The sequence below is a fragment of the Streptomyces sp. NPDC005811 genome (assembly GCF_040630405.1).
Classification (GTDB): Bacteria; Actinomycetota; Actinomycetes; order Streptomycetales; family Streptomycetaceae; genus Streptomyces.
In genome coordinates this window covers 1-57,671 of the sequence record NZ_JBEXXK010000066.1, presented here as the reverse complement: position 1 = coordinate 57,671, position 57,671 = coordinate 1, and the positions used below count along the sequence as shown (strand labels likewise).

44 protein-coding genes, 1 pseudogene and 2 CRISPR repeat arrays (1 of these 47 running past the window's edge) are annotated in these 57,671 nt (G+C 70.4%); of the genes and pseudogenes, 18 read left to right on the top strand and 27 right to left on the bottom strand.

Annotation, left to right across the window (positions count from 1 at the left end; genetic code table 11):
• From ABZ490_RS44620 to ABZ490_RS44610, 3 genes are all read left to right on the top strand, one after another.
• On the top strand, positions 1–440 hold the 3' portion of the coding sequence (locus ABZ490_RS44620; protein WP_359004045.1) for a hypothetical protein. Its footprint begins 307 nt before the window's first position; 440 of the gene's 747 nt are visible here — the last part of the coding sequence; the start codon falls outside the window, past its left edge; the stop codon is at positions 438–440.
• Complete coding sequence (locus ABZ490_RS44615; RefSeq protein WP_359004042.1) at positions 440–1,120, top strand: hypothetical protein; 681 nt, start codon at positions 440–442, stop codon at positions 1,118–1,120. The genes ABZ490_RS44620 and ABZ490_RS44615 overlap by 1 nt, the downstream gene beginning before the upstream one ends.
• Before the next feature lie 108 nt (positions 1,121–1,228).
• Positions 1,229–1,633 carry a hypothetical protein gene (locus ABZ490_RS44610; protein WP_359004039.1) on the top strand — a complete coding sequence of 135 codons (405 nt, stop codon included), beginning with the start codon at positions 1,229–1,231 and terminating at the stop codon, positions 1,631–1,633.
• A gap of 245 nt (positions 1,634–1,878) precedes the next feature.
• Here the strand turns inward: ABZ490_RS44610 and ABZ490_RS44605 are convergent, their stop codons facing one another.
• From ABZ490_RS44605 to ABZ490_RS44595, 3 genes are all read right to left on the bottom strand, one after another.
• Positions 1,879–3,423, bottom strand: coding sequence for a hypothetical protein (locus ABZ490_RS44605; protein WP_359004036.1), 1,545 nt, complete (start codon positions 3,421–3,423; stop codon positions 1,879–1,881).
• A gap of 194 nt (positions 3,424–3,617) precedes the next feature.
• Positions 3,618–3,947, bottom strand: coding sequence for a helix-turn-helix transcriptional regulator (locus ABZ490_RS44600; protein WP_359004071.1), 330 nt, complete (start codon positions 3,945–3,947; stop codon positions 3,618–3,620).
• Positions 3,947–4,942 (bottom strand): tyrosine-type recombinase/integrase, encoded by a 996-nt coding sequence (locus ABZ490_RS44595; RefSeq protein WP_359004033.1) that lies wholly within the window; start codon positions 4,940–4,942, stop codon positions 3,947–3,949. Before ABZ490_RS44595 ends, ABZ490_RS44600 begins: the two co-directional genes overlap by 1 nt.
• A gap of 269 nt (positions 4,943–5,211) precedes the next feature.
• On the opposite strand from ABZ490_RS44595, the gene ABZ490_RS44590 reads away from it, so the two are divergent.
• From ABZ490_RS44590 to ABZ490_RS44575, 4 genes are all read left to right on the top strand, one after another.
• The gene (locus tag ABZ490_RS44590; protein ID WP_359004030.1) at positions 5,212–5,667 is read left to right on the top strand and encodes a pilus assembly protein TadG-related protein; all 456 of its coding nucleotides are present in this window, start codon (positions 5,212–5,214) and stop codon (positions 5,665–5,667) included.
• Positions 5,667–9,131 carry a hypothetical protein gene (locus ABZ490_RS44585; protein ID WP_359004027.1) on the top strand — a complete coding sequence of 1,155 codons (3,465 nt, stop codon included), beginning with the start codon at positions 5,667–5,669 and terminating at the stop codon, positions 9,129–9,131. The genes ABZ490_RS44590 and ABZ490_RS44585 overlap by 1 nt, the downstream gene beginning before the upstream one ends.
• Complete coding sequence (locus ABZ490_RS44580; protein WP_359004024.1) at positions 9,128–10,981, top strand: DUF2637 domain-containing protein; 1,854 nt, start codon at positions 9,128–9,130, stop codon at positions 10,979–10,981. The genes ABZ490_RS44585 and ABZ490_RS44580 overlap by 4 nt, the downstream gene beginning before the upstream one ends.
• A 443-nt stretch (positions 10,982–11,424) precedes the next feature.
• Complete coding sequence (locus ABZ490_RS44575; RefSeq protein WP_359004021.1) at positions 11,425–11,712, top strand: hypothetical protein; 288 nt, start codon at positions 11,425–11,427, stop codon at positions 11,710–11,712.
• Positions 11,713–11,805: 93 nt separating this feature from the next.
• Here the strand turns inward: ABZ490_RS44575 and ABZ490_RS44570 are convergent, their stop codons facing one another.
• The gene (locus ABZ490_RS44570) at positions 11,806–12,192 is read right to left on the bottom strand and encodes a hypothetical protein (RefSeq protein ID WP_359004018.1); all 387 of its coding nucleotides are present in this window, start codon (positions 12,190–12,192) and stop codon (positions 11,806–11,808) included.
• On the opposite strand from ABZ490_RS44570, the gene ABZ490_RS44565 reads away from it, so the two are divergent.
• Genes ABZ490_RS44565 through ABZ490_RS44550 form a run of 4 tightly spaced genes read left to right on the top strand, consistent with a single transcriptional unit; the run spans position 12,191 to position 14,260 of the window.
• Positions 12,191–12,607, top strand: coding sequence for a hypothetical protein (locus ABZ490_RS44565; protein WP_359004015.1), 417 nt, complete (start codon positions 12,191–12,193; stop codon positions 12,605–12,607). The genes ABZ490_RS44570 and ABZ490_RS44565 overlap by 2 nt on opposite strands.
• Positions 12,604–13,212 carry a 3'-5' exonuclease gene (locus ABZ490_RS44560; protein ID WP_359004012.1) on the top strand — a complete coding sequence of 203 codons (609 nt, stop codon included), beginning with the start codon at positions 12,604–12,606 and terminating at the stop codon, positions 13,210–13,212. Before ABZ490_RS44565 ends, ABZ490_RS44560 begins: the two co-directional genes overlap by 4 nt.
• Positions 13,209–13,805, top strand: coding sequence for an AAA family ATPase (locus ABZ490_RS44555; RefSeq protein WP_359004009.1), 597 nt, complete (start codon positions 13,209–13,211; stop codon positions 13,803–13,805). Before ABZ490_RS44560 ends, ABZ490_RS44555 begins: the two co-directional genes overlap by 4 nt.
• Positions 13,802–14,260 (top strand): aldo/keto reductase, encoded by a 459-nt coding sequence (locus ABZ490_RS44550; RefSeq protein WP_359004006.1) that lies wholly within the window; start codon positions 13,802–13,804, stop codon positions 14,258–14,260. Before ABZ490_RS44555 ends, ABZ490_RS44550 begins: the two co-directional genes overlap by 4 nt.
• On the opposite strand, the gene ABZ490_RS44545 is transcribed toward ABZ490_RS44550, so the two are convergent.
• The 3 genes from ABZ490_RS44545 to ABZ490_RS44535 all read right to left on the bottom strand — a co-directional run bounded on the left by ABZ490_RS44545 (position 14,253) and on the right by ABZ490_RS44535 (position 18,427).
• Positions 14,253–14,825, bottom strand: a complete 573-nt coding sequence (locus ABZ490_RS44545) for a hypothetical protein (RefSeq protein ID WP_359004003.1) — start codon at positions 14,823–14,825, stop codon at positions 14,253–14,255. The two genes, ABZ490_RS44550 and ABZ490_RS44545, sit on opposite strands and share 8 nt — an antisense overlap.
• A complete protein-coding gene (locus tag ABZ490_RS44540; protein WP_359004000.1) occupies positions 14,825–17,392 on the bottom strand; it encodes a DnaB-like helicase C-terminal domain-containing protein in 2,568 nt (855 codons plus the stop codon). The genes ABZ490_RS44545 and ABZ490_RS44540 overlap by 1 nt, the downstream gene beginning before the upstream one ends.
• 315 nt (positions 17,393–17,707) lie before the next feature.
• A complete protein-coding gene (locus ABZ490_RS44535; protein WP_359004068.1) occupies positions 17,708–18,427 on the bottom strand; it encodes an A24 family peptidase in 720 nt (239 codons plus the stop codon).
• A gap of 458 nt (positions 18,428–18,885) precedes the next feature.
• Here ABZ490_RS44535 and ABZ490_RS44530 point away from each other — a divergent pair, with 458 nt between their 5' ends.
• The gene (locus tag ABZ490_RS44530; protein ID WP_359003997.1) at positions 18,886–19,509 is read left to right on the top strand and encodes a hypothetical protein; all 624 of its coding nucleotides are present in this window, start codon (positions 18,886–18,888) and stop codon (positions 19,507–19,509) included.
• Positions 19,510–20,330: 821 nt separating this feature from the next.
• A CRISPR array of direct repeats spans positions 20,331–25,565; the repeat unit is 29 nt; unit sequence GGGAACATCCCCGCGGGCGCGGGGAGCAG.
• 1,881 nt (positions 25,566–27,446) lie between these two features.
• Here the strand turns inward: ABZ490_RS44530 and ABZ490_RS44525 are convergent.
• From ABZ490_RS44525 to ABZ490_RS44505, 5 genes are all read right to left on the bottom strand, one after another.
• Positions 27,447–27,761 carry a hypothetical protein gene (locus ABZ490_RS44525; RefSeq protein ID WP_359003994.1) on the bottom strand — a complete coding sequence of 105 codons (315 nt, stop codon included), beginning with the start codon at positions 27,759–27,761 and terminating at the stop codon, positions 27,447–27,449.
• Positions 27,762–28,238: 477 nt separating this feature from the next.
• Positions 28,239–28,571 carry a hypothetical protein gene (locus ABZ490_RS44520; RefSeq protein WP_359003991.1) on the bottom strand — a complete coding sequence of 111 codons (333 nt, stop codon included), beginning with the start codon at positions 28,569–28,571 and terminating at the stop codon, positions 28,239–28,241.
• 563 nt (positions 28,572–29,134) lie between these two features.
• Positions 29,135–29,530: a hypothetical protein gene (locus ABZ490_RS44515; protein ID WP_359003988.1), complete on the bottom strand. Its 396-nt coding sequence runs from the start codon at positions 29,528–29,530 to the stop codon at positions 29,135–29,137.
• A 277-nt stretch (positions 29,531–29,807) separates the two neighbouring features.
• Positions 29,808–30,542 (bottom strand): GNAT family N-acetyltransferase, encoded by a 735-nt coding sequence (locus ABZ490_RS44510; RefSeq protein WP_359003985.1) that lies wholly within the window; start codon positions 30,540–30,542, stop codon positions 29,808–29,810.
• A gap of 544 nt (positions 30,543–31,086) precedes the next feature.
• A complete protein-coding gene (locus tag ABZ490_RS44505; protein WP_359003982.1) occupies positions 31,087–31,263 on the bottom strand; it encodes a hypothetical protein in 177 nt (58 codons plus the stop codon).
• Between the two features lie 1,033 nt (positions 31,264–32,296).
• On the opposite strand from ABZ490_RS44505, the gene ABZ490_RS44500 reads away from it, so the two are divergent.
• A complete protein-coding gene (locus ABZ490_RS44500) occupies positions 32,297–32,842 on the top strand; it encodes a hypothetical protein (RefSeq protein WP_359003979.1) in 546 nt (181 codons plus the stop codon).
• 62 nt (positions 32,843–32,904) lie between these two features.
• Here the strand turns inward: ABZ490_RS44500 and ABZ490_RS44495 are convergent, their stop codons facing one another.
• Positions 32,905–33,462, bottom strand: coding sequence for a transposase (locus tag ABZ490_RS44495; RefSeq protein WP_359004065.1), 558 nt, complete (start codon positions 33,460–33,462; stop codon positions 32,905–32,907).
• The gene (locus ABZ490_RS44490) at positions 33,462–34,001 is read right to left on the bottom strand and encodes a winged helix-turn-helix domain-containing protein (protein ID WP_359003976.1); all 540 of its coding nucleotides are present in this window, start codon (positions 33,999–34,001) and stop codon (positions 33,462–33,464) included. Before ABZ490_RS44490 ends, ABZ490_RS44495 begins: the two co-directional genes overlap by 1 nt.
• Before the next feature lie 1,616 nt (positions 34,002–35,617).
• Here ABZ490_RS44490 and ABZ490_RS44485 point away from each other — a divergent pair.
• Positions 35,618–35,974 carry a hypothetical protein gene (locus tag ABZ490_RS44485; protein ID WP_359003973.1) on the top strand — a complete coding sequence of 119 codons (357 nt, stop codon included), beginning with the start codon at positions 35,618–35,620 and terminating at the stop codon, positions 35,972–35,974.
• 16 nt (positions 35,975–35,990) lie between these two features.
• Here ABZ490_RS44485 and ABZ490_RS44480 read toward each other — a convergent pair.
• From ABZ490_RS44480 to ABZ490_RS44445, 8 genes and pseudogenes are all read right to left on the bottom strand, one after another.
• A pseudogene (locus ABZ490_RS44480) lies at positions 35,991–36,149 on the bottom strand (transposase); the annotation flags it as partial.
• A gap of 474 nt (positions 36,150–36,623) precedes the next feature.
• Complete coding sequence (locus ABZ490_RS44475) at positions 36,624–37,406, bottom strand: hypothetical protein (protein WP_359003970.1); 783 nt, start codon at positions 37,404–37,406, stop codon at positions 36,624–36,626.
• Positions 37,403–37,846, bottom strand: a complete 444-nt coding sequence (locus ABZ490_RS44470; protein WP_359003967.1) for a hypothetical protein — start codon at positions 37,844–37,846, stop codon at positions 37,403–37,405. Before ABZ490_RS44470 ends, ABZ490_RS44475 begins: the two co-directional genes overlap by 4 nt.
• A 2,054-nt stretch (positions 37,847–39,900) precedes the next feature.
• A complete protein-coding gene (locus ABZ490_RS44465) occupies positions 39,901–40,566 on the bottom strand; it encodes a type I-E CRISPR-associated protein Cas6/Cse3/CasE (protein ID WP_359003963.1) in 666 nt (221 codons plus the stop codon).
• A gap of 50 nt (positions 40,567–40,616) precedes the next feature.
• Complete coding sequence (gene cas5e / locus ABZ490_RS44460; RefSeq protein WP_359003960.1) at positions 40,617–41,468, bottom strand: type I-E CRISPR-associated protein Cas5/CasD; 852 nt, start codon at positions 41,466–41,468, stop codon at positions 40,617–40,619.
• Positions 41,465–42,805, bottom strand: coding sequence for a type I-E CRISPR-associated protein Cas7/Cse4/CasC (locus ABZ490_RS44455; RefSeq protein WP_359003957.1), 1,341 nt, complete (start codon positions 42,803–42,805; stop codon positions 41,465–41,467). The genes cas5e and ABZ490_RS44455 overlap by 4 nt, the downstream gene beginning before the upstream one ends.
• Positions 42,802–43,407: a type I-E CRISPR-associated protein Cse2/CasB gene (gene casB / locus ABZ490_RS44450; protein WP_359003954.1), complete on the bottom strand. Its 606-nt coding sequence runs from the start codon at positions 43,405–43,407 to the stop codon at positions 42,802–42,804. The genes ABZ490_RS44455 and casB overlap by 4 nt, the downstream gene beginning before the upstream one ends.
• Positions 43,404–44,975: a type I-E CRISPR-associated protein Cse1/CasA gene (locus ABZ490_RS44445; RefSeq protein WP_359004062.1), complete on the bottom strand. Its 1,572-nt coding sequence runs from the start codon at positions 44,973–44,975 to the stop codon at positions 43,404–43,406. Before ABZ490_RS44445 ends, casB begins: the two co-directional genes overlap by 4 nt.
• An 87-nt stretch (positions 44,976–45,062) precedes the next feature.
• Here ABZ490_RS44445 and ABZ490_RS44440 point away from each other — a divergent pair, with 87 nt between their 5' ends.
• A complete protein-coding gene (locus ABZ490_RS44440) occupies positions 45,063–45,914 on the top strand; it encodes an HD domain-containing protein (RefSeq protein WP_359003950.1) in 852 nt (283 codons plus the stop codon).
• 154 nt (positions 45,915–46,068) lie between these two features.
• Here ABZ490_RS44440 and ABZ490_RS44435 read toward each other — a convergent pair whose 3' ends face one another.
• Both ABZ490_RS44435 and ABZ490_RS44430 read right to left on the bottom strand, forming a co-directional pair.
• Positions 46,069–50,457, bottom strand: a complete 4,389-nt coding sequence (locus ABZ490_RS44435) for an AAA family ATPase (RefSeq protein WP_359003947.1) — start codon at positions 50,455–50,457, stop codon at positions 46,069–46,071.
• Between the two features lie 8 nt (positions 50,458–50,465).
• Positions 50,466–51,293 (bottom strand): hypothetical protein, encoded by an 828-nt coding sequence (locus tag ABZ490_RS44430; RefSeq protein ID WP_359003944.1) that lies wholly within the window; start codon positions 51,291–51,293, stop codon positions 50,466–50,468.
• A gap of 234 nt (positions 51,294–51,527) precedes the next feature.
• Positions 51,528–52,655: a CRISPR direct-repeat array (repeat unit 29 nt; unit sequence CTGCTCCCCGCACCCGCGGGGATGGTCCC).
• A 66-nt stretch (positions 52,656–52,721) separates the two neighbouring features.
• Between ABZ490_RS44430 and ABZ490_RS44425 the strand changes: the two genes are divergently transcribed.
• Positions 52,722–53,210 (top strand): GNAT family N-acetyltransferase, encoded by a 489-nt coding sequence (locus ABZ490_RS44425; RefSeq protein ID WP_359003941.1) that lies wholly within the window; start codon positions 52,722–52,724, stop codon positions 53,208–53,210.
• A gap of 129 nt (positions 53,211–53,339) precedes the next feature.
• Here the strand turns inward: ABZ490_RS44425 and ABZ490_RS44420 are convergent, their stop codons facing one another.
• The gene (locus ABZ490_RS44420; protein WP_359003938.1) at positions 53,340–54,191 is read right to left on the bottom strand and encodes a hypothetical protein; all 852 of its coding nucleotides are present in this window, start codon (positions 54,189–54,191) and stop codon (positions 53,340–53,342) included.
• A 265-nt stretch (positions 54,192–54,456) separates the two neighbouring features.
• Between ABZ490_RS44420 and ABZ490_RS44415 the strand changes: the two genes are divergently transcribed.
• Positions 54,457–55,179, top strand: a complete 723-nt coding sequence (locus ABZ490_RS44415; protein ID WP_359004059.1) for an HNH endonuclease family protein — start codon at positions 54,457–54,459, stop codon at positions 55,177–55,179.
• A gap of 123 nt (positions 55,180–55,302) precedes the next feature.
• On the opposite strand, the gene ABZ490_RS44410 is transcribed toward ABZ490_RS44415, so the two are convergent.
• Positions 55,303–55,782 carry a lamin tail domain-containing protein gene (locus tag ABZ490_RS44410; protein ID WP_359003935.1) on the bottom strand — a complete coding sequence of 160 codons (480 nt, stop codon included), beginning with the start codon at positions 55,780–55,782 and terminating at the stop codon, positions 55,303–55,305.
• A 436-nt stretch (positions 55,783–56,218) separates the two neighbouring features.
• Between ABZ490_RS44410 and ABZ490_RS44405 the strand changes: the two genes are divergently transcribed.
• The gene (locus ABZ490_RS44405; protein WP_359003932.1) at positions 56,219–56,842 is read left to right on the top strand and encodes a DUF6417 family protein; all 624 of its coding nucleotides are present in this window, start codon (positions 56,219–56,221) and stop codon (positions 56,840–56,842) included.
• 93 nt (positions 56,843–56,935) lie between these two features.
• Here ABZ490_RS44405 and ABZ490_RS44400 read toward each other — a convergent pair whose 3' ends face one another.
• Positions 56,936–57,430 carry a hypothetical protein gene (locus tag ABZ490_RS44400; protein ID WP_359003929.1) on the bottom strand — a complete coding sequence of 165 codons (495 nt, stop codon included), beginning with the start codon at positions 57,428–57,430 and terminating at the stop codon, positions 56,936–56,938.
• Positions 57,431–57,671: the final 241 nt, after the last annotated feature.

The following is a 57,671-nucleotide window of genomic DNA, read 5'->3' as shown; positions in this document are numbered from 1 at the left end:
AGAAGCGAGAGACCCGTCTGCAGGATGCCGTGGACGACGTCGATACCCCGGTCGCCGTCGAGTTGTTGGCCGCGATCGCCACGCACACGTCACCGGAGGCCGTTGTCGTGGCTCTCGAAGACCACGCGGACCTGGTGCGCGTGTTGGCCACCCTCTCCGAGAACGACCGCACGAGCCTGTACCTGGAGTCGCAGGGATACAGCGCCGAGGAACGCGCTGAGCACAAGGACATCCCGGTGAGCACCGAGCGCACACAGGCCGCGCGGGCTCGCCAGCGGTGTATGGCGCTGCTGGCCGCGATCAAGTCCGAGAACAAGTCCGACGCGGTCACGGCCGCCGAGAACCGGAAACGCAGGCGCGACCAGGACCGCGCACTCAGGCGCGAACGCGACGACCAGCTCGAGGGACGACTCATCAAGAAGGAGGGAGAGGAAGCGTGATGTCGAACAACGAGGTTCCCCAGCAGGGCGGCCCGGTCAACGACTTCGACGAGCTCGAGATGCCGCCCGTCCCCGCCCGGTGGGACGACCCGCCCTCCATGCTGAGCGAGGACGACCTCACCCGCATGGCGCTCGGCCGTAACGACGACGACCCGCTGCTCGCCGCCGTCTCCGACGACCTGTGGGCGCCGGTCGAGCTGAACGAGACGCCCGAGGCCAACGCCGAACGCCTCGCCTCGATCATCGAGGGCGGCGCCCAGCTGCGTGAACGCTGGGCCGAGACCGCCGCGTTGGAGGAGGCCTACACCGCGCCCACCGCCGACGCCGTGCCCACGCAGGTTCGCATGCGCAAGGCCCGGATCGAGAAGAGCCGTCAGCGCCAGGAACAGACTAAGGAACGCCGCATCCGCGAGATCCGCAGCACCCGCCGCGCCTTGCTCATCAGCGGCGTGGCGGCCACTGCCCTCGTCGCCACCGGGGTGTTCGCCTTGATCCACGGCAGTGGCTTCACGGCCAGCATCATGACCAACATCGTGATCGTCGCCGCCTACTGCGCGCAGAGTCTCGGGGCTATGAGGGCCCGGAGTCTCGCGAACACGGGGGCCCGGCAGAAGACCTGGGTGCGGAACTACCGGAGGGAGCGTAAGGGGAATGGGGCGGTGATGAAGAAGCCGGAGTGAAGGGGTGGGGCCATCCGCGTGTTCCTAGGCACGCAGCGCCCCCACCCCTTTCAGCACCCCAGTCCCACCAGCACAGACTCAACCTGAATCCAGCAGACGGAGCGCTCAATGCCTTCCCAGCGTCGCACGAAAAAGAGCAAGACTGCAGGCCGAAAGCAGGACGACTTCCGCGAGCAGCACGAGCGAGTCGACCGCAAGCACGACCGGGCTGACGGTGAGCAGCAGGTCGACGAGCACGCGCACGACGGCACTGTTCGTGAACAGCAGCTCGCCGAACACGGCCGCGGAGACGTCGACGGACAGCCGCAGCCCTGGCGCCGCATCGGCGTCCCGGTCCCGCCGGCCTCCGTGGTCTCGACCGTGAGCGCCGTGAGCGGCGGGTCCGGGCTGACCGCCGCGATCATCACCGGCCACGTGCAGCCCGGCGTCGTCTGGCCCGCCGTCACCCTCGTGATCGCAGGCATGGCCTACGACGTCGCCCGCCAGGCCCTGCACCGAGGCCGCCGCGCCTGACCCGCGCAGCACAGAGGCCTTGACCGCCGGCACCACGCTGGCGATCAAGGCCTCTCGTGCGATGGGCATGGCCGCCTCGTCGGCGGATCGTCGAACAGGACGCACATTCCCGTGCGAAGAGAGGCCCCGGACCGCATTGTCCGGGGCCTCGTGCTGTTCGGTAAAGCCCAAGTGGGATGGGCCATCTCCCTGCCGTGCCCGAAGTTCCCTACCGCCGGCGGCGTGATCAGGAGATCGCAGGCGATTCACCGACTGTGGCCGATGGGGCCGGGTGGCCGGTCGCGGAGGTCTGGGTGTTCCACAGTGGTGGTGAACCGCTGGGCGGTGCGCGTGCTGATGCCGAACAGGTCGGTCAGCCGCTTGGCGTCGCCGTTGGTGGCGAGGGCTTCGTCGAGCAGGCGGTCGTTGCGCAGGGCGCGGCAGGTCAGGTGCGGTCCGAGGCGGAGGTTGATCCAGCGGTGGCCGACGTGCGCGTGGGTGGTGGCGCTGCGGAAGTGGAGGAACAGGTGGGGGTTGGCGGTGGTGGGCCAGTGGCGGCGGCGGTGGTCGAGGTAGGCGGCCAGGCGCCGGCGCACGGGGGCGGCGAGTGGAATCCTGCGGCTGTCGATCTCGAGGTGGTCGTCGCGGATGTTGGTGAGCTGCAAGCGCTGGATCTGGTGCGGGGTCAGACCGTGGTAGGCGATCAGCGCGCACAGTAGTGCTTGGGCGGGGTCGGCGGAGTCGAGGGCGGCGCGGATGTGCTCGACCGGGAGTGGCATCGGGATGGTGGGGGCGGGGAAGCCGGTCCTGACCTGGCGGGCCGGGTCGGTGAACACCAGGCGCTGGGCTTTGAGGAGGCGGAAGATCGAGCGCAGTCCCTGACCCGTCTGGGTCCGGGCGGCTCCGGTCGGCGGAAGTACGGTGCGGATGTCGCGGGGGGTGATCTCGCGCAGGGAAGTCTTGCCGGTGGCAGCCCATCGGGTGAGGGCGGGCATGGCCCAGCGCAGATGCAGACGGATGGTGGTCTCGGAGCGGGGATGGCGCCGCGGCGGGCTGGTGCTGCCCTCGTACATCATGGCCAGCCAGGCGCGGACCTCGCCGGCCATGGAGGGCGGCAGCGCGGTGATCTGCCGCTCGGCCCAGGCGATCACCGCGGGGACGCGGTCGCAGGTGAGCAGGCCGGCCCGCTCGAGGATGGCGGTGACGTGGCCGTGGGGGAGGTTGACCTCCGTCAGCACGGCGACGTCGTCGACGGTGAGCGCGGCGCCCGGGGTCTGGAGAAAGCCGAGGACGATATTGACGCCTGTGCGGACCCGCCAGGTCGTGTCACGGCTCCAGCCGTAGCGGATCGCCTCCTCACGCGTGAACTGCTCCGCCCACGCCGCGAGATGGGGATCCGCGCGCCGGGCCAGCCCTTCGATGCCGCGTCGGCGCAGCGTGCGGGCCGCGTCGCACAGGACCGGTTGCCGGTGCACGGGCGGCGGCGCCGGCTCAGGGCGCAGCGGTGCGGGCGCGACGATCGCGGCGCCGCGGTGCCGGCTGGAGAACAGATCGGCGAAGAACAGTTGCTGGCCGGTGCGGCAGGCCTGCTGCCAGTGGGCGGTGGGGGCGCGGTGACGGGCGTTGCGGGTCAGCAGAGTCTGTTTGCGGCACAGCCGGCAGATCCCGCCCGTGTCCAGGACCGCCTCATGCCCGCACACGGTGCACGCGGCGGTCCGGGTGTATGTGCGGCACCAGGTCGCGCAGCCCTTGCACATCCAGCCCAGGTGCCGTGTGGCGCCCCACGCCAGGCAGTTGGTGCACGAATCCACAGGGGGGACCGCGCCCGGGTGGCAGCGCTCGCACAGCCCTCCCGCGTAGTACAGGCGGCCAGAGCCGCAGCGCAGACACGGCGGCGGGATGACCGGGCCGCCCGGCCAGCAGGAGAAGCAGAACTCCACCCGCGGCATCGCCGGCGGCCGCCGCCCGCACCCCGTGCACATGACCCTGCTGCGGGCCGGGCCGCTCACAGCGGCGGCGCCAGCCGGCGAAGCGGCCCGGGCTCCCGCACCGCCGCTCCCGGGACCGGCCCAGCTGGCTGCATCCCGGGCCGGGCGACGGCGGCGCCGGCCACGTGCGGGGCCGTATCGCGGACGAGGAGATCGGACGGCTCGCAGCCCAGCACCGCGCACATCACCTCAAGGTCGTCCAGCCGGATGCTCACCGGCGTGGCCGACCACAGCGCCGACATCTTCCCCACGCTGACGCGCAGCCCCGCCGCCGCCAGCCGGCGCCGCACCTCGGCCGACGTCGCCAACCCGCGCTCAACCGCCCGCCGGCGCAGCTCCCACCGCATCAGCACCCCCGCCCCTCCCCCACACCCAGGCGGCCGGCCACCCGCGCACTGGCCGCCACCCACGCCTGCTCGATGTGCTCGGAGCGCACATGGATGTAGCGGGTCGTCGTCGCCAGCCACTCATGCCCCAGCAGCTCCTGGATCGCCTTCAGATCCACCCCCCGCCCATACAGCGACGAGGCACAGAAATGCCGCAGCCCATGCGGAGACAGCCGCCCCGACCAGACCGGCAGGAACCGCTCCACCGCGCCAGCCAGCCCGTTCCGCAGACCCTGCGCACCGACACGGCCGGCCGTACTGCGGCGCTCGCCGGGGAACATCGGCGCCCGTGGATCGGTGTGGTCACCGGGAAAGTGCGGGCGGATCTCCTCGAGCCACCACCTCAGCAGCACGTCCACCCCGTCGATCCCCGGCACCAGCCGCGCCCGCGGCCCGCGTCCCTGGCTCCCCTTGCCGTAGCGGACATGCAGCTTCCCGAAAGCGCCCAGGTCCGGGCGCCAGTCACCGACATCGAGCATCACCGACTCGTTCAACCGCAAACCCACCCGCCGCCACAACGACGCCGCCACATAATTCCGCACCGCCGGCAGATACTTCCGCGCCCCCGGCAGCGCCTGCCGCCACCCCTCGAACAACGCCGCCACCTCCCCCGCACCCGGAGGAACACGCACCAGCCCATAACCGGCGTGCCTGGGCCGGTTGAACTCATCGACCGGCTGCACCACCACCCACCCCGTCCGCGCATGCACCTCGCCCTGATACCGCGAGATCACAAAGTCGTAGAACCGGGCCACCGTGTTCGCCCGGTCATACACCGTCGACCGCGCCCGACCCCGCTCCCGCAACCACGCCAGCCACCCATCCACATCCTGCGCCCGCACCTCCCACACCCGCCGCCCCGTGAACCGCAACACCTCACACAACACCGACCGGTCATCCGCCAACGACCCATCCGAAATCCCCGCCCCCAACCCCGCCAGCAAAAACCGGTCCACCAACCCCTGCTCAAACCCAGCCAACCCCTCCCCCACACCACCGTCCCCACCACCAGCCGACCGGACCACCCTCAACCCGCCCACCAACCCACCCCCACACAGAAACCGGCCCGTACACCCCACCTGAATACAGGCCACACCCTCAGCAATCCCGAAACTGACCTGCCAAACCCACCCAACGAACGAACCCCAAAACCCCAGCCCACAACCCCGACCAGCCCCCACCACCCACCCCACCAACCCAACACCTTTCGCACACGAGGCAACTGATGACCGGCCAAGAGACGCTCCCCGGCCAGGCACAACGGTGGGACGGTGACCGGGGTGGCATCACCGTGTTCGTCGCCGTGTGCGTGATCGCGCTGATCGGCATCATCGGCATCGCCGTGGACGGCGGCGGCAAGATGCGCGCCACCGAACGCGCCGACTACCTCGCCGGAGAGGCCGCCCGCGCGGGCGGGCAGGCCATCGACCCCGCGCAGGCCATCAACGGGACCGCGATCGTCGTGAACCCTCAGGACGCGGCAGCCGCCGCCCAGGCCTACCTGCAGGCAGCCGCCGCCACCGGCACCGTCGGCGTCTCCAGCGACAGAGCGACCCTCACCGTCACCGTCACCGGCTCGTACGCCACGAGGTTTTTGTCGGTGGCCGGGGTCGGCTCCCTGCCGGTGACCGGCCACGGCACCGCCACGCTCCTGCACGGCGTCACCGCTGAAGGAAACTGATGCCCAGCCGCCCGATTCCCGCCGCGCCGCCCGGCCGCACCCCGGCCCGTGTACTCGGGGCGATGCTGAGCCTGATCGTCCTGACCGTCGCAGTCGCCGGACTCCCCATGCTGCTGGCCCAGGTCACCCCTCTCGTGTGGGCCGCCGCCCACGACGACCTGGTGCACCTGCTGGACCGTCAAGACACCGGAGCGGCCTTCCTGCTGCTGCTCGTGGCGGTGGGCTGGATCGGATGGGCACAATTCGGCTTCTGCGCAGCATGCGAACTGATCGCGCAATTGCGGGGCCGGACCTGGCGTGCCCCGCGTGGGATGGGTGCCTCGCAGCGCGCCGCGGCCGTGCTGATCGGCAGCATCCTGGTCCTGCTGCCCACGGGGTCCGCCCTGGCCTTCGACGCCCACGCGGCCGCGCCAACAAGGGCGGCCGCCGCAGCCGACCAGGCCGCACAGACCCAGGCTGCCGCGATCGGGCAGGCCTCCCCCGCATCCGTCCCGGCGACGGCAGACGCGGCGCGCACGTACACGGTGCGCGAGAGGCGGCCAGCGGAAAGTCTGTGGGCCATCGCCGAAGCGGAGTTGGGGGACGGCGCGCGGTGGCGGGAGATCGCCGCGCTCAACGAGGGCCGCACCATGGCCGACGGCCTCGTCTTCAGCGCCAGCAGCTTCCTGCAACCCGGCTGGCAGCTGCGGATGCCCGCCACAGCCCCCACTGCCGAGGGCCTGCGGACCCAGCTGGACGACGAGCCCGAGGCCGCCCCCGAGGCAGGTGGACGCATCGTCACCGTCCGCCCCGGTGACTACCTGTCGAAAATCGCGAAGAAGGAGCTGGGCGACGGCGACAAGTGGCCTACCCTGTTCACGGCCAGCGCCGGCAGGCCGCAGCCGAACGGCCTGCCCGAGATCACCGACCCTGACGTCATCTACGCCGGGCAGCAGGTGACCGTGCCGGAATCCCGGTCCGCACCATCCAGCACCCACCCAAACAATGCGGGCAGCCGCGACACCACGCCCGCGCCGGACCAGGCGCCCGGCACCGGCGAGAGTCCGGGCGACGGCACCGCGGGGGCTCCCGCGCCACACTCTCCGGCGACCGCCACCCCGGGCGACTCCGGCACCGAACAACCGCAGGCCACACCTGACGCAACGCCCCGAAGCCCCACCAGCAGCGCAACGGCCCCGGCCTCGGGTGGGCCGTCGCATCCAGCCGCAGCCTCCTCCCCCGCCGCCACGGCCGCCGAGACCCCCTCGCCGGCCCCCTCCGCCGGCCCGCTGACCCTGCACACCGTCCTGGGCGCCGGTGCTCTGCTGGCCGCCGCCGTCACCGGCGCGCTCTCCCTGCGCAGGGCCCTTCAGCGCCGGCGGCGCAAGCCCGGCGAGAAGATCGCCATCGCGGCCCATCCGTCACCGGCCGAGGCCCAGCTGGCGGCAGCGGCCGAACCGGAGGGCGCGGCTCGCCTGGACGTAGCGCTGCGGACCCTGGCCCACCAGGCGGCCCAGCACGACCAGGCTGCCCTCCCGCCACCGCTGCGGGCGGCCCGCATCGGTGCCCGCACGGTCGACGTGCTGCCCGAGGAACTCGCCCAGGAACCGCTCGCACCCTTCAACTCCGGACAGGACGGCTGGTGGACCCTGCCCGCCGACGCCGAACTCCTGAACGAGGACGACGCCCGCGCGGTACCGGCACCGTATCCGGGGCTGGTCACGATCGGCAGCACGCCGGCCGGCGACCTGCTGCTGCTCAACCTCGCGCAGCTGCCCGCGCTGCTGCTGGACGGCAACCCCCTCCACATCACCGAAGTGTGCACCTCACTCGCCCTCGAACTCGGCATGAGCCCATGGGCAGGCGACGTCGAGGTCGTCACCGTCGGGTTCGGCGAAGACCTGCCGCAGCTGCTGCCCACCGCACGGATCTCCCACCTGCGCCACGCTGCGCACGCCCTGCGCGATCTGGGCGAACACCTCCTGGAAGCACACCAGATACCCGAGAGCAGGCACCAGCCCTATCTGCTGCTGTGCGCTTCCGCCCTCGACGCCGACACCGCCTGGCAGTTCGCCGACCTCATCGACAAGGCAGACACCGTCCCCGTCACCCTCATCGCCCCCGCGAACACCACGGCCGCACACTTTCCCGAGGCGGAAATCCTCAACGCCTCCCTCAGCGAGCCGCAAGCCCTCGCCCACACCGGCACCCACATCACGGTGCAGCGCCTGGAGCACACCGCCTACCAGCAGATCACCACCGCACTCAAAGTGTCCGGCCAGCCCGCCCATCCAGCCGAGGAACCCTGGCAGAACATCCCGGACGAGCCCGACCACATGCAGCAGCCGGAGCAGACCACGGCGACGGAACCCAGCGCACCCGCGGCCGCCGCCCCGGACGTCTCGCCCACGGATCCGCCGGATGCCGCCACGGTGCCCATCGCGCCCACGAACGCCGCCGCCCGGACTGTTGCGCCGACAGCTCCGACGGATGCCGGCGGCGGGGTGTTCCCGGCCCTGCTCGCCGCCACCACCGGCCCCTCCGCCATACGCCCTCTTCCCCTTACCCTGACGACGGTGCAGGTACGGGACCGGCAGCATCCGGCCTCCGCGCCGGACACGGCCCCGTCCGCCGAGCGTGCGGATACCGCCAGCGTGCCCGCCACCGCACATCACGCCGGACAGGAACCCGACGCACACCAGGCAGACGACCCCATCGCCCCGGAGATCCGCGTGCTGGGACCGGTCGAGGTGACCGGCGTGGACCACACCGGCCACGGCCCGAAGATGGCGCAGCTCGCCGCCCTGCTCTACTTCCGGCCCGGCAGAACCGCGGACACCCTGTGCTTGGACATGGACCCCCTCAGTCCCTGGGCGCCGAGCACCCTCAACGCCCGGCTCCAGGGCCTGCGCCGCTGCCTCGGCAGCGACCTTGCCGGCCACCCCTACGTCCCCCGCCGCACCTCCGGCGAGGACCCCTACCGGCTCTCCGCCGACGTGCGCTGCGACTGGACCCGCTTCCTCCAGCTCGCCGAACCCGCCCTGCCTCAGGGACCGGCCGGCCTGGCAGATCTCGAGGAGGCACTCGCCCTGGTCCGCGGCCGGCCGTTCGGCACACGGCCCCTGCCCTGGGCCCAGCCCCTCCAGCAGGAGATGACCACGAGGATCATCGACGTCGCGCACACCGTGGCCGCCCACCGCACCCCCGCAGGCCCCCACCACGACCTCCACGCCGCCCGCCGGGCCGTCGCCTGCGGCCTCGACGCCGACGACAGCGCCGAGGTGCTCTACCGGGACTGGCTCCGCATCGAACACACAGCCGGCAACCGGCACGGCCTGCACACCGCCATCACCCGCATCCAGCACATCAACCAGATGCTCGACTGCTCCCTCGAACCCGAAACCGAACACCTCATCAACCACCTCCTCAACACCCCGGCCCCACCACCCCACACCCGCCAGACCCGACGGACACCCCGCCCATGACCCGCCCACCCGCACCACCGCACACCCCCGACACCGCAGCGCCGCACACCACCGGGGCCGGCGCCGCAGACCGACCCGCCAACAGGCCCGGCCCCACCCCCGGCCGGCCCGGACCAGCCCTCACCACAGGACACCGCGTTCTCGTCGCCGTCGTCGCCACCGGCACCACGGCCATAGCCGGCATCGGCTTCGCCGGCTCCTACACGGCCGTACGCGAACTGGCCGCGCGGAAGGGATTCGGGACCTTCTCCTCCCTGTTCCCGATCGGCATCGACGCGGGCATCTGCGTCCTGCTCGCCCTGGACCTACTGCTGACCTGGATCCGGATCCCCTTCCCCCTGCTGCGGCAGACGGCATGGCTGCTGACCGCGGCCACAATCGCCTTCAACGCCGCCACCGCCTGGCCCGACCCGCTGGGCACCGCCATGCACGCGGTGACCCCGATCCTGTTCGTGGTCGCGGTCGAGGCCGCCCGGCACGCGATCGGCCGGATCGCGGACATCACCGCGGACACCCACATGGAGGGCGTCCGCATCACCCGCTGGTTCCTCTCCCCCGCCCCGACGTTCCTGCTGTGGCGCCGGATGAAGCTCTGGGAACTCCGCTCCTACGACCAGGTGATCAAGCTGGAGCAGGAACGCCTCGTCTACCAGGCCCGCCTGCGCACCCGCTTCGGCCGCGCCTGGCGCCGCAAGGCCCCGGTGGAGTCCCTGATACCCCTGCGCCTGGCCCGCTACGGCATCCCCCTCACCGAAACCGCCCCCGCCGCACTCGCCGCGATGGGCACCGACGCACCGGTACTGGTCCGCCTCGAACAGGTCACCACGCCGGACAGGGCAGAAGATCACGCTCCCGGCGCGGGCCCCGACCGTCCACTTGCCATCCCGCCAGAAGGCGAGGAATCAGCACCGCAACCGGCAGAACCACCCTGCTCACAGGACAGGGACAAAGTGCCCGAGCGGCCGCCCGATACACGTCAGGTCCGCCAGCACGCAGCCGAGAGCGTCACGCAGGCGTACCAGGAGTTCCTCGCGCAGCCCCAAGCCGAACCGGCTGCCACCGGGAAGTCACTCCGGCCCGGTGACCCGTCCCGGATCCCGGACAACGCCGACACACACGACGCGCCAGACCCGTTCTGGGACGCCCTTGTCCACAGCGCCTGGGTCGGCCACGACCAGGACCGAGGCGCCCACCCTGACGCAGCCGCGCCATCGGCCCATACGCAGAAACCCGAAGCCTGGGGTGCCGACGGCGGGATCCTCACCGACGGAGATCAGGCGGGCTTCATCGCCTCCTTCCATCAGCAGGAGCCGAGCACAGGTGAACTCCGCCTCCTGGCCGCCGAGGGTGCCAGCACACAGGAGAACCGCAAGCCCCTGACCCGGGCTGAGCCCGAGACGGCTACCGCGCGAGCAGCGTCAGCCCCGCAAGGTCTCCGCCCGGATGCTCTCGTCGGCGAACTCCCGCCTGCCCCTGGCGGCCTGAGCGTTCCCGATCGGTACTACCTGGCATGGATGGAGTACCAGGACCAGAAAGGGAGAGAACCCAGCGACGAGGAACTGTCCGCCTACTGCGCCAGGAAAGGACTCCTCGGCCGCGGCGGCAACCCCGTCAGCCCAGCCAACCTACGCCGCCACTTCGTGCGCTGGCGCGTCTACAACGTCTGGGCCCAGCAACGCCACCACACCACAACGCCTGCCCCGACCGACATCGCACAAGCCTGCACCCACCTGGGCATCACCGCCCAGTACAACAAGCCCATCACACCCGCATACGTCATCGAAGCAACCCACGGCTTCGAACACCGCTGGCACACGCTCACCCGCCACCACACCGGCAGGCAAGCCTGAACGGCACCTGCCCAGGATGCCTCATGACAGCCTCGACATGCAGCGCCCCGTCGCAGACGAGGACGCCGATTCCGGTGATCTTCAGCCGAACCTCTCCCGCTCAGAGCACACAGGGGCCCTGGCAGCATGCCGATGTCCTCCCAGATGGTCGGCTGAGGGACGGGCGCGTGCGGTCGGCGAGCCGACCGTGATCCGGCGCGAGGACTCATCGAGGATGACGCGCTCGTCGCTCCCGCCCTCGGTTCCCGGCGAGGCCGCGGTCCAGCCGAGGGATGCGCGGCCGCCGACGAGGCGGCGCTGCGGGTTCAGGGCCTTGGTAATTGCATTCTCCGGTTCCGGCTGCGGCCCCATAGTGAGGTCCTGCTCCTCTTTGTTCCTTCGGCGCTCACGCGCCAGCGGGCGAGTCGAGTTGGTGAAGGTGGTCGACGGGACGTTCGGCCGGGGTGTGGGCGCTCACGCAACTGATCTGGTCCCATGCCGAGTTGACTGTCAAGGTCACCTCGCTGGAAGGGCCGGCTGAGAGCATCGGCGCAGGTGCCCTCCCGAGCACTCCGACCCAGACCCTCGACACGACGCAAAGGGCGATCGCCGATCGGATCCGCCGCCTGGAGCACTACGTTCAGAGCCAGCACGCGGCGGAGCGGGCCGAGCAGGCCGCGGTCGAGCAGGAGGAACGGCGCGCCTCCCTGGGGCGCCCTTGCTTCGTGATCAGGCTCCCAGTTCGACGGTGAGGCTCTCGACCTGCTGGCCCGGGCACGTGAGGGCACCGTCGTCAAGGACGCTGCTGGTCAGGCGAGTTGGTGTCCTGCGCGGGCGTGGGCTCGTCACTCGGCTGCCCCGATGAAGGCCATCTTCGGCATCGACCAGTAGGCGAAGGATGTCACTACGCCAGCGAGGCGCTTGTTCAGGAACGTCACGGTGTTGGCGGCGACCAGCGGGATATTGAGGTTCTCCGCTTCCCACCTACGCTGCGCCTCGATGACGATCTTCGCACGCTCGGTGCCATCGAAGGTCCGGGTGGCCCTTTCCAACAGCTTCGCCGTCTCCGTGTCGTCGTAGTCGGTGTAGTTGTAGGGCTGTCCCTTGAGGTAACTGAAGAGTGCGGGTTCGAGCGGGTCGCTGACGGAGTTGAAGCTGGAGGTGAACAGCAGGTCGATGCCTTTGCGCTTGCTCGCGTCATAGCTGGCCTGCTGAAAGGCCAGTGCCCCCATGATCCTCGACGCCTTCCGCGACCCCGACAATGCCGAAGCGCCGTACGGGCACCTGTTCCGGAAGACCAGCTGCGGCGTGACCTTCGCCCACGGGGAAGCCGACTACAACGGCCACTACGGCATCCGCGAAGTGTGCAGTATCTGCCCCCCGGCGCAGATCACGCGGTGCAAGCAGGCGTGGACCAAGCCCGACCTGACCGAGGTCACCCGCGAGGCGCGCGGACTCGGCGCGACAGGCCCCATCGAGATCGACGAACGCGCCATCATCGTCGAAGGCCTGGACGGACCGACACGCAACTACCTCCAGCAGTTGTTCGGCTACCAGTGCCACGACCGCCGCACCCCGCACCTCTACCGCCAGCACGGCCGGGCCCCCATCGGCTGGGAGGCGGAGAACGGAACACCGACACGATGAACTTCCAGACCTGGCCGCACCGTGTGCTCGTCGTCGACGTCGAAGGCAACGGCACTAACCCGCCCGACCTCGTCGAGATTGCCGCGCTGCCCGTGCGCGGCGGCCAGCCGGACACCAGCACCGCCGGGGCCTGGCTGGTCCGCCCGGAACGGCCAGTCACAGGGCGCGCCGCGAGCATCCACGGCCTGACCAACGAGTTCCTCGCGGACAGGCCGGCGTGGGCAGAACTCGCCGGTCAAGTCCGCGACTTCCTCGGCCAGGACTGGATCTGCGCGCACTACGCGCATGTCGACTACCGGGAGCTGCGCCGGCACCTCCCGACGTGGGAACCGGCCGGGGTCATCGACACCGTGCGCCTCGCCAAGGCCACATACAAGGGCCTGCCCTCATACACCCTCGACGCGCTGATCAAGCACGTCGGGCCAGACCTGACACAAGCCCCGCGCGCGGGCCGACACCGTGCGACGTACGACGCATATGCCACGGCGCAGCTCCTGCTCGCCATGGCCGCTGAATACGACATCTGGGACCAGTTCATCGCCGCCGCGGTGCCGCCCGGCCTGCCCGGCGCCCCCGCACCAGACAAGGACCCCACCCTGTGGTGACTCCCGTTCAGACGATCCGTATTGGGGTGCTCGGCACCCACTCCACCGGCAAGACGACGCTCCTCAAGCGCATAGAGATGGAGCTGCGCGCCGAGGGCGTCACCGTGGCGCGCACTGGCCGACTCGCCAAGCGCGCCGCAGCGGCGGGCCTGCCGAAGATGCAGCACCACACCGCGCAGTCCACCGAGTGGATCATCACGCAGGGCATTGCGGACGAGATCGGCGCGGTCGCCCAGGGCGCCGAGGTCGTCCTCGTTGACCGGGCCGCTCACGACGCCGTCGCCTACTTCCACGCCGCGCTGGAGTACCGCGGTGAAGTCCCGCCGCGGCTGGAGCGCGAACGCCTCCTCACACTGGCCTCCACGCAACTGCCGAAGTACAACCTGCTGTTCGCGACGGTGCTCGACGAGAGCGTGCCCGTCGACACCGGCCACGACTACGACGCCCGCTATCGACGGCTCGTCGACCAGCACGTGCACCGCCTCCTGGCCAACGACGACATCCCCCACCAGCGGGTCACCAGCGATTCCGACAGCCAGACACACGCGATCGAGCAGACCCTGCGGCTCTGCCTGAAGGAGGCCGCCGTATGAATCACGTTCTGCCCGCCGGCACCATCACGATCGCCGGGAAAGAAGTCTCTCGGCTGGGATTGGGCACCATGCGCCTGACCGGGCCCGGCACGTGGAGGCACCCCCTCGACCGCGACACCGCGCTCAGTGTGCTCAGGCAGGCGGTGCACACGCACGGCATCACCCATAGCGACACCGCGGACGCCTATGGTCCTCACACCGTCGAGCACATGATGCACGAAGCGCTCTACCCGTACCCGGAGCACGTGCTGATCGCCACGAAGGTCGGCCTGCTCCGCCCCGCCCCGGGCCAGTGGGTACCGCACGGCAACCCCCGGAGCCGAGCCCAAGGGGTTCGGTGGCGGTGTCCCCTCCCCCGGCCTCGGCCGGGGAGCCCCCGCCCGCGGGAGGCTCCCGGGGAGGGGCGTCAGCGGCGGGAGCGGAGCCGTCCTCGACCGCTTCGTGCTGTTACCTGACTTCGACGGAGTACGAGGTGCCGGGGAACTCCCATCCGTCGGTGCCTTCGCCGATGTCCTGCACGATGACGTCGTCGATGAAGTGGTCCTCGAACGCGTCGTCGGTGAGCCGGCCGGCGAGCCAGAGTTCCTCGATCTCGTCCCAGTGGCCCCGGCTGCCGTCGATGCGGAGGGGGGCGGCCCGCCGGTTCCCGCGTTCGCGTTCGTCGTCGCCGGTCTTGACGATGCCGCTGATCTCGTACTGGCCCTGCTTGATGTGGTCGGGGATCGGTTCGGCGGGGACGATGGCCGTGTTCTCGTACGCGGTGTGGATGAGGTCGCGGTAGCCGCGGCGGATGTTGTACTCGGTGTCGGACAGCCAGTTGATCAGGGTCTTGGTCGTCACGTGGAGACCGGCGTCCGCCAGTGCCTGCTGCCCCCGGTGGGTTGAGGTGAGCTGGCTGAGCTGGGCGTGCCAGTGTTTGGCGGTGTAGGAGGACAGCCGGTGGCGTGGGGTGACCTGGGAGCGCAGGAGGTCGCCCAGGGCGGCGCCGAGGGAGTTGCCGCGGCCTGTGGGGCCGGCCATCAGTCGTCACCTTCGGGGACGGTCTCGCCGGCCTGGACGAACTTGCGCTTCACTTCGCCGAAGCCGGTGCCGATCCGGTACGTGGAGGGCGGTGTGCCGGGTGGAGTCCAGAAGATGGCCTGGTCGACGTTGCGCAGCGCGACGAGCGTGTGCCCTTCCTGGACGGCCTTGAACGCGACGGTCCAGTGGCGGACGGATGCCTCGGCGACCATGCTCATGCGCCAGTCCGGCCGCCAGAACGGGGAGCGCTGCTCCTGCCGCTTGGGCCACAGCAGGCGCAGCGCGATGGACAGCCGGGTCTTGTAGGCCTTGTAGGGGTCGCCGCCGGCCTGGAGGAGCTCGGTGCGCGCCGTGCGGGACGCTTCGTAGAACGGCTTGAAGAGGCTCTCGTTGGCCTTCCCGGTCCAGGAGTCGTGGATGGCCGGCGCGGCTGCGAGGTGGCCTTCGCGGACGAGTTTTTCCAGCTGCTTGATGTGGGGGGTGGTGACCCACACGCGGCCCTCCTCGTCGGGACGCTCGATGATCCGGCCCAGCGGGTGCGGCATGTCGGTGCGCGTCCAGACGGGGATGTCGATGAGATAGATGCCGGCCTGGGTCTTGTCGAACGCTTCGAGTGGGCCGGTGTGCAGGAGCTTGTTCGGTGCGAGGGGAACGGCCGAACAGGCGGAGGGAAAGCTGCCGTTGCGGTCGATCAGGCACAGCACGCCTTCGCTGAAGGCGTCGGGCACGTCTAGCTTGTCGCGCCGGACGCGCTTTCCGTTCGTGTTGATGTGGGGAACACGGGTGAGGGTGACGTCGGGGCGGACCCAGCGGGGTTCGCCGTCCATGTGCTCGCTGATCAGCGGCCATGGGCCGCTGTCGCGCTCCGCGGTGCGGATGACCTTGATCGGGTGCATCTTCGAGCGGTCGACCGCGTCCTTGAGGATCTTCAGGGCGGGGAAGATGTGGCCCTCGGGCTCGTCCTCCTCATCCCCCGGCGCCAGACCGTCCTGGCCGTCCTGCTCGTCCTGCTCGTCCTGCGCCGCATCGTCCTGGGGCGGCCCGCTGTCCGCCAGGGGGTGGACAGCGGCATCAGCAGCAGCCTGAGTGATGCCTGCGGCGGGGGCAGCGGACGCGAGCGGGCTGAAGGTCCGCAGCGCGCAGGCGAGACGGTGCCCTTCGTGTGTGTCCGGCATCCGCGCGGCCGCCGCGCCGGCCTGGAGCAGTGACGGCAGGATCTCCTGCAGGGCTTCCTGGTCGCCGCTGGCGAGCGCGGTCCGCCATGCCGCGAGTTCGCGGGTGAGGGCGGCGGGAATCCCCCGGTGTCCGCCGGAGGTGTAGGGAAGGGCGGCCTCGGCCAGTTCCAGCGCCGCTGTTCCGCCGGCGGCCGGTGAGAGACCCGGGCTGGCCGGGGTGTGGTCGCGGTCGAGGGGGGCGGTCTGGGCGTCGAGGAAGCGGGCGTGGAGCAGGTCGGGCTGCAGGTGTGCCGAGCCGATGATGCCGAAGTCGCGTTCGGTGACCGTCACCTGGACCTTGGCCGGGTCCGGGGTCGCGGTGAGTGTCACCACGACGTCGGCGTCCAGGAGGCCCAGGAGTGCGGGGTCGTCGCTGTCCACGACGGCCAGCACCGGTACCTGCAGGTCGCGGGCGAGGCCGGCCAGGACCTGGGAGGCGTCCGGGAGGCGGTCCCCGGACAGCGGCAGGCGGGCGCTGTGCGCGGCCTGGAGGCGGTCCACGACCACCAGGGCCAGGCCCTCCATGTGCGGTGCGGTGTCCGCGATGTCCTCGGCCGTGAGGTTGGTGCCGTCGTCGATGAGCAGCACGTCACCCGCCTGGACCAGCTGGCGGGCGACCTGCTGCTCGTGCCCGGTGAGGCGGCCCTGCTTCAGGCGCGGGTAGTCGCCCCCGGTCTCGGCGGAGAGGATCCGGCGGAAGATGTCGTCCCTGCTCGGCCCCGACGCCGCATACAGGACCATGCCGTGGTCGACGAGCGCAGTGTTCCGCGCGGCGGCAAGACCCAGCAGGCTTCCCCCGACGCTCGGGGGCGCCGCCACGAGCGTCAGCCGGCCCGGCTGCAGCCCGCCCGTCGCGGCGTCCAGGCCGGGCAGCCCGAACACGGGGCCGCCGGCCGGGCCGCCGGTGAGCACGGAACCGATGGCGTCGCCCAGCGTGGCGAGCCTGCGCGGCGCGCTCCCGCGGTCCTGGTTGCCTTGGCGGGTCACCGCACCTCCAGCGGGTGCCGCGCCGGGGCGCGCGGCCGTGTCGGACGAGAGGGCACTTGCGGCGGGGCCGGCGGGGAGCAGGACCGCGACCGGCGTGGTGTTGCGAAGGAGGACCTGGGGCTCGCCCTGCGCCGCCAGCGTGACGAGGTCACCGAAGTCCTTCTGCGCCGCGCTCAGCACGTGAGCCGGGAAGGCATCGGTCTTCCGGGCTGCCGGGAACCGGTCCAGCGGCGCCAGCAGAGCACGCACCCTGTGCCTGGTGATCACCGTGGAGCGCCCCTCCTCCTCGGCGAGCTTCACCAGGGAGTACAGGTTGTTCCGCGCCGTGGTCGCGTTGACCGTCTCCTCCTGCGGCAACTGACTCACTCACCCTCCCGGAACATTCAACTCCGTACCACGGTAGCAGAATCCACTAAACCATCTGGCAGAGTCACTAATTTATTTTCAGTTCCCACTCAACATTTGTGTATGCGGTGTGGGTTGGCGGGTCCGGTCCCCGGGGCCGATCGGCAACCGGCAGCACGAACGGCCAGGACCACAGACCCGGCCTCCGCCTCATACCGTCCGCAGACGATCACACCTGCCGAGCGGCGGGTTCAGCTCCCCGTCGTCGGCAAGACGGCCGGGCCATCGCCAGACCCGAGACGACGTCACGCAGATGAGGAGAGGCGAGACGGGAACCTACAGGGCGCGCAGAAGCACGCCGACCAGCGTCCCGGCGAGAAGGAACGGCCCGAACGGGAACCTGCTCGTGCGGCCGGCCCGACCCGCGAGCATCAGGCCGATCCCGTACAGCGCGCCGAGCAGGTACCCGGCGAACGTCCCCACCAGGAGGACGGTCCACCCGTACCAGCCCAGGACGGCACCCAGGACCAGGGCGAGTTTCACATCGCCGAACCCGAAACCCCCGGCGATGAGGAAGAGCGCGAAGTGGCAGGTCCCCAGCACGAGGCAGCCGAGCAGCGCGGACGTCCACCGGCCGCCGTCACCGGACAGCAACGAAACGACACCGAGCAACACGAGTGCCGCGGCAGCAAGCGGCAGGGTGAGCACATCGGGCAGCCGGTGCGATGCGAAGTCCACGACGGCGAGCAGTACACCGGCCGGGGTGAGCAACAGCCAGACCGCCAGCTCGGGACGGACCCCGGTGGCGGCCGCCAGTCCAGCACAGGTCCCGGCCGAGACGGCTGCAAGGAGGAGAGCGCTGGGACCGTAGGAGTCACCGTGGGAACACCGGGCCGGCCCAAGCCAGCCTCCCGCGATCCCGGCAAGGGGATGTCCGGCAGGACACGCGGCCCGCCACGACTCTTCGGGCGGCACGCAGAACCGGTACGCCGCACGCGGTATGAGCAGGCCTGCACCCGCACCCCACCAGAAGGCCATCACGGTGATCCAGAACATCTCCACTGCACGGAGCCTAAGCTCCGCCCGGCGCGCGCGGGTCCGGCCGGCCCAGCCTGGGCAGAGTGCTCCCACCGTAACGGGCACCGGATCGTGCCCTGGAAGGCGGAGGCACCGGCGGACGCCCATGCTCTCGTGCACGGAAGGCCATGGCACGCCGGGGTGTTCGGCGTTGTCGGTATGCACGCTCAAGGGACGTGGCCGAGGGCGGCAGTCCGCCGGTGTGGGCGCGCACAGGTCCCCCCGGCCCACTGTCCGGCCGGAACGCGCACATCGGCTCTCAGCCACATGACAGAGAACAACACGGCCGCCTTCCGTACTATCGCTACACCAAACATGTGCGCCGGTAACGGCCGCTGCCACCGCGGCAGCAGGCGGGACAGCACGAACCTCCGACTTCGCCTACGCCATGGGCTCGCCACTCATCGGCCGCAGCACACAGGAAGGCTGTGAGCATCATGTCCGAAACCACCACCCCCACCACCGAGTTGACCTCCCAGTACAACGCCCAGGTCGCAGGCGATCTGGAACGCAACCTCAAGGAGCAGGAACGCCTCAGCGGTGAGATCGAAGCGCTGCAGGAGCAGCTGGCCGCCGTGCGGCACGATCACACCGTCCTGGTGAACCTCCAGCAGGCCCTCGGTGTCCCGGCGGCGCCCGATGCGCCTGCCGCCGAGCCCGTCACAGAGGTACCCGCTCCCCGCAAGAAGGCCGCAGCATCCGGTGCGGCCAGGCAGAGCGAGGTCAAGAAGCCCGCCCCGGCGAAGAAGCGCACCAGCAACAAGACCGCCGCCCCGGCTGCGGAGCTGGACCCACAGCCTGCCCCGCCCAAGCTGGTGGACCTCGTACGGGAGCACCTGGCCGGCCAGGCAGAGCCCCGCTCTGCTGCCGAGATCACCACCGCGCTGGGACAGCTGCATCCCGAGCGGACGGTGAAGACCACCGTGGTCCGCACGACGCTGGAAGGCCTCGTGGCCAAGAACCAGGCCCAGCGCACCAAGCAGGGCACTGCCGTCTTCTACACCACCCCCGACGCGACCGTGCCCCCAGCCGGCGACCAGAGGCCGCAGCCGTCCGCCTGATACGCCGAGCGCTCCGGGCCAGCTGCACCATGCGCTGCTGCTGCTGAGCGGTCACGGGGGGCGGACCGATCCCGGAAAGCTGCGGTCGCATCTGCCCGGGGGCGCCCGTCAGGCCGCGCGGACGGCCGGGCGGGGGCCGAGGGTCGCACGGCCTGGCGGCGGACGGCTGACGCGGACAGGACGAGGTAGCGGACCTTGCTCGCGTCCAGGCCCATCACACCGGCGGCAGCCGTGCTTGCCGCAACCGAGCAGGCAGTACAGAACCAGCGCGTCACACTGCTGCACCGGGCAGACCTGCAACACCCGCGGCGCAGGGGCCACGGTCAGGACGCGGGTGCGCCGCAGGGTCCAGGCCCTGCTGGACGGGCTGGGGTCGCCTGACCTCCATCCCCGAGGGTCCACCAGAGGCGGGCAGAGCACACCGCAGGACCGTTCTTGCGGTGAACGGTGGCGCCCAACCGGAGCAGCTACCGGTAGTTCGTTAAATCCGGAGGTAGAGGTCAATGCCGTGTCCGGTGATGACCTCTACCTCCGGATTTAACGAACTACCGGTAGCCACACAACCCCGCACCCCCAAGCGGGAACCACAACACGGGGGCCCAAAGCCCAGGCGCCCGGCGGTACCAGCAGGCTGCCGGGGGTGCGGGCAGGGTGCCGAGGGTGCCAGCAGGGTGCCGGAGGTGCGGGCAGGGGACAGGCCCGCACACGGCAGGACACCAGCAACAGTGAACGGCTTCACTCCCGGCTACACACGGGCCGCGGGCGACCGGGCCGGACACCGGAAACAGCCCCCTGGATCCAGCCGCTGCCACCACTGGCTGGCAACACCCCCACAAACGCAGGAAGCAGTTCCCCGCAAGCGCGGGGAGCAGGCCGCCGCGTCGGTGCTGTCGATCACCGACCTGGGAACATCCCCGCAGACGCGGGAAGCAGGGGGTGAGAACGCCGCCGCGGACCCGATCGTGGGGAACATCCCCGCAGACACGGGGAGCAGGCCCTGCCCGCGATGCTCAGCGCCAAGCAGGCGGGAACATCCCCGCAGACACGGGGAGCAGGTGCGAGCAGGCGAGCTGACACCGGCCGGTGAGGGAACATCCCCGCGGGTGCGGGGAGCAGTTGACCGCGAGCCGCGCGAGCGGCTGCGGGTAGGGAACATCCCCGCAGGCGCAGGGAGCAGTGGCCCTCGCCCTTGCCCAGGACCATGACCTCGGGAACATCCCCGCAGGTGCGGGGAGCAGGCAGAGCCCTGGTACCTCGAAACGACGACGATGGGAACATCCCCGCGGGCGCGGGGAGCAGTACGGCCCGTGCGGCGACCGGCCCTGCGCCCGGGGAACATCCCCGCAGACCCGGGGAGCAGGCAAACCCAGTGGCCGCGTCCCAGTCGCCACCGGGAACATCCCCGCAAGCGCAGGGAGCAGGCGATGTACCGCTGCCGGCAGATCGACGGCACGGGAGCATCCCCGCGGGCGCGGGGAGCAGGCCCCGCGCCGCGACCCGAAGGTGCCGGAGCTGGGAACATCCCCGCGGGCGCGGGGAGCAGTCCTTCCAGCGCAGCGGCCGCGAGTACAGATCGGGAACATCCCCGCGGGTGCGGGGAGCAGTCGTGGCCGCCCATCGGGCCCATGATCGGGTTGGGAACATCCCCGCGGGCGCGGGGAGCAGGTGGCCAGGGCCCCGCAGAACCAAGCCGCATGGGGAACATCCCCGCGGGTGCGGGGAGCAGCCCATGTTGAGGATCTCCCGCAGCAAGGACTTGGGAACATCCCTGCAGGTGCGGGGAGCAGCGCCCCAGGCACGCCGCGTCCCACTCGTACACGGGAACATCCCCGCGGGTGCGGGGAGCAGATCAACGCGGTCGACCGCGGGACGACCGGCTCGGGAACATCTCCGCGGGCACGGGGAGCAGTAGTTCTTCGTCCGGTCGTACGGCACGTCGTTGGGAACATTCCCGCCGACGCGGGAAGCAGGCGGACTCGTGGTCGTGCGCCTCCGCGTACGGGAGAACATCCCCGCGGGCGCGGGGAGCAGGGGGTCCTGCTCGGGCCCCCGCGGCCCGTGCTGGGAACATCCCCGCGGGTGCGGGGAGCAGTAGAACTTTCCGGCGTCAGCCGGCTCGTGCTCAGGAACATCCCCGCAGGCTCAGGGAGCAGCCTCGTTGGCTATCGCCTCCGGGACGGGAAGCTGGGAACATCCCCGCAGGCGCGGGGAGCAGGGGCCGACCTGGTCGGGAAGGTCGTTGAGCTCAGGAACATCCCCGCGGGTGCGGGGAGCAGAGTGGATGCCCCGCTCCCCCACCGTGGAGGGCAGGAACATCCCCCCGGCGCGGGAAGCAGTAGGTCGGGGGGACGATGGCGTTGTAGCGGTCGGGAACATCCCCGCGGGCGCGGGGAGCAGGTGGCCAGGGCCCCGCAGAACCAAGCCGCATGGGGAACATCCCCGCGGGCGCGGGGAGCAGGACCGCATACAGATGACCGGCATGCCCTCGTGGGGAACATCCCCGCAGGCGCGGGGAACAGGAGGCCGGGATCGCGCACGTCCATCCCCACCAGGGAACATCCCCGCAGGCGCGGGGAGCAGGCGTTCACGAGCCTCGCGAGCGCGTTGACGATGGGAACATCCCCACAGGCGCCGGGAGCAGGCGAAGTTGCCGGTCGAGCCGCGGTCCGCGGCGGGAACATCCCCGCAGGCGCGGGGAGCAGACCACAACCCAGTTCGCGCCCAGGTCGGTGTTGGGAACATCCCCTCAGACGCGGGAGCAGTCGGCAGCCGTTCTCGCCCCACTTTGCCGAGGGGAACATCCCCGCAGGCGCGGGGAGCAGGTCCACGGCAACCGCGGTGATGATCGCAGTCCGGGAACAACCTCGCAGGCGCGGGGAGCAGGCAGAGCCCTAATACCTCGAAACGACGACGATGGGAACATCCCCGCGAGCGCGGGGAGCAGCAGCTGTCGGGGGCGTCCGGTACGAACGAGTGGGGAACATCCCCGCGGGTGCGGGGAGCAGTCGGGCGCTGGCTGAGATCTCGTCCAGCAGTCGGGAACATCCCCGCGGGCGCGGGGAGCAGCGGGGATGATGTCGGCCTGCACCAGCTTCACCGGGAACATCCCCCGCGAATGCGGGGAGCAGAGCCACTTCGTGAGGCCGCCGTTCGGCAGCTCGGGAACATCCCCGCGGGCGCGGGGAGCAGACGAGCCCGAGCCAGGCCCTGGGCGACGCGATGGGAACATCCCCGCGGGCGCGGGGAGCAGACGCGCAATGCGCATACACGCAGACCCGAACAGGGAACATCCCCGCGGGCGCGGGGAGCAGTAGTTCTTCGTCCGGTCGTACGGCACGTCGTTGGGAACATTCCCGCCGACGCGGGAAGCAGGCGGACTCGCGGTCGTGCGCCTCCGCGTACGGGGGAACATCCCCGCGGGCGCGGGGAGCAGGGCGCAGCGCTGGGGAAGCGTGTCCCAGATCTGGGAACATCCCCGCGGGAGCAGGGAGCAGAGCTGAGCGTTCTCGTCCACGGCTATGGACAGGGGAACATCCCCGCGGGCGCGGGGAGCAGGCCTGCCGGAACCCGTAGTTGGGCGTCGTGCCGGGAATATCCCCGCAAGCGCGGGGAGCAGTCGGCGCCCGTCGGGCGGGACCAGATGTGAAGGGGAACATCCCCGCGGGCGCGGAGAGCAGTCTGGGTGACGCCACTAAAACAGTCGAACTGAGGGAACATCCCCGCAGGCGCGGGGAGCAGGCGTTCACGAGCCTCGCGCGCGCGTTGACGATGGGAACATCCCCGCAGGCGCGGGGAGCAGCCGCCCTGGTCGCCGGACAACCCGCTGCTCTGGGGAACATCCCCGCGGGCGCGGGGAGCAGCGCGTCGGTACCGTCCTGCTCGGGGTCCAGGAGGGAACATCCCCGCGGGCGCGGGGAGCAGGACAGCCTCCTTCGAGATCGCGGCGTAGAGACGGGAACATCCCCGCGGGCGCGGGGAGCAGTGGCCGCTGCCCTTGCCCAGCACGTACACGTTGGGAACATCCCCGCGGGTGCGGGGAGCAGAGGTCACGCGCTGCGGTGGCGCCCCCGGGCCACGGGAACATCCCCGCAGGCGCGGGGAGCAGTTGTTGCCTTCGAACAGGATGCCGGGGTCCCCGGGAACATCCCTGCGGGTGCGGGGAGCAGGCCCACGACCAGACCGACGCGCGCGCCATGGCGGGAACATCCCCGCGGGTGCGGGGAGCAGGAGGAGGTGACCCCCGCGTGAGGATCACCCACGGGAACATCCCCGCAGGCGCGGGGAGCAGATGATGTGGCCATCGGGGCCTCTTCTTTCTCTGGGAACACCCCCGCGGGCGCGGGAGCCGAACAGCGCCAACCCGACCGTCACCGTGAAGGTGGGAACATCCCCGCGGGTACGGGGAGCAGAGCCCCAGCGCGTCACATGCCACGCTGAGCCTGAGAACATCCCCGCGGGCGCGGGGAGCAGATGAGCGTGGCGGCTCTCGCCACGTCCGGCGGGGGAACATCCCCGGGGTGCGGGGAGCAGGTCCACGGCAACCGCGGTGATGATCGCGGTCCGGGAACATCCTCGCAGGCGCGGGAAGCAGACTGCCGTGCCCGGACGCCCGGCCCGACGGCCGGGAACATCCCCGCGGGCGCGGGGAGCAGGCCCTTCGATGCGAGTGGCCACGCATCCGCACGGGAACATCCCCGCGGGCGCGGGGAGCAGGCGGGCGCGGCAGCGCTGCTGATCTATGCCGGGGGAACATCCCCGCGGACGCGGGAAGCAGCCCCCGGCAGGTACAAGGGCACCGGTTGGACCGGGAACATCCCTGCGGGTGCGGGGAGCAGATGCGCTCACGCAGGCCGATCAGCCTGGCGGCGGGAACATCCCCGCAGGCGCGGGGAGCAGGTCCAGCCGCTCGGCGGACACCCGGCGGGGCAGGGAACATCCCCGCGGGCGCGGGGAGCAGACCACCACGGGCACCGGCGCCACCGGCGGCTCGGGAACATCCCCGCAGGCGCGGGGAGCAGGCGAGGGTCTTGTCGGCCGCGGCCCGGGCCGCGGGAACATCCCCGCGGGCGCGGGGAGCAGCTCGGCACCGTGTCGCAGGTGGGCACCGCCCTGGGAACATCCCCGCGGGTGCGGGAGCAGACGGCCACCGCGAACACGAAGCCCGACGGGGTGGGAACATCCCCGCAGGCGCGGAGAGCAGGCGTTGCCCTTCTCGGACCCGATCGTGACGTCGGGAACATCCCCGCGGGCGCGGGGAGCAGTTCCAGTGCGTCATCGCCTGGTCGCCGTACCTGGGAACATCCCCGCGGGTACGGGGAGCAGTCGGCCGGCACCTACGACGTGGACCTGGAGTGGGGAACATCCCCGCGGGTGCGGGGAGCAGTGGCCTTCCTTGCCCTTCTCGCGGATCTCGTGGGGAACATCCCCGCTGGCGCAGGAAGCAGAGCCTGCGGAGGATCCGGTCGTCGAAGCCGGGGAGGGAGCATCCCCGCACACCCAGGGAGCAGGAGTCGTTCATTTCCAGGCTGATGAAGATGTGGGGAACATCCCCGCAGGCGCGGGGAACAGGTCCACGGCAACCGCGGTGATGATCGCGGTCCGGGAACATCCCCGCGGGCGCGGGGAGCAGGGGACCCAGATCTGGGGGGCGGTGATGCGGGCGGGAACATCCCCGCGGGCGCGGGGAGCAGTACGGGTCCTGGGAGTCCGCGGCCGCCGTGTGGGGAACATCCCCGCAGGCGCGGGGAGCAGTCGTACTGCGTCGTCGTCGAGGAGACGACGGGGGGAACATCCCCGCGGGCGCGGGGAGCAGAACCCTTGAACTATGCCTCATTGTGAGGCATAGGGAACATCCCCGCGGGCGCGGGGAGCAGAGGGTGTCCCCCGCGTCCGATGTGATCGACGCGGGAACATCCCCGCGGGCGCGGGGAGCAGATCCTGCGCGGTGATGGTTGCAGGTTCCGTGTGGGAACATCCCCGCGGGCGCGGGGAGCAGATCGTGCCGATGTCGGAGTTGTAGAACCGCTCGGGAACATCCCCGCGGGCGCGGGGAGCAGGCTATTTGACCTGGCACTTTAGCGCGGAGAGGGCGGATTCCTGAGCACTTTCATAAAATCTGGCAATACACCGGTAAGCATCTCAAAGCACCTCATGATCTTCCGATCGGGGGCGGGGGCGGGTGATTGTTGCGGCTGCGCTTGACCGCGGCGTTCGACCGGCCGGGGCCGGGCGCGGGCGCAGGGCGGTCAACGGCCGGGGGCGGTTGCCACGAGACGGGGATGCGGGGCGGGACCGCCCCGGGGTGGAGTGTCCGGGCGTCGGGGCCGGTGTTCGGGTGCAGGGGCCGGCGCGCGGCCCGGCCGCTCGGCGGGTGCGCGAGGGCCCCCGGCACGCGCGCAGGGGCGCAGGCCGGGGGCCGGGAAGGCAGGGGGTCAGGTGCGGGTGGCATCGCGTGGGCGGGTTGGCCGGTCGGGCACGATCCGTCCGGCGCGGCGGGGGTCGACGTCGCGGTCTTTGAGCCCGTTGACGTGGGCCTTGACGGGGACGCTCACGGGTTCGCATTGGCCGCCGGCTTCGATGACGGCGCGGTGCTTGTGCGGGTTCGGGCACCGGTTCTGGTATGTCTGCGAGACCTCCCAGCGCAGGGTGTCGTCCTTCCACCTGGGTCCTGCACCGCCGTCGGTAGCCGGTCTGTCGCGGTCCTGGGGGGCGGGGGTGGTGAGAGGTTCGCGGATGATGTGGATCGGCCGCCTGCGTGGGCTCTGGGTGGGCTTGTTCTTCCGGTTGCGGCCGGTGTTCCTGGTGTTGCCGATGGTGTGCGGGGAGACGGTCAGTGTGTCTTCGCCCCCGTTGCGTTCGTGGGGGCGGCGCAGTTCCCAGAAGGCCAGGGCGAGCGCCAGGGCGGTGTCTTTGCCGGGTGCGCCCCACAGTTCGGGGTTGCTGTAGCCGGTGAGGATGCCCTCGTAGAGGACGGTGACGCTGTTGGGGCACAGCGGGTGGCGGGGCAGGCGCGAGGAGTGGGGGCAGGCGGGTGGGGAGCAGCCCTGTGGTGGTGAGGGTCTCCACGGCCAGGGCCAGGTCGTCGCCGGTGCCTTCCATGTGCCAGGCGATGCCGTGGACGGGGTACAGGCCGTCGAGCTGGACGGGGGTGGGGAAACAGGCGAGTCCGTCGCGGGCGGGCGCGGCGTCCTCCAGGTTGCCGATGATCTCCCAGTCGTGGCGTGCGAAGGGATGCCCGGCGATCTGTTCAGCCATGCTGTGGGGGGCGACCCACACCTCGCAGGTGCGGTAGGCGTAGGCGAAGTTGGAGCACATCGTGTGGTAGAGGTCCACGAAGGCGGGCTCGTCCACGAGGTCGGTGCCGGTCGCGGTGATGTGCATGGCCTGCATCAGGTCCATGCCCCGTGGCAGGCCGTCGACGGGTCTGCCCCAGAACTCGGCGAGTTGTGCGCGGCAGCGTTCGGCACGCCGGGCGTGGTGGAGAACGGGGCGGGACGCAGCGGGTATCGGGGCGGGGGGTGTGGCGGGGTGCGGCATCGGGAAGGGTGCTCCGTCGGTGAAGTCGGGGTTCGGGTGGCGGCGGGGTCGGTGTCCCGGTCGCCGATGGCCTGAACCGTGGAACAGAAACGGTCAAGGCGCGCAAGGCACGGCCTCGGAGGGCGCAGGAACGGCTGCAACTGCCCGGGAACGGGCAGGTCGGACCGCGGGGCCGGGGCCGTACCGGTGGATGCGCTCGGCGCGGACGGTGCGCGTAGCGGGCGGCGCGCGGGCGGTATGTCTGGTGCCGGGGCGCAGGAAGAAGAGGGCCGTGAGGGTTCCCGCAGCCCGGCAGTTCCGGGCCGCGCGGCCGCAAGGGGACGGGGCGGCCGCTGTGCGTGCCCGGCAGTGCCGGGCAGGCACACGAACCCCTGGGCAGGTCCGGGGGCGTGCGGGTCCGTTCACCGACCGGACTGAGCCTCAGGAACGCCCGGACCGGGTATGCCGTACGGCCCGCGCGGGCTCGCGGTCCCCCGGCCCGGACGGACGCGCGGCGGGTACGACGCCGCGCACCCCGGGCGCGGCCGGGGCCGGGCCCGGCGGCGGGCCCGAGGCTGGACCCGGCGGGCGGGTCCGGGGCGGGGCTCGGTACCGGTGGGGAGGGCGCCGGCGGAGATGGCGAGGGCGGCGAGGGTGAGGGCGAGGAGCACGGCCAGCACAGCGGCGGCCTTGATCCGGGCGGCACCACGCCGGGCGGGCCGGCGGGTCCGGGACATCAACGCGGGACTCCGTGACGGGCACACCAGCCCCCCCCCGGCCGAACAGACCGGACCAGACCGGACCGGGGCCCGGCCGGGCAGGCGCGGCAGGACGGGCTCACGGCAGGGCCGGGCGGGCACGGGGTGGTGAAGGCTTCGGGGGTGGCCGGGCCGCGCGGTACGGGAAGGGGGAAGTCCCGTGTCCGGCGCGGCCCGGCCCGGCCGGGCGCACACAGCACACCAACCCCCCGGGGCAGGAGGGGGCGTGCGGGGCGTCCACCGGCGGGACTGAGCATGCGGCCCCGGAGGGTTAACGGCGCAACCCCCCGAGCACGCGGTGCGGGAAGGCGCGACGGGCCGGGGCGGGTCGCGTCGGCCCGGACAGGGCGCAGCGGGGTACGCCCCCGCGGTGTCCGGGGTGTGAGGGCCGTGTCGGGCGGTCATGGAGACGGCCCGCCCCCGCGAATCGGAGGCGGGCCGGGGTGAGGCGGACCGTCAGACGCTGCCGGGCTGCAGTGCGGGGGTGCCCGCGGTCGGTACGTCGACCGGTTCGGCGGGGTCCGGCTGCCAGCCGGGCATCAGCATCCGGCCGCGTGTGATCAATTCCTGCGGGACGCGCGAGCAGGGGCCGTCGTAGGACGGTGTGACCTCGGGCTTCCCGCAGCCGGCGCCGAGGCAGGCCCGGCAGTGTCCCGTGCGGACACGGGCCCTGACCCGGACGAGCCAGCCGTTGTCGTAGACATTGACCGGGGCATACGAGTGGTCGGGCCACAGGGTGGTCATGGTCCTGCCGCTGTGGGTGCTGACACACCATCGGGTCACAGTCATCCAGGTGGCCTCCTGCTCCTTGACGGGGTCGGACGGTGCACAGAAATGTCGTGCACACACACCATGCAGCGCCGGCCGGCAAGCCCCACAAGCGGTGACCGGCGGCGGGTATGCCGCCCGGCCCACACCAGGGGTCCCCGGGGGCGGGCCGGGCGGCGCGGCCGCAGGAGGCCGGGGGGCCGGGGACGGGGGCCGGGGACGGGGGGGCCGCTCCTCGTACCCGGCGCTACCGGGCACACACGGCACACCAACCCCCAGCCGGGGTGCGGGGGTTCGTGCGGGGCGTTCACCGGCCGGACCCACCCTCCGGCACCGGACGGCAAGCGGCACGACCCCAGACCGCGAGGCAGAGGTGAGGGTCAGGGACCGGACGGGGCGGGTTGAGTCCGGCCCGGGCAGGGCGCGGTGTGGCGGGGCGCGGTGTGGGGCCTCGCCCGGCACGGCGGTGCGGGGTGGAGTCAGGGAGCGGGCGTGCACGCGGCCCGGCCCCGTCCCCCGTGCAGGGGCGGGGCCGGAGGGCGGGTGCTCGGCGCCGGTGGGTGTGGCGGGCGGACGCGGGGCGGTCAGGGGAGCGGGATGGTCAGGAGGTGGCGCAGCCGTTCCAGGCCGGTGGCGTTGCGGAGGCGGCGCTGCTGCTCGGCCTGGCGGGCCCGGGCGCGGCGGTGGCTGGTGTAGGGGAGCTGGAAGGCGCGGACCAGGGTGCTGTTGCGGGCCTGGATGCGGGTGGCCTGCTCGGTGGTGATGTACGCCTCGGTGACCTCGTCGAAGATCAGCCGTGCGGCGGCCTGGGGGCAGCCGTTCAGGGCGGGTTCGGCGTCCGGGCCCTCCTCCTCGAACGCGGTGACCGCGGCGGTCACGAAGGCGAGATGTGCCGGGTTCTTGCACTGGCCTGCCGTGGCCCGCAGCCCGTCCAGGACATGCGGGAACTCCAGGACGTAGCCGCTGGGTGTCACCTTCACGAAAGTCCTCCGCGAATAAAGGGGGGTAGGGGGCGTGCGTCTGCCGTGGCGGACGCTCCCGGACGGGGACCGAACAGTCCTCGGCGTTCCCGAGCTGGTGGGCGGGCACTGCCGCACGGGAGCCGGGCGTTCCCGGGCCGGGGCGGCCCGAAGAGACGGGAAAGGGGGGACACCGCTCGCTCCTGGCCGCTGACCCGACCATCGCCCAGGGCAGGGCAACACACGCAACCGGACACGACGAGCGGGGCGGGAACGCAACTGCCCCTGCCTCCTGTGGTCAGAGGAGGCAGGGGTAGTGCACGGTGGGGGAGCAGGCGATGAGCTCTCCGTTGTGGAAGCGGACGGTGGGCGGGATCTCCCAGCCGGGCAGGAGACCGGTCACCACCGGCCCCGGAGCGCCAGGCACCGTGCGGATGTGCACGTCGGCGTGGAGAGCCTTGACGGCAGTCATGAAGGGCGGCGGCTGGGTCAGCCCCATCGCGGCATGAGGCATGACGATCGTGACGTGGTTCGCGGAGGTGTATCCCAGACGCCGGTAGAACGGGGCGAGCTCGGGCTGGTGGATGAGGGTGGCCAGCCGGTAGCCGGTGTGTCGGGCCCGGCCCTCCGCCCCGGCGAGCAGGGCGCGGGCGACGCCCTGCCGACGGCACCTCGGCGTGACGGCCAGGCCGTAGACGAGGAGAGCGGTACGGCCGAGCAGGTCGGACAGTTCGGGGTCCTGCCGCGTCAGGGGGTGTTCATGGGCCCAGTCCGGGAACGACGCGAAGACCGCACCCACCGGCTTGGGGTTAGAGCTGCGACGGGAGCGGGCACTCAGGCACAGGGCAGGGCCGTGCGTGAAAAGCGCCCGCAGCGGAGGCAGGGCAAGGATCTGCCCGGCTTCCCGGGGCACACCCGCACCGGACGTGGTCAGATCGAGCAGAGCCAAATAGTCGGCATGGTCCGCCCGCCGGAGCGGCACCACGTCTATCCGGGCGGCACGGGACTTCTGCAGAGCGGCAGTACGGATCACAGAACTGGCTTCCTTCACGAGAACGGGGCAGGAGTGGACCGCCTGAAGGACGCCCTCGTTTCGGCGGGGCGCGGCAGGCATCGTGACCATGACGGCGGCCCCGGCAACCACCGCAACCACCGCAGACGGACAGCACAGCGAGCACCCCGACAGCCGGGCCCCACACCGATCTGGGGGAAAGGGCAAGGCAGCGGCCGGACCGGCCGGAGCATGGGGGCCCGGACGGCACACCGCAGACGCGGACTCCGCCAGCGCGGGGACCGTGCGCCGACCGCCAACGACAGCCGACGACAGGTGACCCCCGGGCGGGCGGCACGAGGCGGGCAGCGAGGTGGGGGGCTGGCCTGTACCGGGACGTCACCGCAAGGCCCATCCCCTGGCCGGCACGGCCCCACGACCACCACAACCCCCACACCCGCGTGCACAGGACAGACAGCAGGACGCAAACGGCACACGTACGGACGGGTCGGTTGTCGCGGGCGGTGACGGTACGGGGGCGGGTCACGGCGGCCGTCACGAGGATCGAACCGTCGTCATCCGCCTCCTACCAGGCGATGTTGCCGGACACGGGACGTCCGGCGCTGTCGTCGGGGCCGAACAGGCGGGCGCCGTATGCCATGCCATGGAGGTATCCGGCGAGGGACTCGACCGGCACAGGATCGTCGAACAGCTCTCCCCGGGCGGCCTCCCCGCAGGGCAGGGCAGGAGGCCGCTCCCCCACCGGCCCAGCGCAGGAACATCCCCACACGCGCAAGAAGCAGAACACCCAGACCCCCAAGCCGGTACAGGGCCGGGCAACACCCCCACACGCGCAGTGAACAGCACAGCAACGGGGGTGGAGTGTCCCCGGTGGCAGGAACACCCCCACGGGCACGGAAAGCAGGCCTTCAGGTTCCTGCTGCACATCCCGGTCCACGAAACATCCCCACGGGGCACGGAGAGCAGCAGTCGTCCCCCGAGTCGGACGTCCCCCCAGCCGGGAACACCCCTGCAGGCGCAGGGAGCAGACAGGGAGCGACAGCCCCACCAGCGTGGATGAGGGAACATCCCCACGGGGCACGGGGAGCAGAAAGCCGGGCGACGACAGTGGTCGTGGTCACATCCCCGCAGGCGCGGGGAGCAGCGGGCTCCCTCATGCCGCCCGCCTCGTATCCGGGGAACATCCCCGCAGACGCGGGGAGCAGGACAGTTCCTCGCCCTACCGGTTCGGCGGCCCGGGAACATCCCCGCAGACGCGGGGAGCAGTCTGTTTGGCCTGGTGCTTTAGCGCGGAGAGGGCGGATTCCTGAGCACTTTCACACAATCCGGCAATGCGTCGGTAATCATCTTAATGCGCCTCATGATCTTCCGAAGCGTCGACGGGGGTCGGGGGGTGGGGGTTGCCTTGGCCGGTGGCGGGTGTGCTCGGGTGGACGGGGCATGTGGTGGCGGGTGGGTGACGGTCACCGGCACGACGGACGGGGCGGGAACATTCCCGCGGGTGCGGGGCGCAGTCCGGCACCGTGCCGGCCACGTTCAGCTTCACGGGAGCATCCCCGCGGGCACAGGGAGCAGCACACGCCGTCGCCCTCGCTGCTACCCGTGTTGGGAACATCCCCGCGTGCGCGGAGAGCAGCCGGTGACCGAGGCGGACTTGGTGCCGTGACGGCGGCCAGTAGAAACTCCCCACGTACAGCCGGCTCGATTCCCCGGTCGGCTGTCACAGTCAGTAGCCTCGGTGCTGGCTCGCGGATCTGGCATGAGGGGGTTTTGACGTGGCTCGTACCTGGCTGTCGATTCGGGTGGAGTTGGTCTCCGGTCACGGTGCGGACCTGTGGCCGCGGCCCGGCCGGGTGTTCGCCGCTGCTCGGTCGCACTCATTCGCGCAGCTTGCCTCGGCCATCGATCTCGCCTTCGCGCGCTGGGACTTGGCTCATCTGCACCTGTTCACGTTGTCCAACGCCACTCACGTCAGCCCGCTGGACTGGTGGGACGGCGAGGCCCCGGACGGCACCGTGGACGGCCATGTGACCAAGCTGAGCAGGCTGCAGACCGGCGAACGGTTCGCCTATGTCTTCGACATGGGAGATGACTGGGCGCACCTGTGCACGGTGGCGGAGAGGCGTATCGATCCCCGCGAGCAACTCGGCGAGGCGCCCGACCGCCCGGTTCCCTACTGGGGCTGGGGCAACCTCCCGGACCAGTACGCGCGCCGTTGGGAAGGGGACGATGGGGAGTCGCCGATGCCGAAGCGGCCGGCTCGCGGCCTCAGCGACCTGCCTCCGATCCTGCCGTGGTGGGGCGAGCGCCGCCAGGGGTGACCTCACGCTGCGTACGCGAAGTGGCCGTGGTGGGGAGACGAAGTGGCCGTGAGTGGGGAAAACTACTGATCTTTTCGGATTGGCTTCGGGTGGTCTGCGGTGAGGGTCAGTCCGGTCTCGGCGAGGCAGCCGTCGACAAGCTCGGGATGGCGCTGGATGTGGGCGAGCCCTCGGCGGAGGGTGCGGGTGAGGTGGTCAGGGTCGGTGAATGCGGTGTTGGCCATCGGCCCGCGCCGTAACCACGACCAGATGCCTTCCACGGGATTCAGGTCAGGACTGTAGGAAGGCAGTTGGACGATGGTGAGCCAGTCGTGGTCGGCTGCGTACTTCCTCATGCCGGCGGCACGGTGGGTGTTCAAATTGTCCCAGACGACAACAACGGGGGCGCCGAGTTGCAGGTGCGCGCGGACCAGGAGGTCGCGGTAGTCCTGCCAGGCGAAGCTCTTGCGTGCTCCTCTGAGGAGCAGGTGGAAGCGCGGCCGGTAGATCAGCCGGGACCTTTCGCCGGGCCGGTAGCAGCACATCGCGGCGACGGAGATCCGCCGCCGGGACCGTCCCCGCACTCGCACCACGGGAGTCTGCCCGCGCCGGCCCCACGTGCGGGCTCGTGGCGGCGTCATCATCGCGAACCCGGCCTCGTCCTCGAAGACGATCCAGGCCCCGAGCGCCGCCGCGGTCCTTCCACCTGCGGCCACACGTCCTTCTTCCAGAGCTCGACCGCGTGCTCGTCACGTTCCAGAGCGCGACGGGCCGGACTCTGCCAGGACCAGCCGTGACGGTGCAGGAGCCGCCACACTCCCGCGATCGAGCAGCTGATCTGGAACTGGCGGCCGATCAGCATGGCGACGCGTTCCAGCGTCCACCGCTGATCTTCCCAGCCATGCGCGGCCGGCCCCTTGGCCAGCTCCTTCTCCAGCAGGGCGAACCGTTCGTCCGACAGCTTCGGCAGCTTCGCGGGCCCCTTCGACTTCAGAGCCTTCATGCCGCCCTCACGCCAGCTGCGGCGCCAGTGCTCCACCGAACGCTCACTCACCCGCAGGTCCTTGGCGATATCCGAGGTCCTGTCACTCCGTGCGAACCTCCGCCCGGCCTCCAGCCGGATCCCTTCACGCGCGGCCCGCCGCTCAGCAGTCAGGCCCCCACCATCCGCATACCACATAACACCGGCATACCGCAGGGATCACCCAACGTCACCACCCGAACGCAACCCGAAAAGATCAGTAACTGGCCACTGACAGTGCCGGCCTTGGGAACATCCCCGCGGGCGCGGGGAGCAGGACCGCTGACCCTGCCCTCAAGGGCCAGGCCGGGGAACATCCCCCCGGGCGCGGCGAGCAGTTGTTCGGCCCGCTCCCCCGGCAGCCCTTGTCGGGAACATCCCCCTGGCGCAGGGAGCAGGAGTTCTATGGGCAGCCGAACGCGGAAACATCCCCGCGGGCGCGGAGAGCAGGTCACCTCCGCGAGGACGGAGTCCTTCGGGCCGGGAACATCCCCGCGGGCGCGGGAAGCAGAGGCGGTTGGTGCGCAGCCACCAGATGAGCCGGGGAACATCCCCGTAGGTGCGGGGAGCAAGACATGGAGAACTGCATGCCGTTGCTGCCGTCGGGAACATCCCCGCAGACGCGGAGAGCAGGGGTGGGAGCCGCCGAGGAAGTCGGAGAAGCCTGGAACATCCCCGCGGACGCGGGGAGCGGTGAGTGCCCTTGTACTCCTGGGGATTCCAGTAGGGAACATCCCCGCAGGCGCGGGGAGCAGCGCTCGAAGAGTCCTGCGCTTCATTCGTGCTGGGGAACATCCCCGCGGGCGCGGGTAGCAGATGGATTCCCACGATAACGTGCCACATGCTCAGGGGACTTCCCCGCGGGCGCGGGGAGCAGTCCCGCCACTTCTCGAAGATGTGGCCGAACTCGGGAACATCCCCGCGGGCGCGGGGAGCAGGCACCGCTGAGGTAGCGGTCCACGCCCGTGCCGGGAATATCCCCGCGGGCGCAGGGAGCGGTAGCCGTACTCGTCGGAGCGCACCACGCACAGGGGAACATCCCCGCGGGTGCGGGGAGCAGACAGGGAGCGACAGCCCCACCAGCGTGGATGAGGGAACATCCCCGCGGGCGCGGGGAGCAGCCCATCTCCGTGACCTGCACATACTTCGTGACGGGAACATCCCCGCAGGCGCGGAGAGCAGAGCAGCAGGCCGCCGAAGGTGGCCATGCGCTGGGGAACATTCCTGCGGGTGCGGGGAGCAGTAGGTCGGGGGGACTCTGGCGTTGCAGCGGTCGGGAACATCCCCGCAGGCACGGGAAGCAGAACGTGTTGGAGCCGCTTCAGGACCGCGCCCTGGGAACATCCCCGCAGGCGCAGGGAGCAGCCGTCCTTGGCCGTCCCCCTGGGAACACCCCGCAGACGCAAGGAGCGGTAAGGAGAGGCAGCCGAAGGCGTGCGCCTCGAGGGAACATCCCATCCCCGCGGGCGCGGGGAGCAGAATGTGCGGGGCGTTCACCGGCTGACCCCGCCATCGGGCACCGGCCGGCTAGCCACGCAACTGGAGCGGAACGTATGCCACGGCCGGGCCCGCCCTGCCCCAAAGGAGTGCGGCCGCCCCGACGGCACGGTGGTGGTCACCCACTCCCCCAGACCCCGGTCCAGCGACCGACAGAAGAGACAAGACCGGGACACGCTCAGCTTGTGCTTTAACCTACAGCGCACTGATGGTCCCGGTCGTGCAGTCCTGCATCCCGCCTGCCCATGGGACACTGGCAAGTGATCGAGGAGGATGCCGTGGAGGATCTGCCGCTGCACGAGCTGGGGCTGCTGCGCGGGGCGGTGGAGGGGCGGGACACCCGTTACTTCGGCTCGCTGCTGGCGCTGGACCGGCATGCCTATCCGCTGCTTCGAGCAGGATTGATCGCCCCGATCCCGGCAGGAACACATCGAGACGACGAATGTCAGTTCTATGAGGCCACGGCAGCGGGTCGCGCGTTCTATGCTGCTCATCTCTCCGGGCTGGACAAGCGGGCCAAGGGGCGGGCCAATGCCTGGGGCGACCATCCGCAACTTGCCGCTGCGGCACGGACACTGGGCAGGCTGATGGCCGCGAGCGATGGCGCAGCCGAACCTGACGAGGTCCCCAAATGATCAACCAGGTGCTTCTTCAGCGCCGGGGCTGGTTCCGGTCGATGATCGTCTCGGGCCGTTGGACGGTTCTGCCGACCTCGTAGTGGGTCGCGGGCCGCCACTTCTTCGAGCCAAGTGGTCTTCCAGGTCCGGGTGTTGAGGGTGTCGGTGCACGGGCTGGACGGCGCAGGTGCGGGGGCCGGGTCAGAGGCGGTCGAGGTGGGCGGCGTGGGTGGCGACGCTGTCGTCGGGGCCGAACAGGCGGGCGCCGTATGCCATGCCGTGGAGGTATCCGGCGAGGGACACGACCGGCGCGGGGTCGTCGAACAGCTCTCCCCAGGTGGCTTCCCCGCAGGCCTCGTCAGTGGCGTCGCCCGGGTGAGCCTCGCCACCACTGCATGGGCTGGCGGGGAAGGCCAGGCGTAGAGGGAGGACCGCCGGGTCGGGGGTGGAGTCGGTGGCGTTGAGCAGGCGTGACGCTGTGGGGGCCGGTCACGGCGGCCGTCAAGGCGGAACTCCCCTCAGGGAACGGACTGGCTGACGGCAGTGACCAGGTCGCGGTAGGCGGCCGGCCCGGCAAGACGCGGCAGGTGGGCGGCGGGGCGGAAACCGGGCGCGGCCCCACGCCTCGGGCACGGGGGGTGTCCGGGGCGCGGGGCCGGGGTGGTGTTTACGGGGCGGGGCTGTCGAAGGTGAAGGTGGTCCCGCCGCTGACACGCAGGGGCTTGTCGGCGGGGCCCTTGATACGCAGCGGCATGATCTCCTCCTTGTGCTCGTGGTACTCGAGGCCGGCGTCGTCGAGTTTGTGATGGAGGTAGGGGTTGAGGCAGGTGTTGCGGCGGTAGGGCGGGACGGGCCAGCGGCACGACCAGGCCACGGTCCGGCGACCGTCGGAGGCGGCGGCGTCACGGTCGGCGGCTTTGCGTCCGGGGCGGGCAGGGGCAGCGAGGTCGACCACACAGACCGCGTTGTCGCCGATCCTTGTGGAGGTGTTGGTCTGCCTGGCCTTGCGGGCCGCCTTCTTGCGGGCTGCGGGCGGTGGTGCGTGGCGGACGGTTTCGGTGAACTGGGCCTTTCCGCTCTGCTGCATGATCTGCCAGGTGGTGTAGACGGTGGCGGCCCAGTGCTGGACGGTCCCGGGCCTGGGTCGGTCGAAGGTCTCCCCCAGCGGCAGGACGAGTTCGTTGTTCCAGGCGAGAGGCCCGTACAGGCCCGGGTTGCCCCTGGTGAACGCTTCGTCCGCCGACGCGGCTTCGGTGGCGGTGATGACCGTGCCGTCGGGGTGGATACCGACCGGCTGGTGGGGTTTGATCCCGAGGGTGCCGCCGGCACGGGGGCGTAGAACGGCATCCAGATGCCCTTCAGGCCGAGGCAGGCGATGAAGGTGCCGTGGCCGCTCCGTCTGAGCCAGGTCAGAGGGATGTTGCTCATGCGGTCCTGCGTTCCGTCTCACAGGGACCAGGAGATGGCCACGATCGAGGTGTGGATCTCAACCGTGCCGCCGTCACTCGTGCGGTAGGTCTCGGTGTCGGAGCCGATCGGGTCGGCGAAGAGCATCAGGCCGCACGGGCTAGGCAGGCGTGTGAGGCTGACCGGTTCCCTGGGGGGCGAGCCCGCGGTGGTCGCAACGGCGAGGCCGGTGGCGTTCGGGCCGATGCTGTAGGTGCGGGCCTCGCGCAGGCAGTCCGCCTCGGTCAGCATCAGGACCCGGGCGGAGAATCCGGGACCGGTCAGGGCGGTGGGCGTACTGGCGACCGGCATCATCGTCCAGTGTCCCTCTGCCAGGGCCGATTCCAGCATCAGCGCGGTGAGGTTGGTACGGGTGAACGCCTCCTGGCGGCGCTGCCAGTCGAGCACACTCAGCGGCGACGGCGCACGCCATCCCGCAGGCACGGTCAGTCGGGGGTATCGCAGGCATAACGGCTCCCTGGGAAGCAGCGGGGGTGCGGATGCCGGACCACCCCCCGGACAGAAGCGGGTGGGGACGGCCGGACGGCCGAGGCTCGACCACACGCACCCGTAAGCGGTGGTATGCGGGAGCGGCCCGGCACACAACGACACTCACCCCTCCCAGGCCAAACCCCGCAACCCCCGCTCCCGGTCCGGGAGGTAGAGCCAGGAAGAATCCGGCCCCGGCCCGCCGCAAAGACGCAACCACGCTCAGGGACCGGCAAACGGACCCGGGCGGCCCGAAGCAGACCGAACCGGGCCGGCATCCGACCCGCGGTGTCCGCTGGTGCCTGACCGGCCGTGCGACCCCGCCACCGCGATCATGGGTGTCCAGGGGTGGTGAGGGCCCGACCGAAACAGGCCCGCCACGGAATTCGCAGTGCAGCAGCCGGGGACGGTGCGCCCGATGGGATCAGCAGCAGGCGGCACAGATACCGGCAGGCAGGGATGACCAGCCCCGGAACCAGACGACAGCGGACCGCCACCCCGCCGCCCGGCCGCCCGGCCGGAGAAGCCAGGACGGCTGCTGCCCGTTCCCGGCAGTACCGGCACAGCACAGTGAACTCCACCAACCCGCCCACCAGGACCAGCAAGACACACATACGGCCGGCCCTGCCCGCAGGCCCAGACCATGACCCGAACACACACCGAGCAGACGGTCACGCCGGCCGCCCCGCCGTAGAGGGAGAGAACACCCCCAGGCACGAGAAACAGAAGGCCGGCCGCCTGGCGACGGCAGCGGTCGCGGTCACATCCCCACAGGCGCAGAGAGCAGGGACGGCGGCCGGCTCTTCGGTGGTGACCGTGGGGAACATCCCCGCGGGCGCAACGAGCAGGCCTCCGGTCTGGGCCCTGTGGCCGAAAACCTCGGGAACATCCCCCCGGGCGCAGGGAGCAGAGCGGATGCCCCGCTCCCCCAACGTGGAGGGCGGGAACATCCCCCCGGCGCGGGAAGCAGTAGGTCGGGGGGACGATGGCGTTGTAGCGGTCGGGAACATCCCTGCGGCGCGGGGAGCAGGCGGCCCGTGGCGCTTGGGCCGATTCGGCCCTGGGAGCATCCCCCGCGGACGCGGGGAGCAGCCGCTCTACTCTGTTGCCTGTTGTTGCCGGTCGGGAACATCCCGCGGGCGCGAGGAGCAGACCGGACAGCGGCTGTTCGAGAGCTTCGCGCGGGGAACATCCCCGCGGGTGCGGGGAGCAGGGGGCGGACAGAGTCGAGATGTACTCGCGCAGGGGAACATCCCCGCAGACGCCGGGAACAGTCGACGCTCGGTTCTCCGCGGTCGCCGCACGAGGGAACATCACCGCGTGTGCGGGGAGCAGGAGGTCACCGGCGTTCACTGGGTGGACCCGGCGGGAACATCCCCGCGGACGCGTGGACCGGCGGTTCGCGACGGCGGCCCCGTCCCTGCTCCCCGCACCCGCGGGGCTGGTCCCCGAAGCGGCGGCCAGCCGAGGAGCCAGAACGCCTACCCCCTCGCGGGCGCGCGGACCAGAGCCACTTATCGTTGGCGAGGAGCGGCTCTGCACGAACATCCCCGCAGACGCGGGGAACAGAGCTCGGTCTCCCACTCCGCCCCCTTGCGCTTGGGAACATCCCCGCGGGCACGGGGAACATCACCCCAGGCGCAGGGAGCAGGCGGGCCGCACTTGTCAGGACGTCCTCTCCGAGGGACCATCCCCGCGGGCGCGGGAAACAGCGGGTCAGTGGGTAGTCCGTGAAAATGCACTCGGGATCATCCCCGCGGGCGCGGGGAGCGGGCCAGCATCCGGGCGTCACCGGTCAGGAGGTTGGGACCATCCCCGCGGGTGCAGGGTGCAGGGAGCAGCAAGGATTCGAACCCCAATCTCGGATCCTTAGGGACCATCCCGGGGGGGGAGATAGCAGAGCTCGATGCGGCACAAGGGACCTTCGGCTAGGGGGACGATCTCGTGCTCGGGAGCAGACCGTGGCCTGCGAAGGAATCACTGCGCTTCGCTCCCTCCCGCACAGGCACCTATCGAGTCAGCAGCAGTCCGCAGCCGTATGCCCGTGCATGCCCGATGCCCTGGGTCATGGCGTCGACCAAGGCGGCAGGATCGGTGACCGTGAGCGTGCCCCGGATTTCCGCGCGGACTATGCGCAGACCTTTGTGGGGGCCGGGGCTTGTGACGGTCGGCAGCATCCGGACGGCCAGGGACTCCTCTTCTGCGGTAGCGCCGATGCGGGTGAGGCCGTCGGGGGCTTGGCGTGGTTCGCCGGGGGGCTGGAGGCGGCGTACGAACCAGTTCTTCACGTGGTCGGGGCGCGTGTGAGCGGTTCGTCGGCCGCGAGGGCGGTCCGGGGCTGGTGGCCCGGACAGACGGTTGTATGTGGGGTTGACGATTGTGCGGAAGGTCAGGGAGTCTCCGATGCGGAGGGTGCGGTCGACAGTGATTACGTGCGGTTTGTCGGTGAGTGCGCTGCGGGGCATGCCTGCCCAGTCCCCCGGGACTCGGGACTGCACGACCAGGACAAGGGCGCCGGCCTTCAGGTCGACGGACCAGGTGGACAGCACCCCCATCTGAGCGCGGGCATCGGGGTCGCCGTCCGCGACCCAGCCGCGGAAGCCACTCATGACGGTGCGGTGCATGTCCTGGGCGTCGACGAGGGACTTGGCGGTGTACGGGTGCCGGGCGTCCATGGTCAGAACGCTGTGTGTGGCAACGAAACGGGCGGCGGTGGGTGGCTTGGTCACGGGATGACGTCCCATTCGGTGGCGTTCTCGGCGATGGTGACCCGGGTGCGTGTCTCCCACCGCGTGGTGTGTGCGCGACGGTCCGCGTCGAAGGTGACGGGCTGGTCCTGTATGGGGGCTGCCGCTGGGGTGCCTGGTGCCGTTTCGACCCATGCCCAGGGTCGGGGTGAGGGCCGTGGCCCGATGCTCTGCGAGGGCAGTAGTGCGGTGGACTCGAAGGCGTCTTCGATGGTCCCGGTGCTCACGGGTCCGGCCAGTGTTCCGGAGGGTGGGCACGACTTGCGGCCCAGCCACAGCAGGCGTTTCGGGCTCTCCAGCGCCGCGGCGACCCTTGCGAGGAAGGCCCGGTCCGGGTGCTGCAACGCGGCCACGAACGCGGCATCGGCCAGATACCAGCGTTCGGTGACGAGCGCGCCCCGGGAAAGCTGTTTGGAGACCAGAGCGCCCGAGTCCGGCTCGGTGACGACGTATTTCGGCGCTCCGTACCAGTCGGCGTGCGTGTGGTGGCCGAACGCCGTACCGTCGGTGTTCGCCATGTCGGCGGCCAGCGCTGCCGCCAGGCGGTGGTCGGTGATAATGTCACGCGGGCGGATGGGGTATCTGCCGGCCCCGACGATGTGGTAGTCGCGCACGGGGGTGCCGGGGTGGTCGGCGCGGACGCCGAAGCGGGCTGCGACGAGATCGTTGTCGAGTTCCTCGGCCCGGTCGTGCCCGAGGGCGGCGGCGCACAGGCCGATCACCGCGGACTTCGTCGGTCGGCTGTGGGTGTCGCGTCGGGAGAACCGGGAGACCGTTCCCCAGGACTGCAGTGGGGCGGCGAGCCTGATGAGCAGGACGTGGTGGGTCACGCCGTGAGCTCCTCGACGGACTCGACGTCCTTGACGCTCAGCTCTTGGAGGACGGCGTGGACGGCGGGTTCGTAGGTGAGGACGCGGCCTGCCGTGATGTCGTTGCGCCGTCGGCAGACGAAGTCGTGGTGGGCGAGGAGTCGGCGTACGGCGAGTTCTCCGGCGGGGCCGCCGTCTGCGATCTCGTCGATGGGCCTTTGGAATGCGGCGGCGTAGTTGAACGGGCGGTCTCCGTCGAAGGCGAGGACGAGGGCGGGCAGCACTCCGGTCGAGGCGGTCGAGTTCTTCTTGGCTTCCGGGAAGGCGTTGACGAAGGAGCTGACGAACTCCGTCTCGGCAGCGACGGCGGCGGACTCGGCGTCCGCTTCGGACATGCCCGCCGCACGGAGGTTCTGCCGCAGTTTGCGACGGTCGAGGACGGCGTGGCGGTAGAAGGTGCCGGAGATGAGGGCCTGGTAGCCGGTCATGCCGGCTCCGGAATCGTCGGCCGCGTCGAGGAAGTCGAGGGCGTTGCTCTTGCGGGCGAGCTTGGCGTCGTCGGCGGCGGCGTAGAAGTCGTCCGTGTGCTCGGCCTCGTGGACGGTGAAGGCGTGGCTGCTCTGGATCGCCCCGTCGACGTTCGGCGAGTCCGGGATCTCGGCGAGGAAGCGGCCGTAGAGCGCGATGTCGATCGCGTCGCGGGGTGCCAGCGCGGTGAGAACTGCGTTCCGGCTCGTTTTCGGCAGCGCGGGGAGCTTGGCATCGGCGGCGTCCGCTTCGTTCGTGCTCGCGTCCTCCTCTTGGGGGCTGCTCTTGCGCCGCCCCTTCAGCTTCTTTGCAGCCGCTGAGGCGGCTGCCGCCTCGGACAGCGCGATGTATTGCTCTGCCCACGCGCCGATCGTCGCCTGTTCGGTGTTGATGTGGTCGGCGATACGCTCGCCCGCGTCCGCTGGTGCGAAGAGCAGCACCTTGGTCAGGTTGGCGACCGTGGGCTTCGCCGGGTCGCCGAATTTGAGGCCGATGGCCTGCAGAACCGCGCGCGCCGTCGACAGGGCCTGTTCCTTGGGCCAGCCGTGCCGGGTTTCCAGGGCGCGAGCGGTCACCAGCGCCCATTCACGGGTGCGGACGCCCATGGTGTGTCCGGCGAGTGGCCCCTTCTGGGCGTTCGCCCGATCGCGCGAGTACACCCGCTCGGCGCGGCGGCGCGCCTGACTGGTGATCATGTGGCGCTCCACGCCGCCATAGACGATGGTCTTCGGGGCGCCGTTCTCGTCCCGGACGGGGAGCACGGCGGCGAGCGTCTCCAGCAGGTGGAGGGAGAGGAACTGGTGCCCGGTCAGGGCAACGTGGGTGCTCACGTCAGTGTGTCCTTCGTTGTGGTCGTCGTGGTGGTTTTGTTGTTCCTGGCGTCTGTTCTCGGTGGCGGCGCGTGGAAGTCGACGGCCCAGTGGTAGCGGACGCGGGCCTGACGGTCGGTCCAGCGGGCGAGGTCGTCCGCGAGCTGTGACCAGGAGGGCGGCGGCCGGTCGCACGAGCGGAGCCGGGTGATGGCGTGCTGGAGGTGTCTCAGGGGAGGTCGGCGGCTGGCGACGATGCGGTCCATCAGCCGACTGGCGCCGGCGTCGTCGGGGCCACGTCCAACGCTGGTGCCGATCCGGCGGGCGGCGGACCCGAGGCTCCCGTAGCCTCTGGACGGCTCGGCGGTTCCCTGGTGGTAGATGGCGAACAGGAAGGCCACCTGCTCGAAGACCTCGCGGCGTCCTGGGTCGAACCAGCCCGCTTCGATGTGGGCGTTCTGACTGATGGTTGGTCGTCGCAGTTCGGCAAGTTTGCCGTAGTCGCGGCTGTTTACCAGGCCGAGGAGCCACTGTGTGAGCAGTTCGCTGCGCGTGGGCCCACGCATGTAGGTCTCTTCGGTGGGTGCGTTGCGTTTTCCGCTGCCCGGTGCGTCGGCGATCACTTTCGGTCCGCCTTCAGTTCGTCAGGGGCCTTGGGCCCGGTGAGGTCGCTCTCAAGGCGGCGGGCCGCCTGTGCCTGTGCCTGGTAGCCGCGTGAGTTGGCGGGCAGCGAGTCGAGCCGGTTGCGCAGGAAACGCGCCGCGGCTTCCGCGAGCACGGCCGCGTACTCGACGAGCGCCGCGTCGACCTGGTCCTCGTTCTCGGCTGCCGTCGTGTCGTCCAGCAGCATGTGGAAGGGCTCCGCGGTGTGGGCCCAGTGCTCCGGCCGCGCGTCGAACCGGGCGATCTGGTCGTCCTTGTCGGCCGGTTTCGGGTTGGGGTACGTCACGGTCCAGGCGACGTACGCAGCCCTGGACAGGCTGGAGGCCACGTACTCGGCGATGAGGGAACCCCGCTCGGCCGCGTACCGCAGGTCACGCTCGCGGCCTGGGACGAAGGGGAAAGTGTCCGACACCCAGGTGACGACCGTGGTCTGTTTGGCGATCAGTCCGACGGTCCAGAGGGTGAGGCGACGGCCGCTGAGCCTGGCGAGGCGGTCGTAGAGGTCGGGTCCGTGGTCGCGGTCCGCGACAGCGGCGTACAGGGCATGCGCCTCGCGCCACAGAGCCCGGGAGGCCGAGGGCCGCAGCGGCTTCGCCGTACCGTCCGCTGCTGTCGTGTAGACCGCGTCCTGCAGGTGATGGGCGGCCAGCGGTTCGAGCAGCTCACCGGCCGCCAGCAGGACACGGTCGACGGCGGGCTGCCCGTCCTCGGTGACGGTCGGCCGCATCAGGATCGAGCGTCCGAGAACGGTATGCAGGTCCGCCGGCCCGTCCACCCGCCGTCCCGGCGGTTTGGCCAGAAATCCCCTGCGGGGCTCGGGAGCCACCGTCCAGGTGCGGTTGAAGCGGCCGGGGGCTCCATCGCTCGGCACGAGGTTGAGCCGCAGCGTGTCACCGAGGGTCTTGCCCAGTGCGAAGACGCGAATGCGTGCACCGAGACGTCCAACGGCCAGGTTGGTGATCGTAGGGCCCAGGGTGTCGTTGCCGGATATCCGGGCACGGCCGCCGGGCCCGTAGGCGTGCTGGGTGAGCATCGCCCGGAAGGCGGCATCGGCGGGCAGCGGAGCCGGGTGTTCGAGGTGGTGATGGTCGAAGAAGAGGTTGTAGTCCCCGGCGTGCTCGATCACCAGCTGGGCGGGACCTGCTCCGTACTCGTTGAGGTAGGGAGCGAGGAGAGCGTTCTGCCCCAGTGGCTCTGCGGGGTGGAAGAGGTTCCAGTGTTCGTCGGGGCGGCTGTCCAGCCAGTCGGCAGCTTCGGTCAGCGGGCTGTTGCCGTGCACCTGGTCCAGCCAGTCCTCGACCGTCGCCGGGCAGGTCCCGGATGCGTAGCAGACAGCGAGGAGGTACTCCAGCAGTGCGACGGTCTCACCTGGGGTCGTTCCCGAGATGCCGAGCAACGCTTCCGCGTGCCGCAATGCATCGACCAGGGTGAGGGAGGTACTTTGCCCGGCGGTTGTCAGTGCCGGGACGCATGTTTGTCGTCGCGGATCCCAGCGGGGATGTAACTCCTCCGCCGGAGACGGATGCAATTCGGACAATGGTATCTGGTCCTTACTTCAGTCTCCACAGTTGTCTGATGAGATGAGGCAGGACCGTAGCACGGGGGCGAGGGCACTATGAGTGAACCGCAAGATTCCAACCGCATTGCGCATCAATGGTGTTGGGGGACGATCGATCTCTGCGACCGACGTGCATGGAATCCGCTCGTCGCTGAAATGGTCACCGCTGGTTCCGTCATGCTCGAACTGTGGGCGCAGGCGCTGAGCCCACGGCAACGGGCCGATCTCGCGTACGGTTTCGCCGCCGAGGACGAGCAAAGCGCCCGCGTGGCGGCCGCCTTTCTCGCAGGAGTGAGCCGACTCGGCCGCGCCAGCCCGCCGTGCATGGTTTCGTTCGGTGCGGAGCATCAGCCCTCCCCCGCACTCGACCAGGCGCGCACGTCATGGCGGGAGCAGGCACTGCGGGCAGGGCTTCCGCTGCCGTCCGCTGGGGCCCGGGTTCGTCACGCGGATCCAGAGCACATCACGGCGGCGGTGCTGCCGCGGCTGACCGGTTGCGACTGCGCGGGATATGTCGACGGTGAGCGGTGCCGCGATCAGGACCACACCGGCCTCTACGTGGCCGCCTACGCACTCAACCGGCACGGCGCTGACGTGCTGCACGCCGACACGGTCGCCAAGGCCTATCGGGCGACCGGCGGCCCAGCCTGGGATGCGATCCGGGCCGCGTTGGTGAACGCCGTCGCCCACCACGTGGGCATCGATGCACGGAGTCTTCCGCACCTGATTCGGCCATCGGATCCCTCGCGTCTGACGGCCTTCGGCCGCCTGGTCTCCCAGAGCAGCGTCCTCGCCCGCGGGAACACGCTGCTCGGCTTCGCCTCGCCTCACGACACCCGGGAGGCGATGTCCGACCGAGCGCGGCTGCACGCCCGGGAAGCCGTCTCACGGATGCACGTGACCGGGTGACAGCCGCGATCCCCGCTCTGCGGGGCTGATGCCTCTTCAGTCGCCACAAGGGCCATCTCCGCGGTGCGGAGCAGAACCATGCCGCCCGGTGGCGGCGAGCCGATCGTAGTGGGCCTGGCATCGGGTGACCAGCGGCGTCCGTGTGCCCTGCAGGCTACTCCCGGGGCTGTGCCGGACGCAGCGTCACTGCGGCGATCCCGGCTGAGCCGCCAAACGCGATCAAGGGCTGCTGAGCGGCCGGGACGGGGTGGAGCGGCGGGACACCGAGGGACGTCAAGGACGTGGCGGTGACCAGTCGCAGGACCTCTTCTCCTGTGCGGGCGTCCCACAGCCGCATGGTCGTGTCCTTGAGGCCGGCGCTCACGATCAGGGGGCGGGAACCGGACGGCCGGACGACGTCGAGGGCGGATACGGGGCCCTCGTGCCGGGTCGGCAGCGTGAACGGCTCTTGTTCCGGAGCATCCGGAGCCCACAGGCGTACGCTGCCGTCGGCTCCCCCGGCTGCCAGGAGCCACTCGCCCTCGTCGTCCCCCGGGCAGACGGCCAGGGACTCCACGGGGCCGATATGTCCCGGCCATACGTCGTGCGGTGGGTGAAACGGGCGACACAGCAGTACGCCCTGATCGGAGGCGACAGCGAGAACGCCGCCGGATGGCAGGGGCAGGTACGCCAGCGCGCGGACAGGTCGGCCGATGTCCCCGTCGCCATGGAGCCACCCCAGCACCTCGCCGGTCTCCGGGTCGCAGTACGCGACCGCGCCGCGGCTCGTCCCTACGGCCAGGACGGTTCGTGCACCGTCAGCGAAGGCGGTGAACGCTGTCGCATGGTCCTCTTCCGAGGTCCACGCCTTCATCAACTGCCAGTCGCCACTCCAGCAGCCGACCGTCCTGTCCGGCAGCCCGACGAAGACCATCGAAGAACCGTCCGCCGCCGTGTGCGTGGCGAGGGCCGTCACCGGGCCATCAACCCCTGTCTGGGGAAGGGCGATCGATGCCGTGACCTCGCCCGCGTCGGCCGACCTCACGACGAGGTTCCGGTCGGGGCCAGCCGAGACCAGCCCGGCAGGACCGGAGCCCCCCGGCAACACCGCGAACAACGTTCCATCGACAGACCGGGAGGACGACACCGTGCGGCGCGTCCGCACTTCGGGATTCCAGACACGGACGGTCCGGTCGAGCGAGCCGGAGACGAGCACGGAGACCCCGCCGTGGCCGCGCACAACAGCGAGCCCTGTTACGGCACTTGTGTGGTCGGAGGGAAACCGGCAGACCTCCTCGCCGGTTTCGGGATCCCACAGCTGTATGGCGCCGTCGTCGGCGCCGAGTGCGAGCAGGGTGTCCGCGTCCGGCCGAGGGTACGGCGTCAGCACGGCCGCGGACTGCCTGATCGTGCAGTGCCGGCGTTCAGTACCTGTCAGGGCGTCCCAGAATCTGACCGTTTTCGAGGCCCGCGAGGCCACGGCCAAGATGGGACTGCCGTTCGGCGTGTTGAGCAAGGCAAGCGCGGAGAAGCGGCCTTCCGGGACCGGCACAGTGCACACCGGATCGAGGGATGCGCCGTCGAGGATGTCGACGGTGTCCGCTCCGGGAACGGCCAGGAGTGCGCGGTGGCCGGGCAGGCTCAAGGCGGCGAGTACGTTCACCGGACCTGCCGGGGCGTCGGCGTCCGCCGCGCTCGCGGCGAGAACGGTCCCGGTGCGCGGATCGCACAGGACAAGACCGTCGGACGTAGCGATGGCCAGCCGAACCATCCCCTCCCGGTCACTGAAGGACACCATGTCGTGAACGGACGCGGTGACCGGCAGCGGTGCATGCTGGCCGCTCAGCGGATCGCACGTCCAGGCGCCACTGTCGCAGCCAACGGCCAACAGGGGCTCTCCCTGCGGACGGGGCACGACAGCCAGCGTCCGCGCGAACGCGCCGGGCCCCGGGATCGGTGGGCCGACCGGAGTCACGGTGGACGGATCCCACACCCGTACGGTGCCGTCGGCGACGCCCACCGCGATCAGCGAGGTCCCGTCCCGCAGCGTGAAGGACACGAGGGAGCACACATCCGCGTCTTCTCGCGCCAAGACGTTGCCCGGCACCGTGAGGTCCTTCCACCTCGGCACGAGATGCCCGACGACCGGGCTGCCCGTGCCGCGGGTGCTCGAAGGGTCGACAGTCTCCGACTCCCACTGGGCAAAGCGCAGGCTTTCCGCACGCGCGAGGGGCGGCGCGTCGGCAAGGAAGGGTTCGATCCGCAACCACGCGGTCAGGCGCGTCGTGTCCTCGGCGTGCTCCGAGAGAAGTCCGAGAGTGCCCCGCACGTTCCCGCTTGTCTCGTAGGGCAGAAACTTCTCTGTGATGACCCGGTCGTTCAGCACACCTCCGGCTGCTGCGTGCTGGACCAGGTGGCGGCGCAGGTACGGGTGCGGCAGCACGTCCTGCGTCTTGTGCAAGTCACTGAAGGCTTCGGCCAGTTGCCTATGGGCATCCCTCACGCCCGCCGTCGCCTCAGATGCGCTGGGTGTCGCTTCGGCACCGAGAAGCAGGTGCGAGTTCTCCCTCAGCACCTCGCTGATGCGCTCGTGGACCGGACGGTAGACGTACCTGTCGTCCTCCACAGCGGTCGCCAGGTACCCGTTGAGCCGGCTCTCCCGTACGCCCCGGATCACCGTGTCAGGAGCGGTGATGTCACCTCCTGCCAGTGCCGCCACCGCGCACGGCCACACTTCGGCCCACGGAAGGCCGGCGCCCTGCGCAAGTGCCGTGGCCCGCAGGACGTGTACGACATGCTCGGCCGTCAGACCCGTGTGGCGCCGTATCGCGGCAATGTCCTGCCGTAGAAGCTCTTGCGTCCCCTGCCGCAAGGTGCGCCGCCACTCCGGATCGTCCGGATCAGGCAGCCGCCCGCGCGCATGAAGCGCCTCGACGGCAAGTCGGGTGTCGAGGAACGAGGGTGCCACCTCCTCGGCCAGCGCGGCAGCGACCTCGTCCAGCCTGCGGGGAACCGAACGTTGCGAGGAGTCGGAATCATCGAACACGATCCCGAGCAGCGTGCGCGCATATGCCTCGATGTCCTCCGCGGTGCCGGTGTCCGTCCGCAGGGGCTCGTCGGCGTCCGTAGAACGGACCAGCAGGTCGAGCAGATCTGATGCCCGGTCTTGTGACGGACGGAGTCGGCCAACTGTGCCTGCCTGCGCGCTGCGGATGCCCAGAAGCATCCGGACGGCGGGCTGTCCGTCGTCCATCCACTGCTCGGCCAGCAGACGGATGAGGTTGGTGACGATCCAACGGGGGTTCCGCGCCTCGTCGATGCCGTCGATGACGATCGTCAGAGGCCGGCCCTCCTGGCGGACGGTGGCCAGCACGTGGTCCAGAAGCTGATCGAGTGGGGTGATCGCTCTGCCACCGGCGAGCGGCTTGTCCGAAATCGCGGTGTACAGTGCCGCGGCCAACTCATCAACGTCCACGTTCCGAGCGAGCACGGCAGCGTCGACGACTCCCTCCGGCACGAGGAGATCGGGCGGTACGGCCTCGATGAGAGACCGGTACCTCTCGTCGGACCGGAATGCCGGGGCGCTGAGTGTGACGACCCGAGCGAGCAGTGCGGACTTGCCCGAGCCCGCCTCCCCCGTGACGACGAGAGTGCCGCTCCCTCCCTCAAGGAACTCGGTTATGCGCCGCACGTGACTGGTCCGGCCAGTGAAGTACCAGCCAAGGGCATCGTGAGAAGGTCGCCCGGAGGCTCGGGAAAGCCAGTACGAGTCGAGGTCAGGCTGAGGCTCATAGCCGGGGTTAGGGAGGCAGGGACTGGGCTGCTCGTGCTCCTTGCGCCCCGGCAGCGTATGTTCCGGCCAGAGGAACTGGACTTCGGGCGCGACTCCCGCCTGGTACAAGCCCGTCATCGCCGTGAAGAGTTCCCCGAAGCTCAGGTGAGAACGCGCGAACCCTGACTCTCGCTGCTTGAAGTGGGTGACAACGGCGTCGAGAAAGCGCGTGAACTGTTCCGGATGTGGAGTCCCTGTCGCGTTCGCAGACGAGATAACAACGAGGGAGTTCAGATTCCGGCGTGTGTCGTTCAGTGCTTGGAAACGCCTTAGCAACTCTCCTTCTAGGACACCGGAGAAGCAAGAATCAACCATAATCAGAACATGGTCGGCATCGGAATCCACCACCCTCGTGATCAGGTCTGCGGTCGGAAACGCCGTGGCCGGAAGACGGTGCTCGCGAGACTTCGGGAGGAGCAGGAAATGCTCGCCCGACGGCCGGCCGACTCCGTGGCCGGTGATGTAGATGACAAGGGCCTCGTTGTGGGCAGCGTTCTCCGGTCTCCTCGCGTCCAGGAATGCGCGGAGATCGTAGACATCGTGGAGTTGCTCGGGTGCAGCAACAGTGAAGCTACGCTCCATGCCGAGATCCTCATTGGCCCACCACCCCCTCACGGCGGTGACCTGTGCGTCGATGCCCTTCTTGAACAGAACGTCTCTGTCAGCGTCGCCGGTGTCGTACGCCGAGACAGCAATCTCAATCAGCGTTCGTCGCTTCGTCTTCGGAACCATGCTCGAGCTCACCAGCAATTGTCCGCAATCACGCGCGCGACCGGACTGGCCCGCAGGTAGCGCAGCGCGCTGTGCGGGTCACCGATGCCGTTGTTGACTTCGGCATCGGTGACCTCCGGCGAGACAGTACTGAGCCCCGTGCCTCCCGTGATGAAGTCCCCTGGGTCGAAGACATTGACCCAGGAGATGCCGCCCGGCAGCTTCAAAGACTCTCCGTCGGCGATATTCAGCCCACGCCGCACCGAGGGAATACTCAACGGCGATCCGCACGTCACCAGCGTGCGCACGGCAGCCGTTCGGTCCGGTGCGATCTCGCCCCGGCGGAGCAGATCGTAAGCGATCACACTTCCCAGTGAATGCCCGATGACGACGGACGTGCTGGCACCGAAGGCCTCCGCAACCAAGGCTCGAACCCGAGCAGCGAGGTCGGGCTGGTACAGGTAGAACCGCACCTCACGCAGCGCGCTCACCAGGAGCCTGCCCCCGCCCCGGGGAAAGCGCAGGTCGTATGCCATCACCAGGCGTGTCAGACGCGGAGGCCAAAGCTGCGGCAGACCCAGCGTCTGCAGCTCCAACTGCTGGATACGCTCGAGGTCTTCCCGACGGACGACTTCCTCGAGCGCCGCGGCTACGAAGTCGGCTTCCTCCTCGCTCAAGGGCACTGCGGCATCGAAGCGATCCTCCTCCGGACCGAGATGGTTCGCTCCGCGTGCCAACAGCCCCGTCCAGTGAGGCAGTTCCAGCGCGCCGCCGGGCAGGTTCGGCAAGTCTAGCTCGCCAAGACCACCATTGAGCGCCCCGGACCAATCGTCCGTCAGCTGTGCTTTCGACGTCATGGACTGCCGAATGCCATGTACCCCAACAACGCGCGTCACGTTCCTGCTCCCCCGCCAGCATGCTCTTCAATGCAGGTAACAACACTAGTGCGACTGCACGTTCCGACGGGCTGGATCCGGCCTCCAGACACCGACCGCAACACAGCTCCTCCTGCGCCGTCATGCAGCATCCGGATGCATCGCTAGCGTGTACCTTCCCAGGCAAGGCAGCCTCAAAGACAAGATGTAGAGCTGCTGCTCCCCGCACCCGCGGGGATGGTCCCACCAAGCCGGACGGGATCTTCGTTCTGCACTGCTGCTCCCCGCACCCGCGGGGATGGTCCCCCCGACAACGACAGCTCGGACTGCCAGCCGGCCTGCTCCCCGCACCCGCGGGGATGGTCCCGTCGCCTCATCGCCGTCGCGGAGCAGGATCGTCTGCTCCCCGCACCCGCGGGGATGGTCCCTCGTCGAAGTCGACGGATTCGCGAAGGCCTACTCTGCTCCCCGCACCCGCGGGGATGGTCCCCTCAAGATGTACGACCAGGTCGCGGCCGGGGCCTGCTCCCCGCACCCGCGGGGATGGTCCCGCATCGGCCATCAGCTCGATGTCGTGGCCGAGCTGCTCCCCGCACCCGCGGGGATGGTCCTTTCGCCTTCAGCCAGCCCTTGGGCCCGGCCACCTGCTCCCCGCACCCGCGGGGATGGTCCCAACCTCCTCGACAACGCCGAGATCTACACCGACTGCTCCCCGCACCCGCGGGGATGGTCCCGCCGGCCTGGACCCGAAGACCCTGCTTCGCGCCTGCTCCCCGCACCCGCGGGGATGGTCCCCGCCTCCCCTGCCCCTCTCGGTACCCGGCCGACTGCTCCCCGCACCCGCGGGGATGGTCCCTGAAGCGCGGCCGGCGCGGCCTGTGGCTGCGTCTGCTCCCCGCACCCGCGGGGATGGTCCCTGCCGCAAGCGCGCGGCGGACGCTTCCACCCCCTGCTCCCCGCACCCGCGGGGATGGTCCCGGGGCCGGCTCCCGCTGCCGCTCCACGCCGGCCTGCTCCCCGCACCCGCAGGGATGGTCCCCCTGGGCGTTCAACGTGTGCAGCGTCTGCGGTCTGCTCCCCGCACCCGCGGGGATGGTCCCCGCCCGCCTGCCACAGGTTCACGACCTGGTCGCTGCTCCCCGCACCCGCGGGGATGGTCCCCTCCCGTCCGTCTCAGAGGAGGGGTTCCGGCGCTGCTCCCCGCACCCGCGGGGATGGTCCCCAGCCCATCATTCAGAAGCTGAGCGACGAGCACTGCTCCCCGCACCCGCGGGGATGGTCCCGCGGCAAGCTCCGGCGCAGGCATCGTCACCGTCTGCTCCCCGCACCCGCGAGGATGCACCGTGCCCCTCACCCTGGCCGCCCCGGGCGACGGGGGCGCGGCAGTGGCGCTGGGCGCCCTGGCCGTCGATGGTCTGGTGTCTGATCCCAGATGCGGCGGCGCCGGCCTTGGCCCAGGCAGTCGATGCCCAGGGCGGCCGGGTTCCCCTGCCTTACGGGCACGGCCGCTGTCTGGTGGCCCGGGTTGGGAACGCCGTGGCCGGGATGGTGTACACGGCGCCTCCCATCCAGTGGATCGAGGACCACCCGGCGGCCCAGCGGGCCGGTCTCGTCCAGGCTCTCGTCGAGATCGAGCTCCTGGCCGTCGCCGGGTCCCACCGCGGGCAGGGCATCGCCACCGCGCTGCTCGCCTCGGCCGAGGAGACAGCCCGCGACGACGGCGGTCATCTGGCCTTTGCCAAAGTCCGGATCGGTGCCTTCACCACCATGCGCTGGTATCGCAGGCGCGGCTACGCCATCGCCGCACAGCGGGAAGCCGTGGCCTTCCGCACCCGTTCCGGGTTCGATTCCTTTGATGACGGGGCGGACGGCTATCAGCTCGCGGTGAAGGCCCTGTAGCCGGGTGTGGTCCTGCGCCGTCGCTCCGAGCGCGGCGCCTCTGCGCTCGTCGCAGAACATGAGGTCTGAGTACGCCTGTTGCGGCTCGCGAAGCGCTGCGCATCCGGTGTTCTTGCAGCGCGGTGGCGGTCAGGCGGCCGGCGGTGTTCCCGGGTCAGTCGCGGCAGATCCGCTCTGGCCTCCGGGCGTCGCAGAGTTTCCTACGACCGGCGAGTTCACACGGCCGGCTCTCAGGGCTTCGGCCAGAAGATCGTTGGAGTCCCAGTACAGCCACATCCCATGGACGAAAAGCAGTACGGGAACACTCATGAGGAGCCCCCACCATGCGCTGTGCGGCAGCAACGCGCTCGAGAGCACCGTCATGGGCGGGCCGATGGACACGCGGAATTCGGCTTCAGCTCTGATGCGGTCGAACTCTGCGAACAGTTCCTGATCGGTTCCGATGAGCCGGGCGGGAACCAGTGGAAGATCGTCGATCAGTGGTAAGAGCGTCAGACGTGGATCGAGGCCAAGGTGGATCAAGGTCCTGGTCAGGGCGTCCAAGCCCTTGGCGGTCGGGATGCGCTTGGGACGCGGGGGAAGAAGTACGTGCGAGCCGTCGTCCCGATGCGCGCCGTGTCGGGTCGCCCAGTAGGCAGGGGACCACGGCCAGACGTAGCGCGCGGCTCGGCTGCCTCCTGAAGCGTCGGGCGGATCAAATGCCACTGCCGGCACGAGCAGGGGGGCCAGCAGCGCGATCGCCAGAGCGACGCCGGCTGTGCTGATGGCGCCGAGGAGGTAGGCGATGAAGGCCAGCGCCGCGAAGACCGCTGGTTTTCCGGCCCAGATGGCAGCGTCGTAGAGATCCGCCAAGAGGCCGGAAGTGGCACCGGGCTTCGGCAGATCTCTGCCGACGAGCAGCCACAGCGCCACCAGCCAAAGACTTCCGGCCGCCAGTGGGGCTCGAAGGTTGCGCATGCCGGGCAGCAGGCTGGTGAGCATGGCTGCATTAAAGCGATCTGACGGTGTCCGCTCCAGAGCGGCGATAGCACTCCCTCTCCGTCCTTACAGACGTTGTCCTGCAGTATCGGGACGCACGGCAGCGGCCGGTCGGCGCTGAACGGCCGCACGCACCGCTCCAGGGTGGACATGCCCCCCAGGCTGCTGACGTGGCGTTTCTTCAGGTGAACTCCTACCCCTGTCCGGGTGAGTGCACCGCAGCCGCTCTTCCTGGCTTCGTGGTCCGGGCGCTACAACCCCGGATGTGATCAAGAAACTGTGGGGCCTCTCGTCCCTGCTCGCACTGTCCATGCTGTTCACCGTCGTCCCGGCCGCAGCCGCACCGGCCGAACCCGTCTCGGCGGCCACGCCCTCGGCCATCACGGCACCGGCGGCCGCGGCCCCCGCAACAGCCCAGGACGTGCCGCTGTTCCAGGCCCTGGAGTGGATCGGCGAGGCCCTGGAGAGCAGGGACGGTTACAGCCGGGACCTGTTCAAGCACTGGAACAAGGGGGTGAACCCCACGGACGGATGCGACACCCGCAAGGAGGTGATCCTGTCCGAGGCGAAGCTGGCACCAGAAATCGGGGCACGGTGTGCTCTGTCGGGTGGCCGCTGGTTCTCGGAGTACGACCAGACCTGGGTGACGTCGGCATCGTCGCTGGACGTCGACCACATGGTCCCGCTCGCCGAGGCCTGGGACTCCGGTGCGTCGGCCTGGACGGCGGCGCGGCGTGAGGCGTACGCGAACGACCAGGGGGCACCGACGTCGCTGATCGCGGTCTCGGGCAGCTCCAACCGTTCCAAGAGCGACAAGGACCCGGCCGAGTGGTTGCCGGTCGACGCGTTCCGGTGTGAGTACGCCGGTGCCTGGGTGGCCACCAAGCTGCGCTGGCAACTGCCGGCGGACGCAGCCGAACGCGACGCCCTGACCCGCCTGGCGGAAGCCTGCCCCGACACCACGGTCACCTACGAACAGGTACCGCAGTAGGCCGAGCCGGCCGGCATGACGAGGCGGCGCGCGCACCCCTGGAGCAGGGGTGTGCGCGCCGCCGGGGTGTCGGACGGGGGGCGCGAGCGCCGCGTGGCGCTCAGCCGAGGGGCTGTGTGCGGGTCAGTGGCGTCCGCCGTGGCGGCGGGAGCCCCAGGACTCTTCGTCGATGACGCGGCCGCGGGCGTTGCTCAGGGTGGCGGAGTCCCGGTCGTTGTTCCACACGTAGGCGCGGCGGTCCTGGTAGAGGTCGGTGCGGGTGTCGTAGCCCTGGCCGGTGTGGATGCGGACGGTGGCGCGGCCGGCCAGGCGGTAGCCGTCGAAGGTGTAGGTGTGGCCGGAGGCGTCCTCCAGCGTCCAGCCGTCGAGGTTGACCGCGCCGCGGGTGGTGTTGGTCAGCTCCACCCACTCCTTGTTCAGCGAGCGGTTGGAGCGGTCGTCGCGTCCCGGGGAGTCGTACTGGACGGCCGAGATTTCCACCTTCGGACGCGGGGCGCGGTGGTCGGCCGCGGACGCCGGCAGCGCCGCCACCGAGACCAGGGCGCCGGCCGCGAGCGCGGCGGCGGACAGACGGCGGGCGGAGACAGAAGCGGAAACGGACAAGGAAATCTCCCTGACGGTGCGGGCACCCTCCCCGCCAGCAGCTGCGGGGCCGCTGAGAGGGTCGGTGCGGTGTGCGGGTGGCGGCCGTTCTGGCCGCACACACACTCTGTCGACCGTGCGCAGGAGTTGGCAGAGAAACATGGACTATGTTGCCTGTTGCCCATATATCCATGACTCTCGCATGCATCATTCATTTATGACGTGAATGCACGGAGTCGACGCTCGCCCGGTGCAACGGCCCATACGGGACTTGACCTCCTCTCTTCAATCGCCACCCCACGCCACCCCAGGCATGCCCGGGCCGTCACCCGAAAGTGAGTAACGGTGCCTCGCGCATCTGCGGACGTGACGTCGAAGCCCCCGTGCCGGTTGTTCCCGGCGGACGGGTGTGGGCGGGAGGGAGGCGGCAGTGCCGCATGAAGAGAGGGTCCTTGACGTGCTGAGGATCGTGACAGCACATCAGTACGAGGCGCGCCACGGCTGGGCGGTCCAGGCGGTGCTTCAGCCGGTGAAGCAGCGCGTGCTCAATCTCGCCGACCGCGGCCTGCTCGAACTCGCCGACCGAGAGGAACGGGCGGCTCTGTCGGCGTGGGAGGGCCGGCCCGTCCGGTGGGCAGTCCGCATCACCCCGCCGGGCCACGATCTCCTCCTGTACGCCCAGGCCCGCCCCCGGCGAACGCCCGCCGCTGACGAGGAACCCGGGCGCCAGCGTGTCGAGCTCAGCCTGTCCCAGATGGCAGCCCTGCTGCTCGCCGTCAGCCTGGCCGACCAGCTGCAGACGCCGCTCGCCGACGGCCTCGCCGACCAGGTCCGCGCAGCCCGCTGCGACCACCTGGTCAAGCGGTGGGTCATGCACCTGACCGAAGAACAGGTCACCTCGGTGGCGTACGTGTTCTGGCTACACAAAATGACCGGCTCAGCACAGGAGGCCAACCGCTTCGCTCGCGACACCGGCATCACCTACCAACCCACCCCCGCCCCGCGCACAGCAATCCCCCCGGCCACGCCGATCCTGCACAACAGCCAACCACCGGCCGCAGCGCACGACCGCCTCCCCTGACGAAGGCCGCCTCCGAAACCGAGGAGTAATTGTCAATTATGTGGATGAGCTGGCCTGGGTCGGGCCTACTTTGTCAGTCGGCCGTCAGGTTGCTCAGCCCTCCCCGCGATACGGTATCCATCGGTATCCAGGCTGGAACACTTCGTAGTCGGTACTCAGGTCAAGTTCCGCGTGCAGCTTTTCGCAGAGCACGAGCCCATGGATGCTGCCGTCGTTCAGTTCATCCGACCACTCACACCTGAGCTCAGCAGGGTCCACGAGTGATTCCGGATCCCAGCCGACCTTCGCGGCGACATACCCGTGGAACTGCGCGAGCAGTGCGTAGAGTTGGTGTCCCAGTTCGCTCAGCTCTGCTGCGGTGAGCTCGAATCTGGGGAGGCTGCCGTCCAGGCCACGACCCCAACTGACGGCCACGGGCAGGATCGAGAGTTCGATGTACGAGCCCACCTTCGCCAGCATCGGCCGGTGGAGAGGGATGCGGTGGGCGCCCGCGCGAAGCACCCGTGGCTTGAGGTCGATGCGCGCAGCCGTCTGTGCTGCCTCGGCGTCATCGCCGAAGTTCACCACGAGCTCGAAACAGATCGCCACGGTCCTTCTGCCTCCCAGCCCCACGGCCTCACGCAGCCCGCGTTTCAGTGCGTTCGACGAGGATGCCGTTCTCAAGCCTGGCGCCCGCACGGACCAGCGGCACCAGTTACCGCTCTGCGATGCTCTCACGATCTACGGCTGGAGTACTAGTACTCCAACAGGACTTCGTGGCTTGACCTGGGGAAACGTCGAGCGGTGGGAGTGTAGCGGCCGATCGGCGGTCACGGGTGGGTTCCGTGCG

Excerpts from the sequence above, each read along its gene's own strand:
- ABZ490_RS44615 (WP_359004042.1), top strand. The coding sequence starts at position 440 with ATGTCGAACAACGAGGTTCCCCAGCAGGGCGGCCCGGTCAACGACTTC.
- ABZ490_RS44610 (WP_359004039.1), top strand. The coding sequence starts at position 1,229 with ATGCCTTCCCAGCGTCGCACGAAAAAGAGCAAGACTGCAGGCCGAAAG.
- ABZ490_RS44600 (WP_359004071.1), bottom strand. The coding sequence starts at position 3,947 with ATGCGGTGGGAGCTGCGCCGGCGGGCGGTTGAGCGCGGGTTGGCGACG.
- ABZ490_RS44590 (WP_359004030.1), top strand. The coding sequence starts at position 5,212 with ATGACCGGCCAAGAGACGCTCCCCGGCCAGGCACAACGGTGGGACGGT.
- ABZ490_RS44585 (WP_359004027.1), top strand. The coding sequence starts at position 5,667 with ATGCCCAGCCGCCCGATTCCCGCCGCGCCGCCCGGCCGCACCCCGGCC.
- ABZ490_RS44580 (WP_359004024.1), top strand. The coding sequence starts at position 9,128 with ATGACCCGCCCACCCGCACCACCGCACACCCCCGACACCGCAGCGCCG.
- ABZ490_RS44565 (WP_359004015.1), top strand. The coding sequence starts at position 12,191 with ATGATCCTCGACGCCTTCCGCGACCCCGACAATGCCGAAGCGCCGTAC.
- ABZ490_RS44570 (WP_359004018.1), bottom strand. The coding sequence starts at position 12,192 with ATGGGGGCACTGGCCTTTCAGCAGGCCAGCTATGACGCGAGCAAGCGC.
- ABZ490_RS44560 (WP_359004012.1), top strand. The coding sequence starts at position 12,604 with ATGAACTTCCAGACCTGGCCGCACCGTGTGCTCGTCGTCGACGTCGAA.
- ABZ490_RS44550 (WP_359004006.1), top strand. The coding sequence starts at position 13,802 with ATGAATCACGTTCTGCCCGCCGGCACCATCACGATCGCCGGGAAAGAA.
- ABZ490_RS44545 (WP_359004003.1), bottom strand. The coding sequence starts at position 14,825 with ATGGCCGGCCCCACAGGCCGCGGCAACTCCCTCGGCGCCGCCCTGGGC.
- ABZ490_RS44535 (WP_359004068.1), bottom strand. The coding sequence starts at position 18,427 with ATGTTCTGGATCACCGTGATGGCCTTCTGGTGGGGTGCGGGTGCAGGC.
- ABZ490_RS44530 (WP_359003997.1), top strand. The coding sequence starts at position 18,886 with ATGTCCGAAACCACCACCCCCACCACCGAGTTGACCTCCCAGTACAAC.
- ABZ490_RS44525 (WP_359003994.1), bottom strand. The coding sequence starts at position 27,761 with ATGTCCCGGACCCGCCGGCCCGCCCGGCGTGGTGCCGCCCGGATCAAG.
- ABZ490_RS44520 (WP_359003991.1), bottom strand. The coding sequence starts at position 28,571 with ATGACTGTGACCCGATGGTGTGTCAGCACCCACAGCGGCAGGACCATG.
- ABZ490_RS44495 (WP_359004065.1), bottom strand. The coding sequence starts at position 33,462 with ATGACGCCGCCACGAGCCCGCACGTGGGGCCGGCGCGGGCAGACTCCC.
- ABZ490_RS44490 (WP_359003976.1), bottom strand. The coding sequence starts at position 34,001 with ATGTGGTATGCGGATGGTGGGGGCCTGACTGCTGAGCGGCGGGCCGCG.
- ABZ490_RS44465 (WP_359003963.1), bottom strand. The coding sequence starts at position 40,566 with ATGGACGCCCGGCACCCGTACACCGCCAAGTCCCTCGTCGACGCCCAG.
- ABZ490_RS44440 (WP_359003950.1), top strand. The coding sequence starts at position 45,063 with ATGAGTGAACCGCAAGATTCCAACCGCATTGCGCATCAATGGTGTTGG.
- ABZ490_RS44435 (WP_359003947.1), bottom strand. The coding sequence starts at position 50,457 with ATGGTTCCGAAGACGAAGCGACGAACGCTGATTGAGATTGCTGTCTCG.
- ABZ490_RS44430 (WP_359003944.1), bottom strand. The coding sequence starts at position 51,293 with ATGACGTCGAAAGCACAGCTGACGGACGATTGGTCCGGGGCGCTCAAT.
- ABZ490_RS44425 (WP_359003941.1), top strand. The coding sequence starts at position 52,722 with ATGGTCTGGTGTCTGATCCCAGATGCGGCGGCGCCGGCCTTGGCCCAG.
- ABZ490_RS44420 (WP_359003938.1), bottom strand. The coding sequence starts at position 54,191 with ATGCTCACCAGCCTGCTGCCCGGCATGCGCAACCTTCGAGCCCCACTG.